Raw genomic sequence first — 53811 nt, 5'->3', positions numbered from 1 at the left:
CCGCGAGCTGGAATGGCCTGATATCATCGTCGAGAGTCTCGTCTATCCCGGCGAGGAGCCGCCGAACCTCGACGCCGTGATGCGCTCGGTCATGCGCCGCAAGAATGTGCGCGACTGGCCGGCGAAGGTCCGCCCGCATTACCGCAACTCCAACGGCAATCTCTTCCACGGCTCCGCGAGCTTCTTCTCGGTGCGCATCCGCACCGTCGAGCCGCGCAGTCGCAACCTCTTCCACGGCGCGGGCGCGCGCTTCCTCCCGCAGATCAGGATCAATCCGCAATGACGCTGCCGACGATCAGCACGGTGGTGGTCTCGACCAAGGCCACGCAGCATTACCTCAATCGCATCGCCGCCGCGCAGGCGGGCGGGACGCCGGTCAATTTCACGCAGGGCGAGGTGATCGTCGGCGACGGCAATGGCGAGATCCCGCTCATCTCCGCCCTCCTCGCCGCCGGCGGCGTGATCCACGAGGTCGGGCGCGGCTCATGGGTGCAGGGCGTCACGGTCAACCCGACCGACGCCGCCCAGGTCGACATCCTCTGCGTCGTGCCGGCGGTGGACGGGAGCGGCGAGGAGATCGGCCCCTTCTGGGTGACGGAATACGCCATCACCGACGAAAACGGCGACGTCTGCCTCGTGGGCACGACGGCCATGGCGAAATTCGTCTCGGCCAATGGCGGCCTCTCCGATCTCGCATGGATCGCGGCGGAGAAGGTCTCGAACGGCAATGTCATCCTCACGCCGCCCAGCGCAGCCTTCGCGACGATCCTCGACGTGATCCTGATGATCAACGCGCATCATCCGCGCGTGCAATTGCCGCTCGAACGCGTCGACACCATGCTGTCCAACGGCTGGCTCGACGTGCTCTATCGCATCCGCGCCGCGACCTCCGCTCTCACCGGCTATGGGCGGCAGGCGACGGACGCGGAATTCGCGGCCGGGCAGGCGGCGGCGGGGCCGGGCGTGTTTCAGTTCCCGTGGCCGTCCATCCAGCAGGTCAAGAACGCGATCCTCACCTATGCATCGGGCGTCGGCGTGCGCGTCGCGGAAAACCGCACGGTCAATCTCGACTATGAGCCGCTCGCGACCACGACCCCCGCTCTCACCGACATCGTCGCGCTGCTGCGCCCGGCCGTGGGGCAGACGCCGGCAAGCTACAAGAAGTTCACGCTCGCCTCGCTGCGCGACCTCTTCACCCCCGACCTCTCGCGCGCCTTCTCGGCCTACAAGACGCCGGGCAATTTCAACTATGCGACGCCGACATGGTCGCGCGCGATCTTCTACATCGCTTGGGCCGGCGGCGGCGCGGGCGGGCGCGGCAACAATGGCGGCGCGGGCTCGGGCGGCGGCGGCGCGGAATGCCGCTTCGGCGTGCTCGTCGCGGGCGTTGACTATGATCCGGGCGACGTGCTGCCGGTCGCGATCGGCGCGGGCGGGCAGCCCAGCCCCAACAATGGGGGCGACGGCGCGCCGGGCGGCAGCACCTCCATCGGCTCGCTCGTGCTGGCCATAGGCGGCGATGGCGGCATCGGCTCGGCGACGGCGACCTATGCGCCCGCCGTCGACGGCGGAACCGGCGGCCTCGGCGGCTTCGGCGTGCCGGGCGGCAAGAGCGGCAAGGGCGCGCCCTGGCAGGCCGGCGCGGGCGGCGCGTCCTTCTGCATGCCGCCGAGCCTCACGCATTTCATCTCGTCGCAGACCGAAGGCAGCCCCGGCGAATTCTACGGCGGCGGCGGCTCCGCCTCCGGCGCGACCTTCGGCCTCTTTCCGCAGGCCGGCGCCGGCAAGCACGGCGCGGCCCTCCTTCTCGCAATCGGGTGATCTGAGATGTTTGCACTGATCATGAACGGCGCGGTCCGCGAGCTTTTCGACGAGCGTCCCGCATGGGCCGACGTCGAGGGATATGACGTTCGCGACGTGACGGGCGTCGAGGGGATCGTGATCGGCTCGCGCCCGCTCGACGGCGGCGGCTGGGCGGCCCCGGCCCCGCGCGCGCAGGCGGCCTTCGCCCCGGGCTTCGTCAAGGCGATGTGCGCGCAGCGCATCCTCGCGGTCGCGGATGAGGTGGCCCAGCGCAACATGGCCTCCGCCGCCGCCGCCGGCTGGCCCGGCGAGGCGGACGCGGAAGCCGCGCAGGCGGCCTTCGTCGCGGGCGTCGAATGGGTTGCGGCGATGCGAGCCGTCTGCGCCACCCTCATCGCGGAGGAGGACGCGACCTATGGCCTCAATTCGCACTGGCCGCCGTGCCCGGCCGAGGCCGCCGCCCTCGCCGCGAGGTTCTGATGGCGGCGCCGCTCCAATATGCCTGGACCGTCGTGCAGGGCGAGACGCTCGACCTCACGATCGACGTGCCGATGGACTACGCCGTCGAAGGCGGGGGCTCGGCCCCGGGCCCGGGCGGAGCCGAGACGCCCGAGAGCGATGGAAGCGTCTTTGAAATCGCCTTCAAGCGCGTTCGCGGCGACGTTCAAACCTTCCTGCGCTTCTCCTCCGCCTATTCGGTCCCGAACCTCACCCTCGGGGCCTATGAGGAAGGGAAGCTCTCCCTCTCCTTCAGCGCTGCCGAGGACGAAATCCGCCAGGCCCCGGCCGGCGACTATGTCGGCGACCTTATCCATGTGCGCCCGCGCGGCGGTCCCTTCGGCCCGGCGCGGAGCCGCGTCGCCATCATCACCCTCACCATTCAGGGAGCCACTGCGTGATCCGCCGTCTCGCCACGCTCGTTTTTCTCGGTCTCGCCACGGCTGCGCAGGCCGGCGGCTACACCAACGCGCCGACCTTCCCGAACAGCATCACGCCGCGCGGGCCGAAGGGCGATCAGGGCTGCTCGGTGCTGCCGACGACGGGCGCGCCCGCCCCGTCATTCGGCCGCGATTGCGACTGGGCCTTCGACGCCGCGGCCGGCAAGGTGTGGGGCCCGAAAGCCTTGGGCCAGTGGGGCGCGCCGCTCACCATGAGCCCGGTGCTGCTGGCGCAGGGCTTCGCCAATCGCGCCCGCGTCGACCGCGACGGCGCGGCGACCGCCCGCGCGGCGGCGGAGCTGGCGCGCAACCAGGCGCAGACGGCGGCCACGGCGGCGGCGACGTCAGCGTCGCAGGCGCTGGCCCTCTTCGGCCCGGTCACGACGATCGGCACGAGCCTTTTCCCGCAGATCCTCGGCCGCGTCGTGCGGACCGGCGATCTCACGGCGGGCTCGACGACGATCGACAATATCGACACGACGGGCCTCAACATCGGCGACGAGGTGACGGGCGGAAAGAGCGTCACGGTCTCGGGCAACAGCTACACGCTCGTCGTGCCGGGCTGCATCGTGCCGCATGGCGTGGCGCGCAATCAGATCGTCGCCAAGACGTCGACGAGCATCACGATCACCTGCGCCGCCGTATGGACGCCCGCCGGCCCGCCGGCCCCGCCCGGCATGTCGGCCCCGGCGGATACGCAGACGGCGAACCTCAACATCCGCCGCGACATGTATTCGTCCACGTCGACGGTGCGCGTGAACACGCTCGGCGCGCAGGCCGCCTATATCGGCGGCGCGTCGAAGGACGGCGCGAACTGGCTCAACGGCTATTTCTCGGGCTTCGTCGGCAATAATCCGCAGACCTCGTCGCCGCTCATCGTGACGGGCCTGCCGGGCGGCATCGGCGGGCCGATCTTCGCGCATCGATCGAGCGACGGCGCCGTGCAGGACAATCATGTGCTGCGCCTCTTCAATGTCGGCGACGACAAGGCCATCAATGGCGAAGACGTGCATTTGTGGAGCCTCTACGGCGTCACATTCGCAATGCCCGCGGCGGACGGCCCGACCGCGCAGGCGACATTCGGCGAGTTCGAAATCTACAATGGCTGGGGCGCGCATCGCATCGCCCCTCACACGGCAAATTTCGCGCATGTGACGACGACGTTGACGCTCGGCTGCGGCGGCGGTTCGGCGGGCGGCGACGAATGCTCGGGCGCGCTCTACATCTTCAACAACAGCACCCCCTTCCTCGCTGGCATCGTGTTCCGCGACGGTTCGCTGTCGACGTCTCTCGACGGGACGGGGCTCGGCTATGCGCTCGACATGCCGACGTCGGCCATCAGCGGCAAGGCCAATGCGTCGCTCCATTGGAGCGGCCCGGCGGGCGCGAACGCCGGCGACATCTACTCGGACGGCGAGAACCTGTTCCTGCGCGTGGCCGCGTCGCACAGCGGTTTTCTCAGCACCTATAACGGCGGCAATCTTTACCTCTGGAACGCCGTCCGCTTCGGGCCGCAGATCGACAACGCCCGCACGCTTGGATCGAGCTTCGCGCAATGGTCGACGATCTACGGCCACAACATCGTCATCGACACCAGCATCACCGCTCCCGTCGCCGCCAATGGAAGCGTCGCCACCACGCTCGGCTCGGTCGGGCCGGCGGGCGCGCACGCGAGCGTGCAGGAGTGGATCGTGATCAAGGGCACGGGCGGCGCGAACCGCTATGTGCCGGGCTTTTAACCAAAGGAGCAAATGCATGATGCGTAAACTGATGATCGTCCTCGCCTGCCTCGCCCCCATGTTCGCGCAGGCTGCCGAGAAGAAGAGCTTCACGCTCTCGGTCAATGAGATGCTCGATCTGACCGACGCCCTCGGTAAGCTCGATGGCGCGACGGTGGCGGTGGAGGACGGCGCGAAGAAGAGCGCCGTGCCGCAGGCGTTCAAGTTCAGCGTCAATGTCCGTCTCGCCATCGCCGAGAATATCGAGGCCCTGCGCGACGCGCTGCGCGCCCCGCAGGCGACGATCATGAAGTTGCGCGCGACCGAGACGGACGCGACCCGCGCCGCCGTGATGGAGCAGCTGATCGCGCTGGGGAGCGAGACGAAGGAGGTGACGCTCTACACGCTCACGCCCGAAGAACTGGCGCTCGAAGAGAACAAGGAAATCCGCGTGAGCACGCTCGCGAGCCTGCGCGTGCTGATGAAGAAGTGACGTCATGAAGCTCATCGCCCTCGCCCTCGCCGTTATCGTCGCGCTCGTCGCGGGGCCGCTGCGAGCGTCGGCGCCCGCGCCGGTGGAGGTGAGCGCGGTCAACAACGCCAACCTCGCGCGCTCCATCACCGTCGCCATGCCGGGCTACGACATGCCGCCGGCGGGCGTGTTCCGGCTCGATCTGCGCCGCCGGCCGGACGCGCCGCTCGATCATTCCTGGTCGACGGCCATCGGCAATCTGCGCGTGACGGCGGTGGACGCGCCGGCCAAGCGCGTCGTGCTCACGCTGCTCGCCTCGCAGGCGGAGATGCAGGCGCTCTCGGGCGCCTATGTCGCCGATCTGGTCTACGCCGATGGCGGCGAGAGCGCGAACCTCGGGTCATTCGCCTGGAACATCCGCAAGGGCGTGACGCAGACCCCGCCGCCGCCCGCGCCGGCGTGGGACGATCTGCCGGCCTGGGGGCCGGTGGAGGACATCGCCGGGGCGAGCCAGCAGACCGTGATGACCATGCTCGCGCGCGGCCAGCGCGGCCCGCAGGGCGAGCCGGGCCCGGCGGGGCCGCAGGGGCCTGCCGGCGCGCAGGGGCCCGCTGGTCCGCAGGGCGCGGCTGGCGCGGCTGGGCCGGTGAACACGCTGACGATCGGGACCGTGACGACCGGCGCGGCGGGCTCATCCGCCGCGGCGACGATTACGGGCGCCGCCCCGAACCAGACGCTGAGCCTCACCATCCCGCGCGGGGATGCTGGCCCGGCGAACACGCTGACGATCGGCACGGTGACGACCGCCGCGCCGGGTTCGGCGGCGGCGGCGACGATCACCGGGACCACGCCGAACCAGACGCTCAATCTCGTGATCCCGAGGGGCGACGCGGGCGCGGCGGGGACCTATACGATCGGCGCGGGGCTCACGCTGTCGGGCTCGACGTTGTCGCTCGGCGATGGGGCGTCGCTGGCCTATGCGAGCGGCGCTCTCAAACTGACGTCGTCCCTCTCGCTGGGCGGCTCGCTTGCGAGCCCGAATGCGACGATTTACGCGCCTGCGCCGAATGTCACTGAGTTGCGCAACGGCGCCAACGCCCAGCGCCTGATCGTCTACGCCTCCTACACCGACGCCGCGAATTACGAGCGCGGCGTCTTCGACTGGCAGGCGACCGCTAATGTCCTGCGTATCGGAACCGAAAAGGGCGGAACGGGGCTGGCGAGGAACATCCAGTTTGTAGTCGGTGGCGAAAATGCACTCGGTATGCAGCCAGGTGCAATTACACTGGGTAAAACTGGCTTCAGCGGGTCTCAAATAATAGCGACGGCGACAAGTCAATATTCGATGGCAGCCTGGATTGGCCTTCGAGATGACACGAACATTGCACTTTCGGGCAATAAGCAAGGTGTGAAAAACAACTCTGCTGGAATTTCTGGCTTCGGCGTGAGTTCCTCCGCGGGATACATCTGGACGGGCACTTCTGAATTTTATGGCGCGGTAGACACCGCGCTTGGTCGAGTCACAACCGGGGTGGTGAAGATCGTTAGCGGCGCTAGCGCTAACGGCTTTGGCGCCATCGTCACCACTCCAACTACCGTCGCCTCTCTGCCATCCGCTGCGACTGCCGGTGCCGGCGCGAGAGCATTCGTCACCGACGCGACGGGCACCCTCGCCGCTGACCACGGCGCCATTGTTACCGGCGGCGGCTCAAATAAAGTGCCGGTCTACAGCGACGGCGCAAACTGGCTCATCGACTAACAGGAGACCCCATGCGCTTCTTTAGGCTTCTCGCCTTCGCCCTCGCCTTCGCCCTCGCCGCCCTGCCGGCGCTCGCCGGCTCGCTGCAGCTCACGAGCCAGATCGGGGCGCAGCCGCCGACGACCATCACGGTCAATGTGCCCGACGCCGACATGGGCCGCATCGTCGCCGCCTATGCCGCCGCCTATTTCCCGAACGGCGTGGAGGCGAGCCCGGCGGTCGACTGCCACGAGATGCTCGCCAGCGACCCGCCGCAGCCCTGCACGCCGACGCCCGCCGTCATGCGCCCGCCGACCGGCGAGGAGCTGATGCGCGCGATCTCGCAGGGGCTGATCAACGGCATGATGACCTATGTCGTGAGCTATGAGCAGGCGCAGGCCGCCGAGGCCGCCCGCGCCGCCGTCGCGCCGATCACGGTGACGCCGGCGCAGTAGCTTCGCGCCGCTTCATCCGAAAAGCGCCGCGCAGCTTTTTCTTCGCGCCGCTGCATCCGAAAACCGCTTCGCACTTTTCGGCGCGGCGCGGGCAAGCGGGCCGAATGCGTTCGGGGGCAATGTTTTCAGGGGGCAAACGTAGCTTGAAGCTCTCTCAAGGGCGCGTCAAGCGAGGATTTGCTCAATGCCAGCGACCACCCCGAACGTCGGCGTAAGGACGTTTCTCGACAGGATCGACAAGGTCCCGTTCCTCATCGCCGACATGTCGACCATCGGCGGCGTGTTCACGCCCGGCACGGGCATCGACCGCGCGAAGTTCCCCGTCGACACGCCGGTCCATTTCACTACCGACGATGCGGACATGATCGCGGCGGCCGGCACGGGCACGCTGAAGCAGACGATCGACGCCTGCATCGCCTCCGGCGTCGTCGCCTCCATCGTCGCGGTCGTGCCGGACATTCTGGCCGACGACACCGTCGTGCAGTCGATGACCAAGATGGTCGGCGACGCCACCGCCAAGACGGGCGCGTGGGCGCTGCTCGAGGCGCAGGCCGAGACGGGCTCGGTTCCCGACATCCTCATCGCCCCCAACTTCTCGTCTCTGCGGCCGGGGAACGCCGCCAACCCCATCGTCACCGCCTTCGACGCCATCTGCGAGCGGCTCATCACGCCGGTCGTGGTCGCCGACACGCCCTCCGCCGACAAGACGGTCGCCGTCGAATGGGCGGCCGACTGGGCGGACACTCTCAACGTCATCCCCGTCGGCCAGGGCGTGCGCGTCTCGCTCAATGGTTTGCCGATCACGCGTGCGGCGTCGCCCTATGTCGCGGCGCTGATGGTGAAGACCGACAAGGCCATGGGCGGGCCCTATTACAATCCGGGCAATCAGCCGCTCATGGGCATTCTCGGACCCTCGCGCGCCGTGAGCGTCAATATCTCCGACCCCGACAGCGAGGCCAACTGGCTGCTGCAGCGGGGCGTCAACAGCATCGTGCAGCTCGAAAAGAACCGCACCTCGCGCAGCGTGAACTCGCCGCAAGGGAAAATCTTCTGGGGCTTCTTCAACAGCAGCGACGATCCGCTGTGGCGCATGATCAATGTCGTGCGCACGCGCAAGGCGATCCGCGAAGTGATCCCGCGCACGCTGGTCAAATACATCGGCAAGAACATCGGCTCGCATCTCGCCGTCGTGCTGCGCCAGAGCGTGCTCGACTTCCTCGGCGAGCTGGCGTCGCTTCCGGAGCCCGCGATCCTGCCGGGCTACGAGGTGCGCTGGGACCGCGACCTCAATTCGAACGCCGTCATGCGCGTCGGCGGGCTCGTTTTCTCCGCCTATTGGGAGGAGAGCCCGGCGCTCGTCGATCTGCAGATCTACACCGGCCGGCGCGAGGCGAGCTTCGACATTCTCGCCACCGAAATTCAGGCGGCGATGGCGCAATACAACGTCACCGGCCAGCTGACCGTCTGAGGAGGGCTCCATGGATTACATCGTCCGAGGCGGGAACTGGTATTTCGACGCGCTCAACGCCTGGCGCGTGCTCGACGAGGTGACGCTCCCCGAGCTGACCTTCAACACCGAGGACTTCGTCCCCGGCGGCCACAACATGGCAGTCGCCTGGCCGGAGGAGATGCAGCCGCTCAAGGCGACCATCAAGCTCAAGAGCGACGACCCGCGCGTGCGCGGGCTCTGCGGGCGCGAGCCCGGCGCCTATGTGACTGCGACCTATTACGAGAACCTGCGCAGCTTCCGCGACGGGACGAACCGCGGCCGCGTCATCCTTCTCAAGGGGCTGCTCAATTCGGTGAAGCCGGACGCGCGCAAGGGCGTGAAGGCGAGCGGCACCGAATATGAGTTTTCGACCATCGTGCGCTACGAGGACGTGACGGGCGGCGCGGTGACGCATCGCTTCGACCAGTTCGCCGGCCCCGGCGCGACGATCGTCGGCGGCGTCGCCCTCTTCGCCGAGATGGCCACGAACCTCGCGATCAGCGGAGGGACGGCGCTTTGAGCCCGCGTTCAAACTCTCTTGAAGGCGCCCCGAAAGCCGATTTTTCGGCCTTCCCGCTCCCGCCCGAGGGAACGGAGGGCGAGGCGCCCGGCGCGCCCGCCCGCGCCGACGCCCCGGAGGAGGCGGCCGCGCTCGACTTCCTCGACCCCGCCGCCATGAGCGCGACGGTCGACCTCGCCTTCCCCTTCCGTCTCGACGGGCGCGAGGTCCGCATGGTGACGATCCGCCGCCTCTCCTTCGGCGAGGCGCTGCGCCTGTCGGAGCGGGCGCAGGCCGCGGGGCGCGCCGTGACCAACATGGACTTCTTCGCCGCCATGACCGGCCTGCCGGCGGCGGTGATCCGCGGCATGGAGGCCGGCGACGCCGACAGGCTGACGGACGCCTGCCTCCCTTTCTTGCCCCGCGCCGGGGAGGACAGCGCCTCCACATAGAGCCGGGCGAGCTGCGCCGAGTCGGCCTGCTGGCCTGCCGATTTCTGCACGAGCCGTGGTCGCGCGTGCTGCGCCTGCCGCTGGGCGAGGTGATCCTCGGCGTGTTCGAGGGGCAGGAGATCGAGGCCGAGGAGGGCGCGGGGGCGCAGATCAGGGCGCTCGACGCGCTCGTCCAATCTCTGACAGGTGGCGGCAATGGCTGATCTCGACGTCGCGGTAAGGCTCAAATTCCTCACGCAAGGGCAGGATCAGCTCAAGGGCGCGGCGCGCGCCCTCAATGATTTCGGCAAGGCGAGCGCAAAGCTCTCGGGCTCCGCCTCCGGCCGCTTCTCCGGTTCGCTGACCAGGGCGTGGACGGCCTCCGCAAAGCTCGGCGGGGCGCTGGACAAGAGCGCCTCCGCCGCCGCGCGCACGGCCGGGGCGCTCAACCGCATCGGCGCGGAGGCGCGCGACATCGACCGCACGCGGGCCGCCGTGGACCGGCTGGCGAAATCGACGACGGCGGCCGACCGCAGGCTGCGCGACGCGCGCGGTCGCTTCGCCGGCGGCGGCGAGGGCCTCGGCGCGGGCGCGGCTGTCGCGGCCGGGGCCGCCGGCGGCGCGACGGCGCGGCGGCGCCGGGCGATGAAGGAGGGGCTCGCCGAAGCGGCATCGCGCCTCTCCCCCGAGGGCTATCTCATCGGCGCGGGCGGCGCGGTGATCGCCGGGGCGGCCATCGGCGCGACGGCGGCGACGGGGCTCGGCGCGGCGGCGCTGGCGACGCGCGAGGCCATCTCGCGCAACAAGGCCTTCGCGGAAATCCAGAAGAAGGTGAACCTCGACGCCGGCCAGAGCTGGGAAGACCTCGACCGCAAGGTCGCCAAGGTCTCGACCTCGATCGGCATGAGCTATGAGCAGGCGGCGGCGATCTTCGCCCAGGGCGGGCAGGGAAACGTCGCGACCAAGGACCTCGAAGGCTTCGCCATGCTCGGCGCGAAGGTCGCCACCGCATGGGACATCGGCGCGAAGGAAGCCGCGCAGATGCTGACCGAGGTGAAGGGCCAGACGCGATGGAACAATCGCGAGCTGGAGACCTTCGCCGACAAGGTGAATTTTCTGGGCGACATTTCGGCGGCGGCCGAAAAGGACATCGGGGTGATGTGGCAGCGCGCCTCGGCGGGCGCAAAGGCCGCGGGCGTCACCTATGACGACGCCATGGTGGCGATGACCGCGCTGCGCGGCGTCGGCATGCAGGACGAGGTGGCGGCGCGCTTCTTCGGCCAGTTTTCCTCGAAGCTGCGCCGCGCCTCCACGCTCTCCAAGGACGCGCAGGCGGCCTTCAAGGAGCTTGGGCTCTCCGCCGAAGGCGTCGAGCAGGGCATGCAGGCCAATGCGCTGCAAACCATGGTCGATCTGCTGGACCGGCTCGGCAAGGCCAAAAACCCGGTCAAGATCGCCAACGACATCGGCGGCGGCGAATGGTTCGACGAAATCCTGCGCATGAAGGAGGCGCTGCCCGAACTCATCCGCCTGCGCGACGCGCTGGCCAAGGGCGGCTTCGACGGCTCGATCCAGAAGGCCATGGACATCGACCTCGGCACCACCGAGGCGAAGCTCAACAGGCTGAAGCAGGCGCTGCTCGACATTGCGGCGCAGGCGGCCAAGCCGATCGTGCTGCCGTGGCTCGACAGCGTCTCCGACAAATGGGCGGCCGCCGCCAACCGCTGGCGCGAGGCCACGCAGCGCTCGGCCGCGACGCGGGCCATGGCGACGCCCGTGGGCGAGTCGGTTTCGGCCTATGAGACGCGGCTGCGGCTCAACCGGGCTCCCGCGCCGAAGCCCATGTTCCAGCAGATCGAGGGCGCGTCGCCGCATATCGACGTGAAGCAGATCGACACGGCCGTCGCCGACGGCGTGGCCAAGGCGAACAGCCTCTATGACGCCCTGCAGAAGCTCTCGACGACAGTGACGCCCGGCGTGAACATCGGCCCGGCCTCGGCCGCGATGGACGCGCTCGTCGCCAAGGCGCAGGCGACCGGGGCGGCGGTGCGGGCGGCTCTTTCGAGTTTCGGCGCGCCGGGCGCGGCCATCCGCGTCGGCCCCTCGCTCACCGGCGGGCGGGGCGCCGGCGGCTCGACGGGCGGGGGCGCTCCGGCGGCTCCGGCCGCGACGACGCCGGGCAAGCAGGCCCGCGCCGGCGGGCGCGGCGGCGTGCAGATCGCGCAGGCGCATTTCCACGGCGTGCGCGACGCCCGCTCCATGTATCGCCAGCTCGCCGCGCTGGAGGCCCGCCGCATCCGCTCGTCGCGCGACGCCGCGTTGCATGATCTGGCCTGACCCATGTCGCAGCCCCTCGCCCTCATCGGAGCAGCGACCTGCGAGGTCATCGGGATAAGCCCGATGGGCTTCGCGGAGACCATGGAGGCCAATTGGGCGCGGCACATGGTCTTCGACAGCGAGCCCTATTACCAGCCGGTCGGCGGCGGCGAGCACCGCGAGACGCTGCATCTCGCCTGCCGGCCGCATGTGATGGGCGGGCTCGACAATTACCGCGCCCTGCAGCGCGCCTGCCGCGAGCGCCGGCCCGTCCCCTTCATCCGCATGAGCGGCCTCGTCGGCGGCTATCAGGGCCTCGTCGCGGTCGAGACGGTCTCCAAGGAGGAGCAGCGCATCGCCCCCGACGGCATGGGCTGGCGATGGGAGTTCACGGTCGAGCTGCTCTATGTGGGCGAGACGGCGGGAGGCGTGTTTTGAAGCGCATGATCACCGAGCCGCTGCGGCTCGACATTCTGGCCGCCGAGACGATGGGCAAGGCCGGCGACGGGGCTTTCGAAGCCCTTTTGAACGCCAATCCGGGGCTCGCCGACGGCGGCCCCTATCTGCAGGCGCCGCGCGAGGTTGAAATCCCCGCGCCGCCCGCGCCGCCGGCGGTCCCGACCGTCAACCCGTGGGAGTGAAGCAAATGTCTCAGGTCGATTCCGTTTCCGACGCCCGCACCGTCAACAGCGCCGTGCGCCATCAGTATCGCGTGCTCTCCGACAAGGAGAAGGCCGATATGCTGGCCGTGAAGGACATGGGCGCAGCCTTCCTCGGGCAGATCGAGGCGCTGGGCCAGAGCCGCGAGCTTTCGATCGCCCGGACGAAGATCGAAGAAGCGGTGATGTGGGCGGTGAAGCACATCACCGCCTGACATGCGCCGCCGCCCTGTCCTGCAAATCGTCAACGGCTCCGGCAAGAATATCCTGCCCGGCCTCGCCGGCCTGTGGATCTCGGCGCGCGTGACCGAACAGGCGGGCGGCGAGAGCGACACGGCCGAGATCGTGATGGTGGGGCCGCCCGGCCGGTTCGGCCTGCCGGGGCGCGGCGACGAATTCACGATCCTCGGCGGCTGGGAGGACGAAGGCCCGGTCGAGCAGGGCCGTTTCACGGTCCAGAAGATCGTCTGCGCCGGCGACGCCGAGTCGGGCGACACGATCACGATTCAGCTGCGCGCCGCCGACTATGTCGACAAGCTGAAGGCGCACGCCTCGAAGCACTATGACGACAAGACCTATGGCGACATCGTCGAGGACATCGCCAAGAAGGTCGGGCTGAAGGCGCAGGTCGACCAGGACGTGGCAAAGGTCAAAATCCCCTACTGGCTGCGCTGGCGGCAGTCGCACATCGACTGCCTCACCGAGCTGTCCGAGCATGTGGGGGCGATCTGCAAGCCCGCGGGCGGCAAGCTCATCGCCGTCAAGCGCGGCTCGGGCAAGAGCGCCTCCGGCAAGGAGCTGACGCCGATCACGATCCGCCGCGCGGAGTGCTTCGCCTATGAGGCGGAGATCGAGCCCCGGCCCGAGGTCGGCGAGGTGGAGGCCCACTGGCACGACGAGAAGGCCGGCAAGCGCAAGGCCAAGACCCACAAGACCGGCCGCGACGGCCCGCTGCACATGCTGCCGCATCCGTTCCGCAGCGAGGACGAGGCCAAGGCGGCCGCCGAGTCGCAGGCCTATGAGATGGGCAATGACACGGCCGGCGGGCATTTCGACTGCCCCGGCCTGCCCCGCGCCCACGCCGAGGCGCAGGTGACGGTCTCGGGCTTCGGCAAGCCGCTCGACGGGAGCTGGAAGGCAGAGACGGTCGAAAAGACATGGGACGCCCGCGGCGGCTTCATGACCACCGTGACCGTGAAGGCGGGCGACGATCAGAAGGGGAAGAAGGGATGAGGAACGCTCTCCGGAAGCATGAGGAGAAGCTCGCAAAGGCGGTAGCGGAGGCGCGCGCTGAGCTGGCCGCCGCTGCGGCAAGCGGCCCCTTCGGCTTCGGGCGGGCTCTGGCGCTGCTGAAGGAAGGCAAGGCGGTGCGGCGGCGGAGCTGGGAGGGCAGGACCGAAATCTTTCTGGCCGGGGCCTATCCCTGCGGCGGCGCGTTTCGGGAACGCTACTACCGGGAAGGTTCGGATTGGCGGTGGGACCGGCACGACGACGACATCCTCGCTGAGGACTGGGAGCTGGCGCCGTGAGCGCCCTCTTCGAGCATCTCGCCGGCGTGGGGCCCGCCGAACTGGCCTGCGCGCTGGCTGTCGCGAGCGCCGCCGGCGTCGCCTGCGGCGTCGTGATGCTGACGGTGGTCTGGGTTTTTCTCGTGAGGGAGGGTTGAGCCAATGAGCGAAGTGGACAGCGGCCATCTGAAGGCGCTGATCGAGCGGGTCGAAAAGCTCGAAGAAGAGAAGCGGGCGCTCGGCGACGACATCAGGGACGTCTACGGCGAGGCCAAGGGCGCGGGTTATGACCCAAAGGTGATGCGAAAGATTGTCTCCCTGCGGCGGCAGGACCGGGCCAAGCGCGACGAGGAGGCGGAAATTCTGGACCTCTACCTCTCCGCGCTGGGGATGGCGTAGCCCCAGCCCCGATTGAACGGCCTTTCAAAGCCCCTTCCAGCCGCCCTAAAACTTCATCCTCGGGGGCGAATCGGAGGCGGCATGAAGTGGCGCAGAACGGCATTCAAGCGGCTCGACGGCTCAATCGACGTTATGGAGGACGACTGGAGCCTCTCGGACGGCGGCCTCTCCCTCGCCCGGCTTTACCGGCTGAAGGGAGGCCCGCAGGACGGGCGATGGGCGTGGTTCGTGCAGATCGGGCCGGATGGCGCGCCCGCCAACAGCGGGACCGGCGTCTCCCTCACCGGCGCGGAGGCCCGCAAGGCCTGCGAAGACCGATTGCCAGAGGCAGTCAGGGCGCGGCTTCAGGGCATAGACGGCCAAGGCTGAGGGGCTATGCCAAATGATTTGTCGCGAACTGCCATTTGTTTTGTCGCGCTACACGGGCGCCGGCATTTTTCGTCCTGCCTTTCCGCCGCCGGCCGCGACTCCCCGGCTCCCGCCCTTGCCGGCGGCGGGCGCATCGCCTAAACCCGCGCCCGAAACAGGAGGCGATATGAGCGATATCAGGCGAATCGGCGCGGGTCCGCGCATGAGCAAGGCGGTTGTGCGCGGCAACGCGGTCTATACGGCGGGCCAGGTGGCGGAAAAGACCAAGGGCGGCTCCGTCGCCGATCAGACCCGCGAAATTCTCGCGCTGATCGACGAGTTGCTGGCCGAAGCCGGCAGCGAGAAGGCGAAAATCCTCTCGGCGACCATCTATCTCTCCGACATCTCGACCTTTGCCGAGATGAACAGCGTCTGGGACGTCTGGGTCGACAAGCAGAACCCGCCGGCCCGCGCGACGGTCGAGGCGAAGCTCGTCACGCCCGACTACAAAGTCGAGATCGCCGTCATCGCTGCGAAGTGACGCCCGAGAGCGGATTGTCGGGGTCGTAGGCGTAGCGCAGCGTCTCGAAACGCATGGCCCGCGTGTCGATCAGCAGGAGGCGGCCGACGAGGCCCTCGCCGAAGCCGACGATCTCGCGCACAACTTCGAGCGCCATCATGGCCCCGACGACCCCGGTCAGCGCGCCGAGAATTCCCGCCTCCTCGCAGCTCGGGACGGTTCCCGGCGGCGGCGGCTCGGGGAAGAGGCAGCGATAGGTCGGGTTCGGCCGACCGTCGGGCGCCGTCTCGAATGGCCGCAGCGTGGTGAGCGAGGCGTCGAAGCCGCCTACCGCCGCCGTCACCAGCGGCTTTTTTTCATGAAAGCAGGCGTCCGAGACCAGATATCGCGTGGCGAAATTGTCGGAGCCGTCGGCGACGATGTCATATTGCGCAATGAGCCCGCGGGCGTTGTCGTCGTTCAGCCGCAGCGCATGTTTCTCGACCGCGACATGCGGATTGAGGCGCGCGATGGCCTCCTGCGCGCTCTCGACCTTGGGCCGCCCGACGGCGTCGGTCGCATGAATCACCTGCCGCTGCAGATTGGAGAGAGAGACGACGTCGTCGTCGACGATCCCGATGGTCCCCACCCCGGCGGCGGCGAGATATTGCAGCAGCGGCGCCCCCAACCCGCCGGCGCCGACGACGAGCGCGCGGGCGCGCTTCAGTTTCTGCTGGCCGGGACCGCCGACCTCGCGCAGCACCAGATGTCGGGCGTAGCGTTCGATCTCCTCGCTGGTAAGGCTCATTCAATCCTCGGCGCGCAGGGCGCTTGCATAAAACGTCAGCCCGGCGATGCTGCGAAGACGTTGATTCGCGCCCAGAACAGCAGGTCGGCTTTCCCTGATGACCATAGCGGCTCCGCCGTCCGGCCTCCAGCCGGAGGACTATGAAGAAATCGAGGCCGCCGTCATGGAGACGGCGCGCGGCCGCTGGTTTCTGGCCGAATATGCGCGACGCGTGCGCGACGCCGAGAGCGCGCGCATGCTGGCGGCGATCGAACGGCTGGAGGCGCGGCTCGAGGCGCAGAACGCGCTGGCGCCGGCGGAGGCGTTCAGCATCGCCGAACGCCTGAGCGAACTCTCCTGGTCGCTTCGCGAACGCGGCGTCGAGGATTTCGTCTGCGGCAAGATCGACGCGCTGGCGCGGGAGTTCAATGGGGCTGGCGGCGCGGCGCGGAAACGCGCGGCGGCACAAGAGCCCGGGAGCGCTGCGCCTGAAATCGCCGTCGCCCCGATCGCCGCGCCCGCGGCGCAGCCGGAGCCGCTCGCTTTGGCGCCGGAGCCGATCATGGCGATGGATGCGAGGCCGGAGCCCGAGGCGGCGCCAGAACCGGCGCCGGTCGATCCGCGTCTCGAGGCGCTGTTATGGCTGGATCGGCTGCCGATTGTCGACCGGATGTCGCTCTTCGCCTGAATTGCGCAGTGCCTCGACGCCGACTCCCCCGAGCGAGGCGGCGCCGCGCGCATAGGCGATATTGTCGAGAAACTGACGCGCGCAATTCTCCCAGGTGAAGCTCAGCGCATGGGCGCGCGCAGCGGCGCGTGGAATGTCGAGCGCCGCGAGCGCCGCCGCGCGCAAATCCTCGTCCAGCGCGCCGGCGCCGCTCGCGCCGACGACGTCGAGCGGCCCCATCACGGGATAGGCGGCCACCGGCAGGCCGCAGGCCATCGCCTCGAGCAGCACCATGCCAAAAGTATCGGTGCGGCTGGGGAAGACGAAGACGTCGGATGACGCGTAAAGCGCCGCGAGTTCGCGGCTGTTCTTCAGGCCCAGAAAATGCCCGTCGGGGAAGCGCGCTTCGAGCGAAGCCCGGGCCGGGCCGTCGCCGGCGACGAGCTTCGTTCCGGGCAGATCGAGCGCGAGAAACGCCTCGATGTTTTTCTCCACCGCAAGGCGGCCGGCGTAGAGGAAGATCGGCCGGGGAAAATCGAGGGCCGTCGCCGCGCGGGGGGAGAACACACCATGGTCCACGCCGCGCGACCAGCGCAGCAGGCGGCGGAAGCCCCGTCCGTCGAGTTCGCGGGCGAGGCTCGGCGTGGACACCATCACCCCCGCGCCGGCGTTGTGGAAGCGGCGCAAGGCGGCGTAGGACAGGCCGACCGGAAGTCCGGAACGGGCGTGGATGTATTCGGGGAAGCGCGTGTGGAAGCTCGTCGTGAAGCACCTTCCGTCGCGCAGGCAGACGGCGCGCGTCGCGAGCCCGATCGGCCCTTCCGTGGCGATATGCACATGATCGTAACCGCTCGCCAGCCGTCGCCGCACGGCGCGGGGCGTCGCCAGCGCCAGCGAAATCTCCGGATAGCTGGGCATCGGAAAGGACATGAAGTCGCGCGGCGTCAGAAAGTCGATCTCCGCGCCGAGCGCCCGCGCCGATTGCGACAGCGACTCCAGCGAGCGCACGACGCCATTGACCTGCGGGCGCCAGGCGTCCGTCGCGACGAGAATGCGCATCAGGCCGCCGCCGCCCGAGGCGGCGGCAACGCCTTCACTCTCCTCGCCGCGATCGCAGCCTCGCGCTCCGCGGCCGTGGTCCGCCAATGAATGATTTCGAAGCCGCCGTCGTCATGTTCGACGATCGCCGTGCAGCTTTCCACGAAATCGCCGGTGTTGAGATAAAGCACGCCCTCGATCGTCTTGATCGTCGCATGGTGGATATGGCCGCAGATCACGCCGTCAACCCCGCGGCGCCCGGCCTCGGCGGCCAATGTCTTCTCGAAGTCGCCGATGAAATTGACCGCGTTCTTCACTTTCATCTTGGCCCAGGCGGAGAGCGACCAGTAGCCGACGCCGAACAGGCGGCGCGCGCGGTTGAGCCAGGTGTTGGCGACGATGGCGAGGTCATAGGCCCAGTCGCCGAGGAAGGCGAGCCAGCGGGCGTTGCGCACGACGATGTCGAACTGGTCGCCATGGATGACGAGCATTTTCTTCCCGTCGGCGGTTTCGTGGACCGCTTCCTCGATCACCTCGACGCCGCCGAAAGTCAAACCCGCATAGTCGCGGGCGAATTCGTCGTGATTGCCGGGCACGTAGATCACGCGAACGCCTTTGCGCGCCTTGCGCAGCAGCTTCTGCACCACGTCATTGTGCGCCTGCGGCCAGTACCAGCCGTTCTTCAGTTTCCAGCCGTCCACGATGTCGCCGACGAGATAGATCTGATCGGCGTCATTGTGCTTGAGGAAATCTAGGAGAAGGTGGGCCTGCGCGCCGCGCGCTCCCAGATGCAGGTCGGAAAGGAAAATCGTGCGATAGCGCCTGGCGGCAGTATCCGTCATATCGTCTGTCATGAATTCCGTTGAGTTCGTTTCGGGCATGAGCGTCATCGCCTCCCGCCTTCGCCGCTTAAGGACATTCACCAGATTCACGTCACAGTCCGATGACAGCGGGGCCGGATCGCCGCCCGCAGTTGCGTTCGATATTTCGAACGAAATCGGCTAATGTGCCGTCCGGTTTCGAATCGAAGGAGCGGGCGCCGCAAGGGCGCCGAAGGCCATGGGCGTCGAAGGTCGCGACAAGCAGAAAATCCTCGAGGCCGGAGCTCTGGCGCTTTCCGGCCAGCTCGGCGCGACCGTTCAGCGGCTGCGCAAGGCCTATAATCTCTCGCTTTCAGAGCTCTCGCAGCAGTCGGGGGTCGCCAAATCGATCATCAGCCAGATCGAGCGCAACGAGACCAATCCGACGCTCGCGACCATCTGGCGCCTGGCGCAGGCGCTCGACGTCTCGATCGAGCGCGTGTTGCAGACGACCGAGGACGAGCCCTTTCTGGAAAAGGTCACAAAGGCCGACACGCCGATCCTGCTGTCGGACGACGGAAAGTGCCGGCTCGCCATCATCGGCTGGATCAAGACGGTCGAATGGCTGCAATGCTACGAATTCTCTGCCGATCCCGGCGGCGTGCTCGAGTCGGACGCCCATCAGCGCGGCTCGGTCGAGAGCCTCTCCGTGCGCGAGGGCGAACTCGAGGTCGAGGTCGCAGGCGTTAAGGAAACCGTGAAGGCGGGCGAGACGCTGCGCTACCGCTGCGACCGGCCCCATGTGATCAGAAATCTCGGCGCGACGCCCGCGCAGGCCATGATGGTGTGCATTCTTAAGGCCGCCGTGATGGAATAGGCTTCATGGCCAAGGTCAAGGATGACGCCGAGCGGCGGCTGTCGATGCTCGCCGCCGCTATTTCGGCGATCGGCGGGGTGCAGGTCGCATTTTTTCCGATCTGGTTCGGGGCGCGCGGTCTCGGCGGCGGGGAAATCGCGACGCTGCTCGCCGCCGCGCCGGCCGCGCGCATCGTGTCCAATCTCGCGGGAACCCATTTCGGCGATCGCCGCGGCGATTATGGGCGGCTGATCCTTCTGCATCTCCTTGGCGTCGCGCTGATCTTCATCGCCATGGATTTCGCCTATGGCTTCCTCGCCCTTTTCGCCGGCCACACGGCTTTGTGCTTCGTGCAGGGGCCGATCGGACCGCTCAATGACGGCCTCGTGCTCGACGAAGCGCGGCGGCGACGCGAGGCGGGTTTGCCGGCCCTGCGGCTCGCGCGGGTGCGCGCATGGGCGGCTGGCGCCGTGCTGGTCTTCATGCTCGGGGCCGGGCCCGTCGCACGCGCCATGCCCGACGACGCGCTGATCCTGATCATGGCGGCGATCTCGGTCTTTTCGCTCGTCACGAGCTTTTTCCTGCTGCGGGGCTTCGAGGCTGGCCGGCCGCGAGAGCCCGCCCGGCCCATCGACGACCCGACGCCGCTGCGTCGTCCCGGGCTCCTCGCCCTGATCATCGCCTGCGCCGCGCTGGTCCACGGCAGTCACGGTTTCATCACCGTCTTCGGTTCGCTGCAATGGGCGGCGAAAGGGTTCGACGCGACTTTCATCTCTACCGCCTGGAGCGCCGCCGCCTTCTCCGAAGTGGCGTTCTTTCTTTCGGCGACCCGCTGGTTCGGCGGCGAGAGGCACGCGGCGCCGCTGATGGCGGCGGGGGCCGCCGGCGCAGTGCTGCGCTGGGCGCTGCTCGCGAGCGACCCTGGCCCGGCCGGGATCATCGCGGCGCTGCTGATGCAGCCATTCTCGGGCGCGGCGCTGACGCTCGGGCCCGCCTATCTGATCGCGGAGCTGGGCGGCAAGGCCTACACGGCGCGGGTGCATGGCTGGCTCGCGGCCGCCAATGGCGTGACGCTGAGCGCCTCTCTCTATTTTTCGGGGCCGTTGAACGCCGCTTTCGGCGTGCAGGGCTATCTCGCCATGGCCGCGATGGCGGGCGCGGGACTGTTGCTGTCCCTTCTTGTCGCGGCGGCCGTGCGCAATGGCGTCTTAAAAGACGAAAGGCGAACGACGCCGGTCGCCCGCCCTGCTCTCGTGAATGAAAGAGATCCCGCCGCCTGACGCTTCAGGCCGCGGAACGATCCGTCAGGAGTCCAGCCCGCCGACGTGCTTCTGCGAATAAAGCTGCACGCCGAGCTGCTTGATCAGCTCGAGCTGCGTCTCGAGGAAGTCGATGTGGCCCTCCTCGCTCTTGATGATGTCCTTGAACAGCTCCTCCGACACGCGGTCGTTGATCGAGAGGCAGTAGGCCGCGGCCTCGATATACATGGCGCGGGCGTCCAGCTCCGTCGCGAGATCGCATTTGATGATCTCCTCGACCGTCTGGCCGATGCGCAGCGGATCGAGCACCTGCATATTGGGGAAACCTTCGAGGAACAGGATGCGTTTTGCGAAGTGGTCCGCATGGCGCATCTCCTCGATGGACTCCTCGCGCCATTTCTTGGCGAGTTCGAGAAAGCCCCAATTGTCGAAAATGCGATAATGCAGCCAATACTGGTTGACCGCCGTCAGCTCGGCGCGCAACCCGCGATTGAGATATTCGATGACCTTTGCGTCACCGCGCATGTGCAAATCCTTTCCATGACCGTGTGCCGACCTTACGCCGCGAGATCGTCGGCGCGGCAGCTGTCACAATCGCCGCTTCCCGCGCATTCGTCCAGTCTCGATGCGGCATGCTGGTCGACGATGGCGACGATGCTGCGCACGCAACGCCCGCATTTTGCCTCGCAACCCATGTGCCGGAAGACAGCCCCGACGGTCGGGCGGTCGCCCCTCCCGCCAAGGGAATCTCGGACGTCGCGGTCGGACAGGACGTTGCAGGAACAGACGATCATCACCTTCGCCTAGTTTGGAAAGGTTGCAAACTACCTTTTACATCAGTAGGTTACAACTTTTCCCCCATTTTCGCAACCGGCATTGTCGGCTTCCCGACAATGGACCGGCCGCCCATGCTGTCATCGCAAGGGGCGTGCCTACTTTTTGTAAGTTTGGTCGATGTCAGGGACTTGCAATCTCCCCGATCAAAAAAGCCGCAACGCGCCTAGCGCCGCGGCAATCACCATAGTCACCACCAATAGGGGCGCGGGCGCCAGCCATAGCCGTAACCGCCCCAGCCGTAATTCGCCGGCCCGCCGCCATAGTAAAAATGATTTGGGCGCCGCCAGCAGCGGTAGGGCCCGCACACCCAGCGCGTCTTTTCGACGCCGGACGCCTCTGATTGCTTTGCCGCCAAGCCTCGGTCCACGCCGGGTAACGCCAGCGCAGGCGCAGCCTCGACGCCGGAGAAGCCAATGACGACGAGCGTGGCGAGCGCTGCTTTGACGGTGTCGGATTTCATCGCTCATTCTCCTTTTACAGACCTGTTGTTCAATGAGAATCAGGCTAAAGCCCCCGGGCTGAATGGATACTGAAACGCCTGTTCATCGCATGGCCGGAATTGGGCCTTCTCCAGGAGACACGACATGTCCCGATTCATCGGCGCAATCGACCAGGGAACGACGAGCACCCGTTTCGTCATCGTCGACGAGAGCGGCGACGTCCGCGCCTTCGACCAGCGCGAACATGCGCAGATCTGTCCCCGTCCCGGCTGGGTGGAGCATGACGCCGCGGAAATCTGGCGCAACACGCAGGCGGTGATCGAGGGCGCTTTGGCGAAGGCGGGGCTCGGGCCACGCGATCTCGCCGCCGTCGGCGTCACGAACCAGCGTGAAACAAGCCTGTTGTGGGACCGCGCCTCGGGTGCGCCGCTGCACAATGCCCTCGTGTGGATGGACACGCGCACGCAGCCGCTCGTCGAGCGTTTCATTGCGCAAGGCGTCGCCGACCTCGTGCGCGCGAAAACCGGCCTGCCGCTTGCGACCTATTTCTCTGCGCTCAAGCTGAGCTGGCTCCTCGACACGGTCCCCGGCGCGCGCGAGAAAGCGGCGCGGGGCGAGGCGCTCTTCGGCACGATGGACTGCTGGACGATCTGGAACCTGACCGGCGGCCGCCATGCGACCGACGCCACCAACGCCTCGCGCACGCAACTCATGGACCTGCGCAAGCTGCAATGGGACGAAGAGCTGCTGCGCCTCTTCGATATTCCGCGCGCCTGCCTGCCGGACATCCGGTCGTCCAGTGAAATCTACGGCGACTGCGTCGGCGCGCTCTCGGGGGTTCCACTCGCCGGCGCTCTCGGCGACCAGCACGCCGCGCTTCTGGGTCAGGCCTGCCTCGGGCCTGGCGAGGCGAAGAATACATACGGGACCGGCTGCTTCCTGCTGATGAACACCGGCGAGACGCCTCATGTCTCGACAAAAGGGCTGGTCACCACGCTCGCCTATAAACTGGGAAATGAAAAACCGGCCTATGCGCTCGAAGGCTCCATCGCCATCGCCGGGGCGCTGGTGCAATGGCTGCGCGACAATCTCGGCATCATCGACAGCAGCGCCGAGGTCGAAGCTTTGGCCAAAAGCGTCGAGGACAATGGCGACGTCTATTTCGTGCCGGCCTTCTCCGGGCTCTATGCGCCGCGCTGGCGCGAGGACGCGCGCGGAATCATCGCGGGGCTCACGCGCTTCTCCAACAAGGGCCATATCGCCCGCGCCGCTCTGGAGGCCGCGGCCTTCCAGACCCGCGAAGTGTTCGCCGTGATGGTTGCGGATTCGGGCGTTGCGATATCCGAGCTCAAAGTCGACGGCGGCATGGCCGCCAATGATCTGCTCATGCAATTTCAGGCCGACATTCTCGACGCGCCCGTCGTGCGGCCGCGCCATCTGGAAACAACGTCGCTTGGCGCCGCTTACGCCGCCGGCCTTGCGGTGGGCGTTTTCAGGAGCGTCGACGATATCGCCGCGCATTGGAGCGCGGAGCGCCGCTTCGCGCCGACAATGACGCAACAGCAGCGCGCGCGCCTCGTCGCATCATGGGAGAAGGCGGTGGAGCGCTCGCTGGGGTGGGCGGCATGAAGGCTGTCGCGTTTGAAATATCGCGCGTTCGGACAGAAAATCGCTCGCGCTTTTCCTGAACGCTCCTCAGTCGAAATCGACGCTCAGCCCGTGCTTCTCGAGCTGCTTCTCGACGGCGTCGAGAATCTTCTGCAATTCGACGATGTCGATCGGCGTCTCGTCGTCGGGCGCGTCCCAATGCTCTATGTCGTCGAGCCGCACGATGAAATCGGCGTCCTCGTCCGATTCGGCGTCAGGCGGGGCGGCGGGAATAGTGAGCGTGCGTCCCCCGTGGCGCACGCGAATGGCGCCTTCCGTGACCTCGACCTCGAATGCGCTCGCGCGACGGGCCATGATCGCCTCCTGCTGAAACTGATCACGCATTTTCTCCGCCTGCCCGGCGGAAGACGCTTCAACCTTCGACGAGACCTGCGCGAATGGCCGCCTTTCGCATCAGCGTCGGCAATCCCTCTTTATCGAGATTGTCGCACGCCGCCCAGCGGCAATTATGCGCCGGCGGCGCGGCCGCGGCCGTTTTGGCGACAAAAACCGTCGCGGAAAGCGAAAAATGCGTGAAGACATGCGACACGGGCTCCTCGAGAGCGCGCCAAGGCGCTGCGCAGGGCGCGTGGTCGCGCAGCTCTTTCGGCGCGACGTCCTGCGTCAGCGGCGTCGAGGGAAATTCATTCATGCCGCCCAGTAGCCCCTTCGGCGGGCGCCGGCGCAGCAGCACCTCGTCGCCGCGCCGAAGGATGAAAATCGCGCCGCGCCGCTTCGGCTTCTCTGCCCTCGCCTCCTTTACGGGGTAGCGGTCCTGCGTCCCGTCGCGACGGGACGCGCAGAAACCGGCGAGCGGACAGGCCGGGCAATCCGGCGCGCGCGGCGTGCAGACAGTTGCGCCGAGATCCATCAGCGCCTGCGCGAAATCGCCCGCGCGCGAGGGCGGCAGCATCGCCTGCGTCGTCTCGCGGATGAGCGGCTTCGCGCGGCGCGGCGGCGTGTCGATCGCATGAAGCCGCGCGATGACGCGCTCGACATTGCCGTCGACGGCGACGCAAGGTTGGTTGAAGGCGATCGCCGCGATCGCCGCCGCCGTATAGGGCCCGATTCCGGGCAAGCCCAGCAGCGCCTCCTCGCTCGCCGGAAAGCGGCCGCCGAACTCGCGCGCGACCACTCCCGCGCAGGCGTGGAGATTGCGGGCGCGGGCGTAATATCCTAGTCCCGCCCATTCCGCGAGCGTCTCCTCCAGCGGGGCCTCGGCGAGCGCCTCGACGCTCGGCCAGCGCGCGAGAAATTTCAGGAAGTAGCCCTTGACCGTCGCGACCGTCGTCTGCTGCAGCATGATCTCGGATAGCCAGACGGCGTAGGGGTCGACCGCCTCCCCCGGCCGCGCGCGCCAGGGCAGTTTGCGCCGATGCGCGTCGTACCAGGCGAGCAGCGCGGCGGCGGGCTTTCGCCCGGGGCGGGAGGTCTTTATCATCCCGCGGTCATTAGGGGCGCGGCCCCGGTCAGGCAAGGGAGAGAGGCGCATGGGCGTTTCGCCGCGCAAGGGCGCGTGGGCGCGGCCGCTGGCGGACTATGTCCTGCGCCAGATCGACCCGCTCGTCGCCAGACAGGGCTTCGGCGAATCGTCGCTCCTCATGCGCTGGCGCGAGATCGTCGGTCCGCGCATCGCAGACATTTGCGCGCCCGAGCGCCTGCAATGGCCGCCCCGCGCCAAGAAGCCTGCGCCCGACAAGCCGCAGGAGCCGGCGACCCTCGTGCTGCGCGTGGAGCCGGGCTTCGGCCTCGAAATCCAGCATCTGGCGCCGGCGATCGTCGATCGCGTCAACGCGCATCTGGGCTGGCGCTGCGTCTCACGGATCGTTCTGCGCCAGCAGACGCTTCAGCGCGAGCCGCAGGGTCGCAGCCTCCGCAGGGCGCCGCCGCCGACCGATCCCGGCGCCCACGCCCGCGCCCAGGCGGCGACGCAGGGCATCGAGGAGGAGGGGCTGCGCGCGGCGCTGGTGAGGCTCGGTGAGCGCGCCCTCGCCCCATCGCGCCCGGAGAAATAGCCTTTCGCGCCTCAGTGTTCCGGCGCGCCGCCGGGCAGCGGGAGCAAAGGGGCGGGCCCTCTCGCGCGCGGGCGGGCGCCATGTGAATTTCAGCGCCCGGACAGGCTTGCAATCGTCGTCGCTTGCTTTTAGGTTCCGCCGCGTTGGGCCGCCATAGCTCAGTTGGTTAGAGCACCAGATTGTGGATCTGGGGGTCCCCCGTTCGAGCCGGGGTGGCGGTACCATTTTCTCCTGCAATTTCCGGTAGACGGACGTGAACGGTCGCGCACTCTCGTGCAACCGGGAGACGCGAGCGTGACCATTGGGCGAATGAGAGGAGGCGTGAGCGGAGCCGCGTGGTTACCGCGTGGTTACAAGTTCGGAAAAGAGCACGATCAGTCGGGCCGCGATGCGCTATTTCCCGACCTTCATGCAGATTCCGTAACGCAACTCATGGGATCCTACTTGACGGTCACGCTATAGAGAACGTTCGTCGTGATCTTCTCGCATCCATCCAAGAGCGCGAGATTCCTCTTGCGAACCCGAGCCAGGGTCGCAGCGTCGAGTTGGGCGAGGGTGCCACGATAGCCGCTGCCCATGGCGATCAGCCACCAATCCAGGGGAGAATTGAGCGGGTGGCTTCCGGCTTCCGCGACAACTTCGGTCTTCTCGATTCCAGCCTCGCCGAGCATCTCGCGCAGCCCCGCAGGCGTCGAAATCCGCTCCCAAGGGTTGAAGCCCTTCATAAGGTCGGGGCGTTCCGTGCGAATGGCTTCCCAAAAGGCGCTATTGGCGGGCTCGAAGAGGTCCGGCCCCCATGTTGTGATTGCCAGCCGCCCGCCGGGGCGTAACATGCGCCACAGCTCCTTGGTGGCCGCCGCCATGTCGGGAACGAAGAAAATCCCGAAGACGCAGACCGCCACATCGAAGCTGGCGTCGGGGTAGTCGAGCGCCAGCATATCGCCCGTACTGAATTCGATATTGCCGAGCCCCTTCTCGCGCGCCTTCGCCGCCCCCAAGGCGACAAGCCGCTCAGCGAGATCGACCGCAACAACTTTTCCTTTCGGACCGACGAATTCGGCAGCGGGCAAAGCCGACCCGCCGCTCCCGCAGCATACGTCGAGAACGGTTTCACCCTCGCGCAGGTCTAGGCGCTCCACCGTCCGCCGTCCGAAGCGGTGCCAGAAGGAGCTGACAGGATGGTCGAAATAGTCCGCCGCAGCGTTATAGGCGGCGGCGGCCTTGGCTTTCGCCTCTTCCATTTCACCCATGGGATCTAGCCAATCCCCTCGACGATCCGCCCGGTTCCGTCGCAGCGTTCGCAGGGCTCCGCCGTGGGCTGGCCCGTCTTTTTGTCGACCTGTTTGCCGGTCCCCTGGCATTCCGGGCAGACATCTTCCCCAGTGCCAGGCGTGCCGGCTTCCGGGTCGTCGTCAGGCGTGTGATGGCGAAGCGGGTTTTTCGACATTTCAATTGCCTCGTCTGAGCTAGGGGTTAAGCCGCTTTGTGTTCATACCATCCACGCGAGCGGCGGACGATATGGACGACGGAGAGCATGACCGGGCGTCTCGACGAGCACGCGACGACCGTCGCCAGGGCCGCGCCCGACTGGAAGCCGAATAGCGCGATTGCCGTCGCGACAGCCAGCTCGAAGAAGTTGCGCGCCGATCAGCGCCGGAGGCCCGGCGACGCGCCACTCGACGCCAAGGGCGCGGTTGAGCAGATAGGCTGGCCCCGAAATGAAATAGACCTGAATCAGGATCGGCACGGCCAGCCGGCCGATGACGAGCGGCTGGCGCATGATCTGTTCGCCCCGCAGGCTGAAGAGGATGACGAGGGTCAACAGCAGGGCCGAAAGCGACAGCTGGCCGAGCCGCGTGAGAGTCTTCTGCAGGGCGTCTTGCCCGCCTTGCGCTAGCAGCGCCCGCCGCCAGAGGTGCGCGATGATGACCGGCTCGACGATGTAGAGCACAATTGACAGCAGCAGCGTGTTCCATGACACACTGATGGACGAGAGGCGAAATAGCAAAGCGACAATCGGCGCGAAGGCGATCACCATGATGCTGTCATTGAGGGCGACCTGCGACAGCGTGAAATGCGGCTCGCCCTCCACGAGGTTTGACCAGACGAAGACCACCCCGGCGACGATGCAGAGCGCGACCCAGAGCGTCAGGTAACGCTCGAATACGCCCATGGCGGGCGCGGGAGAGTTGAGGCTTCACTCATGGCCGATACTCTTCCTCTAAAGCAGGCTTAGGCCGGTTCTCTGACGGTTGCGGCCAGTTTGAGAAGGCGCTCGACGCCGACTGGCTCTTCTTCAAGCAACGGCACTGCGGCGTAGCGGCGGGCGTGGACCGTCGCCACCTTCTTCACTTCGCCCAGCTCGTTTTGAGCGCGCTTGCGCAAGAGGGGCGAACGCGGCCGCGCCGCCGCCACGCTGTTATTGATGACCCATGCCCAAGGTTCGATACCGGCGCGCCGCAGATCGGCTTGCAGGTTGACGGCTTCGAGGACGGGTGTGGTTTCCGCCAAAGTGACGAGAAGGACCTTGGTGCGCTTCTCGTCCTGAAGCTGCATCATCGGGGTGGTGTAATGCGCGCCTTTGGCGTCGAGCATGCGCGCGACCTCGCGGTGATAGGCTCCGGTCGCGTCCAGCAGCAGCAGGGTGTGGCCGGTCGGCGCCGTGTCCATGACCACGAATTTTTCGCCAGCCTCGCGGATGATGCGCGAGAAGGCCTGAAAGACCGCAATTTCCTCGGTGCAGGGCGAGCGTAAATCCTCTTCGAGCAAAGCGCGCCCTTGGGAATCGAGGCTCCCGCCCTTCGTCCGCAGCACTTCCTGCCGGTAGCGTTCGGTTTCGGCGTGCGGGTCGATACGGCTTACCGCCAGATGCGCCATGGAGCCATGCAGCGTCTCAGTGAGATGCGCGGCGGGGTCGGAAGTAGTGAGGTGAACCGGCAGCCCGCGCCGCGCCAGTTCGACGGCGACGGCCGCCGCCAGCGTCGTCTTGCCGACGCCGCCCTTGCCCATCAGCATGACCAGCCCATGGCCGTCAGCGGCGATGCCATCTACGAGATCGGAGAGGCTTGGCGCGCGCAGATCAACCGGCTCCCCACTCGCCACGTCCGGCTGGGCCGCGGTTTCCACAAGGAGCTGGCGCAGGGCATCGAGGCCGACGAGGTTGAACGGCTTCAAAGGCAAATCATCGCGGGGCAAGGCGCGCAGTTCGTCCGGCATCGCGGCCAAGGCCGCTTGCTCGCGTCCGTAGATCGCCTTGGCGAGCGGATCGAGCGCCGCTTCCTCCTCGGGCAGCAGCCCATTGACGATCAGGAATTGGTGAGTGAGACCGATTGCCGCCAGCTCGCCATGTGTGCGCGCCGCTTCGCGCAGCGCCGAATTCTGGGGGCGGGCGACGAGGACGAGGCGGGTGCGTTGCCCGTCCGCGAGCGCCTGCACGGCGGCGTTGTATTGTGCGCGTTGTTTTTCGAGCCCTGCCAGCGGCCCGAGGCATGACGCGTCGCCTTTCCCAGCTTCAAGGAATCCTGACCATGCGACGGGCAGCTGCAGCAGGCGGATGGTGTGGCCGGTCGGCGCGGTGTCGAAAACGATATGATCGTAAGCCGTAGTGATTTCCGCATCAGTCAGCAGGGCGGTAAATTCATCGAAGGAGGCGATTTCCGTCGTGCAGGCTCCGGAAAGCTGTTCCTCGATGCTCTTGACCACGGGGTCCGGCAACTTGCCGCGCACCGGGCCGACGATACGGTCGCGATAGGCTTGCGCCGCCGCTTCCGGGTCGATTTCAAGCGCAAACAGCCGGGGAACGTCACTAATCGGTGTGATGTTGTTTCCGATAGAGACCCCGAAAACCTGCCCGACATTCGAGGCCGGATCGGTGCTGACCAGCAGCACCTTGTTTCCTGCTTCCGCGAGCTGGATCGCAGTGGCGCAGGCAATCGACGTTTTGCCGACGCCGCCCTTGCCGGTGAAGAAGAGGAAGCGGGGCGCGCCTTCGAGGAATTTCATGGCGTTCCTTCAGCAGCAGGAGGTCTTGCCGCCGCAGCATGAGTCCTGTTGCGCCTCAGTCGCTTCCTTGACGCCCGCCCAGCGCGCCAGCTCGGCGCGGTTCGGATAGCGCCCGGCTAGCGCAATGTCGCCATTGACGAGGATCAGCGGCAGCGCCTCCTGACCGGAGCGCTCGAGAAAGCCTTTCACCGTGGCGTTGTCGGCAAAGGCCATGGGTTGCTGCGCAAGGTTGAAGCGCTCGATATGCGCGCCGTTCGTTTTCGCCCAATCGACATCCGCCGCAAAGCTGACAAGCGCCTGATCGGCATCGACGCCGCAGACGCCGCTGCTGCAACAAAGGGCGGGATCGAAAACGTGAATGGTGGCCATAGGAGTCCTTTCAGGATTGGGGTTGAGCGCCTTGCGGGTGACAACTTCGCCATCTTCCTTGGTGAAGTCGCCAATGTCCGGGTTGGGCAGAATATCGAGCACGGCCTCGGAAGGGCGGCACAGCCGCACGCCTTTCGGCGTTACGACAATAGGCCGGTTGATGAGGATCGGATGTTCGAGCATGAAGCCAATCAGCTCGTCTTCCGTCCAGTTGGGATCGGCAAGGCCGAGCGCATCATAAGGCGTGCCCTTCTGCCGCAGCAGCTCGCGTGCGGTAATGCCCATGGCCTTGATCAGCTCGACGAGCCGTTCGCGGGTGGGTGTGTCTTTCAGATATTCGACGACGACCGGCTCCTCGCCGCTTTGTCGAATCATCGCCAGCGTGTTCCGCGAGGTGCCGCAAGCCGGATTGTGGTAAATGGTGATCGTCACGACTAGGCCTCTGTTTTATGGCCGTGGATTACGACTTCCGCATCGTCGATTTCTCGATGGCGGTTGCTCAGCGCCGCCTTATCGAGGCGGTGAATCGGCGTCGCCAGGAGCAAGGAATGCGTGTCTTCGTTTAGCGGAACGATCGCGCGGTATTGCCGCCGGCGCAGAGAAGGAAGACATTGTAAACGTGCTCGTTCATTTGTTGGCTCCTGTTCCAGAACAACAAACGGCTTCAACGACAGGCGCAGGTTTGGAGCTGCAGCAGGGGGAGGCCTCCACCTTCTCGCGACTCGTGCGGAATCCCACCAGCTTTTCATCGTCGCCGTAAACCGTGCTTTCGCCGGTCGTCAGGAACGCCTCCCACAAAAGCCCTTGCGGGTCCGAGGTCCACGCTTTCTCGGAGTTGGCGTAGCAGCAGGTGGTCGCGCCTTCTTCAAGCACAGGCCGTTCAGCCTGTTGCAGCCGGCTATAAACTTCTCTCAACTCTTCGGGCGTCTCGACCTGAATTCCGAGGTGATCGACGCCCGCCTTTCCGCCCCGCGCCGAAATCGCGAAATTAACGCGCGGATCATCGAGCATCCATTTTGCGTAGTCGGGTTTGGCGACGGTCGGCTCAGACCCGAAAAGCGCGCTGTAAAAGCGAACGGACCCCGCAAGGTCATCAACGGAAACGTGCAGGTGCAGGCGTTTCATGGCTTCCCTTTGGCTGGCAAGTTGGAGGAGCAGCGGCTTCGCATGAAGCGATTGCGCCCTGGCAGCAATTCTCTGTCATGTAAGCGAGCAGTGCGTTCATGACCGGATAGGCCGCCGTATAAATCAGCGATCGGCTTTCGCGTCGGAACGTCACGAGGTCTGCGTGTTTGAGCTGGCTGAGATGAAAGGACAGCGTTGCAGGCGGGAGCCCAAGCTGCTCGCCGATTTTCCCTGCAGGAATTCCCTCGGGGCCGGCCTGCATGAGCAGCCTAAAAATATCGAGCCGCGTCTCGTGCCCGAGCGCGATGAGGGCGGCGATCGCTTCTTGCTTTTCCATATTTCTAATATGGTGGAAATATAAGACGCGTCAAGCCTGGACACGGACAGGGTAATCTTGAAATTCAAATCGGTTGCGGCCTCCAAACGATAGGCTCGAAACTCGAGCGCCATTCCGTCCCCGGCCTTTGGTGGATGACCGCTTCGGGTGAGAAATGGTAGTTCAAGCCAACCACTAATCGGCAGAGCACCGTCGATGTTTGGCGATTCTGACGACATCTAAGGCTGAGCGGCTGCGGCCCCGTCCGCCAATTTCGTATGGCTCTATGCATGCGCACGTACGAAAGGAAAGCGCTTCTGCGGCTTTTGGCCCGACAGGAGAACCTCAAAATCGGCCGCAAGCGTAAACCATGCCGCGCCGGTCAACGCGCCGGCGTCCATCTCCACCAATCGCCCGGCGGCGAAGCCGATCATCTCTCGCGACATATCGGCGTCGGGCGGGCTTCTCCACGAGCGCGCGCAGGTTCATCATTTCGTCGGTCACCGGCGGTTCCTCGGTTGCGTTGGACTTTCGCAACCTGATCCCGCCGGCGAATCGCCGATAACCGCCGCGAGCCGCTTGCTCACATCCAGCGACGCCCCCCCGGGACACGACCGTCATTCGTAGCGCAGCGCCTGGATCGGATCCAGATGAGCCGCCTTGCGGGCCGGATAATAGCCAAAAAATATCCCGACTGCGGCGGAGAACAGGAAACCGATTGCTATCGCCGACAGGGAGACCGGCGACGACCATTCCGAAAATAGGGAAATGACCAGCGACACGCCGACGCCCGCCGCGATTCCGGCGACGCCGCCGGTCACGCTGATCAGCACGGCCTCCGCCAGAAACTGCGTGAGGACATGCAGGCGCCGCGCGCCGACGGCCATGCGCAGGCCGATTTCGCGTGTCCGTTCCGTCACGGACACGAGCAATATGTTCATGATGCCGATGCCGCCGACAACGAGCGAGATCGAGGCGACGACAGCCAGAAGAACCGCCATCACCTTGCTGCTGCTTTCGGCCGTCTCTGCGATCTGGCTGAGATTGCGGATATGAAAATCCTTCTCGGCGCCCGGCTTTATACGGTGCCGGCGCATGAGGACCTCGTTGATTTCGTCGATCACTGGCCGAATGCGCTCGGGCGACGAGGCCTGCACGAAGATCTGATTCACATAGCCTGTCAGCCGAGGCTTCAGATTGAAGGGATTGGGCGGCGGCGGATAAGCGACGGTGAGATTCGTCTGCTGCGCCGGCGCGGCGACGCCAAGAACCTTCTGTTCGGCCGTTCTGAAAGGGATCATCACCAGATCATCCTGGTCCTGTCCCCACATGCTCTGGCCTTTCGCCGCCAGCACGCCCACGACCTGCACCGGCGCGCCCTTCACCAGGATCGACGCACCGAGCGGATTTTCATCACGCGGGAACAACTCGCGGTAGACGGTTCGTCCGATCACTGCGACCATCGCGGCGCTCCTGTCGTCCTCCTCGCGGAGACCACGCCCCGCCTGGATGCGCCAGTTGGTGACCGGCGGATAGTTCGCCGAGACGCCCTGCACAATCGTCGTCCAGTTCTTGTTGGCGTATTGCACCTGGCCGGACTGGCGCGTGAGGTAGGCGACGAGCCCGGCCGACGCCGCCTCGCGGCGGATCGCCTGGGCGTCGGCCACAGTAAGCGTCGAGGCGCTGCCGAAGCCCGCCCTTGCGCCTCCCGAAGTGACCGCGCCGGGGACCACCACGACGAGGTTGGTGCCGAGGCTCTGGATTTGTCGACGCACGGCCTCATTGGCGCCCTTGCCGACCGCGACCATCGCGATCAGAGCAGCGACGCCGATGAAGACGCCGAGCATGGTGAGCGCAGAGCGCAGCTTGTTGCGGGCGATCGCCTGGATGGCGGCCGAAATGACCATGGAGCCGAAGGCCGCGGCCGAGATGCGCGCGACTCCTGCCTGCGCGGGCGCGCGGGCGGAGTCGAAAAGCGCCGCAGCTGCGCGCCGGCCGGCCTCCCGCATGGGCGAAGACGCTCCGGACGCCAATGCGGCGCCGGGCCCGCGGCGCTCGTCGGAAATGATCACCCCATCGCGCATCGTGACGACGCGGTCCGCATAGGCGGCGATATCGGATTCGTGCGTGACGACGATGATCGTCACTTTCTGGTCGCGATTGAGCGCCGCCAGCGTCTCCATGATTTCGTGCGACGTCTTCGTGTCGAGATTGCCTGTCGGCTCGTCGGCGAATAGGACGCTCGGCGCATTGATGAGCGCGCGCGCGATTGCAACCCGCTGCTGCTGGCCCCCCGAGAGCTGCGAAGGCGTGTTGTTCTCACGATCGGCGAGGCCCATCGAAGCAAGCGCCATGCGCGCCTTTTCGCGCCTCTCCCGTCCATCGCTTTCGGCGCCGGAATAGAACAGGGGCAAGGCCACGTTCTCGAGGGCGCTCGTCCGCGCCAGCAGATTGAAGCTCTGGAAAACGAAGCCGAGTTTCTCGCTGCGGAGGCGGGCCAGCTCCGGCTCCGTCGCCGCGGCCACGTCAGCGCCCTCGAGCAGATAGCGCCCGCCGCTCGGCCGATCGAGGCACCCCAGGATCGCCATGAGGGTCGACTTTCCAGATCCGGAGGCGCCCATGATCGCTACGAATTCGCCCCGCGCGATTTTCAGATTCACCCCGCGCAGGGCCTGAACCTCGACTTCGCCGACAGTGAATGTCCGCGTGACATTTCGCACTTCGATCACAGCGTCGTTCATGGTCTCGACCGGCTTCCTTCTGGCGGTCAGCGACGCGATGAAGCGCGGGCCGGCGGACGGGGAGACTCGGCTGTTTCCTCCTCGCCGATGATCACCTCGTCGCCGACCCGGATTTCGCCCTCGACGATCTCGGTAAAGGCGTCGTCGTCGAGTCCAGGCAGAACGACGACAGGCTGCGGGCGTCCATCCCGCAGGACCCAGAGCCGCGCGCGGCCCTCGGGAACCTCGCCGGACGCGGAGAGCGTTGCGAGACCGCCGGGGGCGTAGCGAAACGCCTGATCGGCCACGCGCAGGACGTCCTTGCGTTCATCGACAGTGATGCGCGCGGTGGCTGTCATGCCGGGCTTCAGCAGTCCGTCGCGGTTCGGCGCGCTGATGACCGCGTCATAGGTCACGACGTTCTGTATTGTCTGCGGCGACTGCCGCACCTGTGTGACTTCGCCGTGGAAAACCCGCTTCGGGAAGGATTCGACCGTGAAAGACGCCTTGTCGCCGAGCTTCACTTCGCCGATGTCGCTCTCGGAGACATTGGTGTCGACCTGCATGGCGGTCAGATCCTCGGCGATCAGGAAAAGCGTCGGCGTCTGAAAGCTCGCGGCCACGGTTTGACCTGTCTCGACGCTGCGGGAGACGACCGTTCCATCGACGGGCGAAATGATGTCCGTGTATCCGAGATTGATTTCCGCCGCGCGCAACTCCGCTTCGCGCTGAGCGACCATCGCCTCGTCCAGCCCGACTTGCGCCTGCGCCTGGTCATAGACGCTTTTGGCGTTGTCCACGACATCAGGGGAAACGGCTTTCGTTGCCGACAGACGACGGCTGCGCTCGTAATTTATGCGCGCATAGGCGAGACCTGCCTTGTCTTTGGCGAGCTGAGCGCGGGCGACGGCGAGGCTGGCTTTGTTTTGATCGACGACGATCTGATAGGGGCGCGGGTCTATCTTGGCGCATAGCTGTCCTTTCACGACGCGCGTGTTGTAATCACAATAGCGCGCCTGGATCACGCCGGAAACGTAACTGCCGATCTGCACGGTAATGACCGGATTGATGGCGCCGCTCGCCGTCACCTTTCGCGTCACCGGCCCGCGCGTAACCTTGCGGGTCATGAAGCGCGTCGCGCCGTCCGCGCCCAGCGTCCAGTAAAGCGCCGCCCCCGCGGCCGCGGCCGCAAGCGCGAGGATCGCCAGCGCGAGCCGCCATGGCCGACGTCGCCCCACGGCGCTTGCCGGCGCGGCTCGCCTTGCTCCCCACTCCGCCTGTTGCTCAGGAGCGTTTGTCTCAGTCATGTCTCCCGACATCCGGCCTGCTTCACGCCTCGACGCGGCCACGATAAACGCGAACTCTGTCGATGGCGAGCGGTTCCGGCGTCGCCCCCCTTTGGCGCGCGGGCATGCCTGACGGCGCGGCCCGGCCGCAACCGAAAGGCGGCGAGGCGTCCGCGAGTCTCTCTTCGCGCGGCCTTGCAATTCGAGCGACTGTCTTTACTTCTACCACGATGCGGCGGAACGCAAGAGTGGGATCATAATGCTGGAACGGCCTAAGTCTCGCCTCGCATGTCTGATCGGGGGCGCCGTATTGCTGTTGGGAGGCTGCTCGACGGGCCAACAATATGCGCATTACCTTGACTATTCACGCGCGACAGAGCCGAGTTATTCAGAACCGCCCGAGTCCTATGGCGCGGGCGCTCCCGACGTCGAACCGCCGAAAGATGAGCGGGACTTCGGGGCTGCGCCCGGCGAGACATTGGATCAGGAATATGTCCCCGACGCCGAACCACGCGCGACGCTCCCGCCTCGCGCCAATCCGCAGCGCAAGGTCCGCGTCGCCGCGCTTCCGCCCGACGCTGATCCGGCGTATTCGACCCCCGTCGATCTCGACGCCGACATTGATCCGACCGCGACGACGCGAAACTTCGTAGACGATACGACCGGCCAGCCCCCGGGAACCGTCACCATCAACACCAGAACGCGCAAGCTTTATCTGTCGCTGAAGGATGGTCAGGCGATCGAATATGGCGTCGGTGTGGGACGGCAGGGGTTCGCGTGGAAGGGCGTGGCCGAAATCGGCCGCAAAGCCTTTTGGCCAGGATGGACGCCGCCAAAGGAAATGCTGCTGCGTCGTCCCGACCTGCCGACGCATATGGATGGCAGCCTGGAAAATCCGCTCGGCGCGCGGGCGCTTTATCTGTTCAAGGGTGGCAAGGACACGTTGTTTCGCATCCACGGCACCAATGAGCCCGACACGATCGGCAAGGCGGTGTCCTCGGGATGCATTCGCATGATGAATGCGGACGTCATCGATCTTTATCGCCGCGTCTCGAAAGGAACGCGGGTCGTGGTGCTCTGAGCGGCCTGATCGGGATAGGCCGGCTCGCTCACGAAGCGCTTTCACCCCGGCGAGGGGACGGCAGAATCGCTCTGCATCCATGGCTGGCTGCAAGTCGCATGATCGACGCGCACGCCGAACTCTCCTGATCGCGTGCCAGAACGCGCAAAAATGCTGAAGGGTTGCGAAATTTACGTCAACGGCGCCCCCTGTCCGATGTGCATGAGCGCCATTTATTGGTCGCGCATTGACCATGTCTATTTTGCCGCAAGCTTGGATGATACGAGCGAAATTGGTTTCGACGACGCTTTCCAATATGAAGATTTCAAGCTGCCGTGGGAACAAAGGCAAAATATCACGGTAACGCCCAACTTCGAACGTGACACCGGCCTCAAAGCATACCGCGCTTGGCAGGCGAAGAAAGATCGCCACCCATACTGAGTTAAGGCCTATCCGCTCGGCGGACAAAAGTTTGCAGACGTCCGCGCCCGCCGCTTCGTCCGCTGAGCGTGGACGCTAGCGCTCGAAAGCTTTTGCGCTCAGGCTTTGGCAACGTCATGTTCGGACGACTTCGTAGCCGCGCATCGTTGATCGAGCGATGCACGCTCCGACGCATCGAGGAATATATGGCGGTCATCTCGCCGCTCCTCCATAGGCGCGATCGAGCGCCTCCACCGCGTCCTCGCCGCCCCGCATCGCGTGGGTGTAATGCGCCAGCGTCACCACGGCGCTCTTGTGGCCAGCAAGCTTGGCGACAAGACCAACCTCCACCCCCTGCGCCTGCAACGTCGAAATGAACGAATGACGCGCCGAGTGCGGGGTGACCGCCGCCAGGCTCAGCCGCTTTAGCGTCGGCCCCCAAATCCGAGCGCGGAAGTTGTTGTAGAGTAGCGCCCCGCCGCCATTCTCGCGCAGCAGCAGCCAGGCGCGACGCTTGCCCAGCGTCGGGAACACCCGATGCAACGCGCCATCCTTGCGCGGGCAGCGCAGCCGCCAGGCGAGCAGCATCTCGCGCAGCAGCGGCGACATCGGGATCGACCGCGCGCCGGCGGCGGTCTTGGTGACCTCGGAGAGCGTTCCGTCCTTCAACTGAATGCGATGAATGTGGACGAGGTTGGAGGCAAAGTCGACGTCGTCCCACAACAGCCCCAGTTGCTCCGAAGGCCGCGTGCCGGCGAGGAAGGGGAAGGCGACGTAGACGCCCTTGTCGTGGTCGTCGCGCGCGGCGTCGAGCAGGCGCGCCACCTCGTTGGGGGTTAGCACAGCCTTTCGCGCCTTGTCGCGCTGGCGCTGCAGGCCCGTCGACGTCGCTGGCGGGCGGAACTCATGGTCCTCGGCAGCGAGGGCAAGAGCGGCCTTCAGGATGCCCATCGCCTTGTTGGCGGAATAGACGCTAACTTCGTCGCTGACGAGCTTGTGCCAGGCGCGAATCTGTCGCGTCGTCAGATCCTGCGCCTTGACGCCGCCGAGCAACGCGAGCGGCCGCACGTTGGGCTTCCTGCCGACGCCCGACTGCTTGATCGCGAGGCGCGCTTCGGCGGGCAGCAACGGGCCGGTGACGTAGCGGGCCTGGAACGCGTAACTTGCGAAGGTGTTTGGCCGCACCACGGCCCGCTTGGTTTCCAGCCAGGCTGCGACGGCGTCGGCGACCGTCACAGTCTTGCGCTCGGCCGAGTAAACGCCGCGCCCATATGCAGCGATGAGTTCGACGCGCTTCTCCTGGGCATCCTTCAGGCGTTCGAAGAAGCGCTGCTCGCGCGCTCCGGTGCGCCGATCACGCCAGTTGAGGACGTAGCGCAGCTGCTCCACCGTCTCGCCCGACTTCAGCTTGCGACGGCGGAGGCGCTTGGTGATGCTGATGTCGAGAGCCATGTCGGTTCGTTCCGAGTGCGTTGCCAAAACGAAAGCACGCGTTAGAAACGTCAACAATTTTTTGAGCGCATTGGGGACGGCCTCTCGGCGTCGCAGGTGTAACCGCATGTGTAACCGCGACCCCCAGACGGCCGCTGCGGGGCGTTCCGAACGCAAGCGGTTGCGTCGAAGCGCCTGCGGGAAGCCCAGCCCAACGAAGGCCGCCACTGGCCGACTTTCCGCTCGCGCAGCTGGGGGTCGGGCTGCTGCGGCGCGAACGCCCGTGACGCCTGTGACGCCCGTGACGCCGAGTCAGCGACCTTCACCGCTCGTCGTCGCCGGGCGCCCCCACCCCTCCCCCTTCTTTTTGTGCGAAAGGTAAGAGAATCGCTGTCACAGGCGTCACCAAGTTTGCTGGAGGCGTTCATCAGAACCCCAAGCGAGGAAGATGTTGCGGCTCGTTGCGCTTGGCTTCCTCTGCCCTGGCGACGGCTTCTGGGGTCAGCCGCGCCTTCATCATGCGCCCTTCTCTCGTTCGCGGTGAGAATTCCACGATGACGCCGACTTTGGCGAAAGCCTGGCGCATGCGTCTGAGTTTCGTCGCCACGGCCGCCGGCGTCGCCGGGAAGAAGCGATCGAAGCGCTGACGATCATCCCTGGCGCAGCAAATGCAGCAACTCGGAAACGCGGCCTTCGAACGGTCCCCTCAGCAGCACGCGCTCCAACTCTGGGAACAGCTAGTCGCCCATCGCGAGATCGGATTGAGTCGAAGCTTGCGCGCTTTCTATCGCCGAGAGAACCATCCCCGCCGCGAGTCCTGTTTTGGGCTCCGCGGCGGCAAGCCAGTGCGCCGCGTCCGCCATCCGGAACGCTGTCGGCATCGGCGTGGTCGAAAGATTGCGAAGGGCACAGGACACCGCGGCGTAGAGATCGTGCAAGAACTCAGGCAGCAGCACGTCGAGTTCTCGTCAGATCTCGTCCTCGGTGCGCCGCGCGCCCGTGGGCATGGCTTCCAGCCGAAGCGGAATGGCGCGGTCCATCAGGTCCGGCCGGTGGATGAAGTCGCCAATGCCGTTCAGCGCAGACGGCCGGGCGATCTCAATGGTGTAAAGGTCGCCATCGGTGTAAAGCTGCCTTGTCTCGAAGCCCGCTTTTGTCGCCAGCGCGGCAAGCGCCTCGGACATGTCGTTTTTGACGCCGGAAAGATTATCGAAAGCGACAACGTGCCGGTGGCTGGCGATGATCATGAGATTCTGCGCATTGTCGGGCAAGCTCGACCGCATCGGAATCGAGGGATCGATGACGCGCTTGCACATCTCGCAGATCGTGCTCTTGCCGCTGCCCTGCTCGCCTTCCACGGCGAGGCAGGCATAGGGCCCATTGGGGCGTATGGCGCCTATCAGGAACGCCAACACAAGTGGCCAAGTTCGATCATCGAGGCTGGCAAGCCGCTTGAACTTTTCGAAGCCGGAATAGGGCGTCAACCCGGCTCGCGGAAGCGGCAATGGGCGCATGCCATGGGTGCGAACCATTTTGGCGCGCGGCTGACGCGTGGTCGTGTAGCCGTCGGCCGTATTCTCCACGACCGTACCGTCGTCGCGGCCAAGATCGTGACAGACCAGACCGAGGTCGCCGCGGACGCGGACAGATGTGGGACGTGTCGGCGAATCAAACAGCGCGCGCGCTTTGAGGAGTTCAAGGAACTCATCCAGATCGCGGCCCGCGATGGCTCTGCGCGTGTGCTGATAATAAAGCTCCTTCAGGAATAGTCTGCATGCATCGGAACCAACGCCGACATTGACGACGCCGTCGCCGCCCTTGGTTGGCAGGCCGATATAGGCATTACGCAGCGGGTCGTGAAAAACTCGGCGCCGCTCGCCTCAATGAGCTCCGCGAGAACGTCACAAGGCTTGCGCTTCCCGCTCGCCGGTCGCGCCGGTCGCGCATCATATCCCTTGCGCAGAGCGCCGGCGACCATCGCGGGAATTTCCATCAACGTGTCGCCCGCATAGTTCGGGGGGAGCGCTGCGGCGACGAGCGCGAGGATGCGATCTTCGTCAGCAGTGAAGCGGACGAGCTGCGCAACGAAGCGCGTGGCCGCGTCATGCGTCGCCTCCCCTTGCAAGAGATCAGGGACATGCTCGCTCTCGAAGACTGCTTTGATCATCCCGATGGATACGACTACGGAGTGTTGCATTTTCTATATCTCCAGGATGGGGAGGGAGTTGAAGTCAATCTCGAGCAACGATTGGCCAAACCAGCGGTATGGCCGACCTGTCTCGAGATGGATGGTCGGCGGGACCACGCAGAGCTTCTTCGAGAACAGGCACTCCGCGACCTTTCCGAAGCGCTTGCCCACATCGCCCTTGACGCGAAACTCGAGATTGTGCGGCTCGCCGCGGACACGGACGAAGACGACCATTCCCTTTCTGCCAAACCGACAGCAGGGCGGATCGCCGAGCAGAGCATGGCCGACGCGCGTGTAGGCGTCATGGTCGATGTCGAACGCGCCGAGCGTCGTGCCGTCCGGAAACGGGCTCCTCACGAGGAGCCCGATGCCGAAGCGGCCGTGCGACTTCAGCCACGACTGCAGCGTCTCGGGCGGCAGTTCGCCGTCGGGCTTCCGCCAATCGCGCACGTGGCAGGCTTTCGAACCGAGCGACACAGGACGGGGCCAAAAGCCGGCAGCGCGATAAAGCGGCGCGTGTTCCGTAAAAATGGCGCGATCATTCATCGCCGCTCTCCATGTAAGGATAAAATAAATGGTCATGCTCGTGATCGACGACGTCACGCTCGATGAGGCGAAGACGAATAAGCTTGCGTCTAGCCGGAGCGAATGCGACGCCGCATTCGTAGATCGAGATGTTGGGATTGATGATGTCGCACTGGCGCATTCGCCCGCAGAAGCGACAAACCCCGGAGGGCTGGATGATGGTTGGAGGCTTCTTCATGTCGTGTATCTCGTCAGACAAGCCGGTGCCGTTCGCGCAGACGAGGGTCTGTGCGTAAGAAAAATCGGGTAAGTTGAGGTTTTCGTTTGAGCCGACCTACGGCCCGGAGCGTTGATTCACGTTCGCAGTAACCTTGAAATCGTCGCTCATCACGAGGAATCTTCGCCGCGATACGCCGCCTGATCGCCGATCTTCGAAGCTTCGATTACGGCGATCACCTCGGAGAGGCGCACGCGTGGGCGGCCAGCGATAATGTAAGCTGGGAAAACACCGCTCTTGATGCCACGTTGAAGCTGGTGATATTTCAAGCCGAGAGCCTCGGCCGCCTCCTTGATAGCGAAGAACGGTTCAATCGGGATGACCCTGCCCGATTCATCAGTGTATCGACTTTTCATTTTTTTCGGCCTCTCAAGTGGGAATCGGAGAGACCTTCTTTTTATACACACGGCGCCTAAATTAGTGGGGAAGAAAGCGTCGCCGCTTTACCCAGATTCGCAAGGCGCAAGATAGATAATGAATATCGATGCAATCCAAATAATGGCCCCTTGGTCGGGTGTCTGTTCGAGGAAATACTCTTGCTTTCGATCATTGATCGCCTAGAGGGTGTTATGCACTTTGGAGCATGAAATCTTCTGCGGTGCGATTGAGCATGAGACATGCGAAGGCGAGGACGTGGAAGCCTGCGAGGGTCTGAGCATAGCGCTCGTAGTCTTTTACCAGCCTTCTGCATCGGATCGCCCAGGCGAATGAACGCTCGACTACTCAGCGCTTGGGCAACAGAACAAAGACCTTCTTCGCCTCGGCCAATTTGGCGACGCAAAGCTCGACATCCTGCGCCTTGGCAGCCTCTGCCGCCTTCTCGCCGGTATAGCCCTGATCGACATAAATCAGCTCAACGCTCTCGTCGGTCGCCTCCTGTATGGCGGCGGCGAGCTTGCCGACTTCGGCGCGGTCGTCGACATTGGCCGGCGTGACATGCAGCGCCAGCAAATGCCCCAACGTGTCGACCGCCATGTGCAGCTTCGAGCCGAGCTTTCGCTTGGCGCCGTCATAGCCCGCCCGCGGGCCGCTCTCCGGAGTCGCACGCAAGGTGCGGCTGTCGATGATGGCCGCCGTTGGCTCCGCGGCGCGCGCGAAAGCGACGCGCAACAAGGCGCGCAGATCCTGCGCCAGCGCCTCGAACACGCCCGCCCCCAGCCACCGCTGCGATTGTTGATACACGGCCGACCACGGCGGCAGATCGTTTGGCATGGCGCGCCATGCGATCCCGTAACGCAGAACGTAATGAAGGCCATTAAACAGCTCGCGCAGCGGATGTTGACGCTGCGGCGCGCTTTCGTCCTTGCACGTCAAATAAGGCACGACCAGCGACCACTCTTCGTCGCTGACGCCGGACGGATAAGGCTTTCGAAGCGGAGACATCCGATTCTATTAAGGCAATCAATCGCTAAAGTACATAACACCATCTAGCCAGGCTCATGCCGCGGATCAGTTGCCGGATTTCCAGCGCCTCTTTTGGCCTGCCGCTGCGAGGCGGCGACTTCCATCGCCAGAGCAAACCAAAGCCAGCGCGACGCCAACGAATAACCGTCTCGGGCTCTACGATGGCCAAGGCGTCGAAAATCCTCGGCGCAATCTGATACAGCTTAGCAAAAATCAGACGATCTATAGTGCTGAATGCCGGTCGCCTCGGCGATTTCCTGCGCAAGACGTTGAGTTGCTGATGCAGCGCAACGATGTCCGCTTCCAGTGATGCTCTGGATCGGAACAGGTCGATGATCGCCCGCCAGATCAGCTTGAACACGTCCGCCATGAGACCAAGCATGCCCCAACTTTCAGAAGCATTCCAGTCAGATTGAATTTGCGGTAGCGACACGGGCCATTAGGGCATCTATACAAGGAGCGTCCACAGCCTCGCAGCATAAAGCCTCCCTCGCAGGCAAGATTATTGCGCTCCCGGAGGTTGGTGGTTTGCATCATCGCTACGAACTGTGCGGTGAGCTGCTGCCGGTTTCGTGGACGCCGAGTTAAGTTACTCCCACCTTCTTTTCGAACTCAACCGGGCTGACGTAGCCGATCGTCGAATGCCTGCGGACGGGGTTGTAGAACCGCTCGACGTAATCGAAGACGTCTGCCCGGGCGTCGTCACGCGTGCGGTAGAGTTTCTTCCCGATCCGCTCCGTCTTCAGTGAAGAGAAGAAGCTCTCCATCGCCGCATTGTCCCAGACATTGCCGGATCGGCTCATCGAGCAAACGACGCCATTGTCGGCCATGAGGCGCTGGAACTGCTCGCTCGTATATTGGCTGCCCCTGTCGGAGTGATGCAGCAAGGCGTCCGGCTTGCCGCGACGCCAGATCGCCATCATCAATGCATCCGCGACAAGACCAGCGGTCATCTCGGCTTTCATCGACCAGCCGACGACCCTTCGCGAGAACAGGTCGATGACTGCGGCGACGTAGAGCCAGCCTTCCGCCGTCCAAATATAGGTGAAGTCGGCGATCCACTTCTGGTTCGGCGCTTGCGCGGCGAACTGCCGGTCGAGAACATTCGGCGCGACGACCGCCGACCTTTGTCCGTCGTCCTTCGGCTGACCCCGGCGACGCGGTCGCGCCCGCAAGGCGTTTGCCCGCATCAACCGTTCGATCTTGTGCAGGCCGCAGGAGACGCCTTCGGCTAGAACGTCCCGCCAGACGCGGCGGGCGCCGTAGGTTCGGGCGCTGCCCACGAAGCTCGCGCGGATTTTCTTTGTCAGCTCCTCGTCCGCGACCGATTGGGCGCTCGGCCCGCGACGCAGCCAGGCGTGAAAGCCCGATCGGGACACGTCCAGCGCTTCGCAGAGCCACGCCACCGGCCAGACGCTCCGGTGCTTTGCGACGAAAGCGAACCTCATTTCGCTTCCCTCGCAAAGAAGGCTGCGGCCTTTTTTAGAATGTCGCGCTCCGCCCGCAGTTTGGCGACCTCACGGCGCAGCCTTTCGATCTCCAGTTGCTCCGGCTTCTGCTGGCCGTGTCCGGGGAAGGCCTGCACGGGATCCGTCGTCAGCTCCCGAACCCAGCGCCGCAACACGTTCTCATGCACATCCAGATCGCGGCAGGCCTGCGCGACGGTGACGCCGCGCTCCTTCACCAACCGAACCGCCTCGACCTTGAACTCCCGACTGAATATCCGTCTCGCCATAACAAACCTCCGGCCTCATGAAACACCGTTTCTCGGCGTCCACGAAACCGGCAGCAGCTCACGGCGAGTGGCAAAGGTTTTAACGAATGTCGTCGCCGATGCGGCTGTCCCGTGATCTGCTGATGCGTGGACCTACCCACAAAACCCATGAGAGGCCATTCGGCAGCCTCTCCTCGTCAATCCTGGCCCAGGTGGATCGTCTCAACATTGGGAAGCGCCCGAACGATGCGCGAAAACTTTCCCAACGATTTCGTTGAAGGGGGCGCGCGGCTGATGAGCGAGTGGCTCGGGCTCACCCACACAGTGCTGATCCGTGCCGACGGTGTTGAATGGAACGGCAAACGCTATTTCTCCCACACTTTTGTCGCCCGCGAGATCACCGGGGCTCATCGGTCGCGTCCACGCTTCTTCGGATTGAAAGAAAAGCGCATCCTGACGCCGCGCAAAATGCCGCCTCCGCCAAACCCGCTAAAATAGTCTTCTTTCTCCAACAACTCATGTCGTCGAAGGTTCCTATTAGCGAATTGGGATCAATGGGTGTCTGAATGAGGGTCGAGTACGATGGTCGGGCTGATATTCCCTCCGGAGACCTCGACTGACGGCGAGGTCTATCGTAGTATACATTTTTTGCACCTGAACGAACGTTCCTGGAAGCAACATGGATATTCCGCTCGAGGCAGTTGCCGCGAAAAATGCGTTGGAAGATCCGCTCCTTGAAGCGGGGCTGATCACAGGCGTCGATTTTGGCGTTCGCAACGAGGAGCAACCCGATCCCGAGGATCTGGCGCTGCGCATCTTCGTGCTGGACGTGACCAACGTCCCGTTTGAGGTTCGGGCGGCAATCCAGTTCTTTCCGTTTCCGGTTGTCATCCTCCAGCGCGTTTTCATGATCACGCAACTGCCGGATACCCTTCGTCACCGTCCCACGACTGGTGGCGTTTCGGTGGCGTCATCACGGTTTTTCGCCACTGGAACGATTCACGCAGGGACGCTCGGCGCCATTGTTTCCGATGTGCTCGATCCCAGCATAAAATACGGCTTGAGCAATCATCACGTACTATGCGTTGATCTGAACCGTCAGGTGGGCGACGAGATCGTGCAACCAGAGCCGTCGGTGCTTGGCGTCCTCCCGGGCGACCGTGTCGGAACGCTATCCGACTGGTCGTTTCCCGAGACGACCCTGGTTGGAAACGTAGACGCTGCGGTTTGCAGACTCGACCAAGCGTCGTTGCAACATATCGTCGATATCGGCGCCGTGTCGGGCACTGTTCTGGCGACGCCAGGGATGCAGGTCAGGAAGCGTGGCCGCACAACCGGACTGACCTTTGGCTGGATCAGCGGGACCGACGGAAGCTATTCGCTCGATTTTCCCAATCTTCCGGCGGTCAGCACGTCGACGGGGCGGACTACCACCGCACGGATTCTCAAGAACCAGATCCAGATACATGCCGACTTCCCGCTGTCGACCGTGTTCGGCGAGCACGGCGATTCCGGCTCCGTGGTCGTCGACGCCGCCAATCACGTCGTCGGCCTCTACTGGGGATCTGGTACGGACTCGCTTGGTAATCCGCTGACCTTCGGCCTCGCGAGCACTGCAACAGGGATCGAGGCCGCGTTGGGGATCATATTCTAGTTGGCTTCTGCATCGTTACCTGCGCGACCTCGCAATCGCCGCGCGCCAATATGAAAGTTTTCTCGGATGCGCCCTGCCCCCCAGCGAGAGTCGGGAGGGGGGTCTGAACCTTGTGCAAGAGCGGCCGCCAGGCGTCCGGTGCAGGACTTTCGGGCGAAAGGTATGCGATATGGCTTCCCTGGTTCGACAGATTATCGATTTCCTGAGGGACAGCATCGAGGGCGACCCGGCCGCCGGCGACCCGCCCGCCCCCGGCAAGCTCGGCGACATCGCGGCGATCAAGGACAAGCTCACCAATATCGGACTCAGCACCGATCACAACGGTCTGACCGACTGGCTGGCGGCGCTCGACGCGCTGCAGGATGTCGCGCTCAGGGACACGATCATTATCCGAGCGCTGCACATGCGAGCGCCGCGGCTGGCCGAAACGCTGACGCTGGCAGGACTGATCCGGATCGAATTCCGTGATACCGCCCCGCGCGCCTTCGCGTTCCGTTTCGCATGGGATCAGCTCGACAGCTTCCTCCGCTCCCCAGGCGACGGGTTCGTAACGCTGCTGCTCAGCCGTGTGCAGGACCTCGAGGACGTCAAGGTCGTACAGGTGCTAACGGGGTTGCTCCTGTCCGCGCCGCGCGAGTTGCTCCGACTCGAATATGCCCAGCAGGGCTACGCCGCCCTGCCCGATCCGCGGCCCAACGAGGCGATCGATCTCCTCGCTCTCGTCAACAAGCTGATCAATTCTCCTCTCAGGCTTCGCCTGCCCTTCACCCCGCCGCTCGATCGGGCGGCGTTCGAGCAGGCCGCCGATCCGACAATCGCGCCGCAACCGCCAGCGAGCTACCTCGCCGTCAGGGGTCCCGATGCGCCGGGCCCCTCGCCGCTGGATGGATTTGGCGTCGAACTCAAACTCGCCGACGCACATGCCTTCGTCGCTAGCGCGCTGGACCTCGGCGGCGGCCTCCGCCTGACGGCCGCGACGCCCGACAGCGCCGAGCAGACCTACCGGGTGGTCATGAAGGGTGGCGCGTCCGATCCGGATCTCGCGTCGACCGGCGTCTTCGAGGCCAAAATTCAGTATTCGCCGGCGGGTGACGTGACAACGATTGGACCGGCGAACGACACCCGGCTCGAACTCGGCGGGGCGTGTCTGTCGCTTCGCGTGCAGCCGAAAAAGGACGGTAAGCCGCTGTTCGGCCTGCAGGGGACGGTCGAGCGGTTGACGCTCGTTTTTTCGACCAAGCCGCTCGGCCTGCTTTCCCAGGTCGTGACGCTGCCCGATGAGGTGCGGTTCCAGCCCGACGTGTCGATGGGTTATATGCAAGGGCAGGGCTTGCAGACGGCCGGTCACGGCGCCGGCCTGCCACCGCTCGCAACCGAGTTCACGGCGCCGCTGAACCTGCGCGTCGGCGGCGCCGACGCTGGTCTCACGATCGAACGGGTGCTGGTCCGCCTTGAGGTGAAGCTGGCCGGCGAGGGCCTGCAATCGAAAGTCTCCGCGCGTTTCGGCGCTAACGGGGCGTTCGGACCGGTGCGCATCGTCGCCGACGGGATGGGGGCCTGGTTCGGAAACTGGGACGGCGGCGTCGGCGCCGTCGAGACGCCGAACGCCCTGGGCGTTTCGCTCGACGCTGGTCCGATTTCCGGGGGCGGCTTCCTCGCCAAGGTCGACCCGGACTACGCCGGTGGCCTCGAACTCAAGGTGATGGGCGTCGGCGTCGGCGCCTTCGCGCTCTTCGGACAGGCCGACGGCGCGCCCTCCTTTGTCGGAATCCTCGGCATCCGCCTGCCTCCGCCGGGCGTCCAGATCGGTTTCGGCTTCGCGATCAGCGGGGTGGGCGGAGTGATAGGCGTCAACCGTCGCACCGACACCGACGTGCTGCGCGAGCAGATCGCATCGGGAACCAGCGCCGACATCCTGTTCTGCGAAAACCCGACCAGAAACGCGATCACGGTGATCGGTCAGCTGCCGCGCCTGTTTCCTGGCGCCAGGGGGGTGTTCCTCATAGGGCCGACGTTCCGGATCACCTGGCTCGAACTCCTCAAGCTCGACGCCGGCCTCTTCATCGAGATGCCCGGTCCGCGGCAGATCTTCATCGCCGGTTCAGCCCGGCTGGTCATCGGCTCTGAAGATTTCGCGCTCGTCTATCTGCGGCTCGATTTCGTCGGTGGCGTCGACATAACCAAAAGCCTGATCTTTTTCGATGCGGCCCTCGTCAATTCGCATGTCCTGCAGGTTTTTCGCATCACTGGCGGGGTCGCGCTGCGTATAGCCTACGGCGACAATGGTTATTTCCTGTTCAGCGTCGGCGGCTTCCACCCTTCGTTCAACCCCGGCGGACTCGAGCTGCCGCGACTCGCCCGCGCCGGCGCCGGCGCCTCGATCGCGATCGCCTGGTTCAAATTCGAAAACTATCTTGCGCTGACCTCCAACACCTTTCAACTCGGCGCCGCGGTTGAAGCCGGGGTTAAGCTCGGGCCGATCTCCGCCCATGGCTGGCTGCGCTTCGACGCGCTGATCCAGTTCGATCCGTTCTATTTTGTTGCGACAATCGACGCCGGCTTTGATGTCGAGGTGTTCGGCGAATCGCTTTGCGGCGTTCGCCTGCAAGGCAAGCTGAGTGGGCCAGGACCGCTGGTCATCGAGGCGCGGGCCTCGGTGAAGGTGCTCTTCGTGCGCGTCTCGGAGAGCGTAACGATCCGGCTTGGCGGCGATAGCGCTCGGGAGCGGGCGGCGGTCCCTGACCTGCTGCAGGCGCTGGCGCCGGAATTCTCAAATCCGGCCAATGTGCGCAGCGAAGGCGAAGACCACAGCGTCGTCCTGCGTCCGGGCGCCCCGACGATCATCAACGGCGCGCCAGTGGTGGGCGTCATCGGCGCGATTATCTGGGAACAGAAGCGGGCGCCGTTCGGACTTGATCTGCAGCGTTTCGAAGGCGTGCCGTTGTCGCCGGGCCGGCATCATCTCGTGCTGTCAATGCCCGACGCGACAACCGAGGATGAACTGGACTGGTTCGGCGCCGGGTCCTTCCTGACGCTTAGCGATTCTGAAGCGTTGAACAATGCGCGCTTCGTTCAGGCCAAGTCGGGCGTCCGCATTCCGCTCGACGTGCAGGCGGTCGGAGATCAGGTTCCGTGCACGGCAAAGCTCAATTTGGTCAAGCTGCCGCGGCGCTTCCTATTCCCGTTCCCGATCGCAATGTCGAGCTACATGCGAAATGCGCTGACCATAATGCAGCAGGAACGGACTGGCCGGGCGGCGCTGAAGCCGGGCCGCCCCCGCATTACGGCGTCGCAGGAACTTTGGACGGCGCATGGCGCGAGCGGCGGCGCTGAGCAGAACATCAGTTCGACGCAAGCATTCCTGTTGGCGCGCGGCGGCGAGGCTATCGCCCAGCCCGTGACGGCCCGGACCGCCAATCTGGCCGGAGTGTTCTGAGATGACGATAAAGTTCCTCTCCTGGCGACGGTCGGACATCGTCTCCAGATCGCAGGAGCAAGCGGGGCGGCTCGGCCGCCAGCTGACGCTTGTGCTCGACAATATAGGCGACGCTGCGCCGGCGCGGCAGAACCAGGCGCGTGTGCTTTTTCCCGCCGCGAGCGACGTTGTCGCGCTGAAGCCGGGGGCGATCCGCCATCTTGCGCCCAAGCCGAATACGCCCGACGCCGAGACAACGAAGTTCGTGCATGTCGACTTCACCGAGCCCGACCTGCCGTGGCGTTACACACCAAAGCCTTCGCTTCCTGGTCAAGGCGGCCTTGCGCCATGGATGGTGTTACTCGTCGGAACGAACGACGACCTTCAGACCGGGGGCGGCTTCGTTACGAAGGTGACGGAGGATGTCCTCAAGACCCACAGGCTCGATCACTCGCATCGCTGGGCCCATGTGCAGAACGAAGACGGCGTCATGATTTCCCGCCTGCTGTCGCCGCAGCGGCTCGTTGCGCTACGCGACCATGTTGCAGCCATCGTTCCGGCGTTCACGGCTGCCGGGGAGCCGATGTGGAGCTCCGACGGTCAACGCAATTTCGACGTGCTGCCGGCGCTCTTCAGCTGGACTTTTCAGGCCGGTGAGGAAGGGGATTTCGAAACGCTGGCAACGGCGCTGAGACTGCGTTCCGCCAGCGGCCTCGGCGTCGCTACGCTCAATTATCGCCGACCAGTCGCCAATGTGGACGTCAGCCTGACGCTGGGCGGCGCGATCACCTCGCTCGCCAGCCACCCCGACCAGCCGGACGAGGTCCGCGCCGCGCGCGAAGATCTCGATGTTCTCAACAACCGGCTGAAGGACACGGCTCCCGGGGACGACCCATCCGCCGAGCTACGCGAGATCATGCAATTACCCGATTATGGCGGGCTCTGGTGCGAGAACACGACAGCCGTCCAATGGGCCAAGTCGATGAATGACGATCCGCGCCACCGCGGCGTCGCGGGGCTTGGCCTATGGATGGGCGTAGTCGAGCAGGAAGCGCTTATGGACGCCGCCGTGAAACAAGCGGGCGCTCTGCAGGACGTATCCCAGCGGGTCAGTCATCTGGCGGCCGGCCTCGACGCGGCGAAGCGCTTGTGGCGGCGACGAAGGCCGGAATCGGCCGAGCTGCAATTGCGCGTGTGCGGCCCGGCGATGGGGCGGATGCTGGCCGAGGGCGGCGGCACGGTGCTCGATCGCGTTACATCTGCCGACTCGACGCTCGACAGCGCCCTCTTCTCGAGCGCCGCGCAACGCCTACTGCGCAACGGCACGGCGCGCGCGCGCTTCGCCGGCGGGCGCATCGACCGTACAGCTTTCCTGAAGGCCGCCAACCGGGCGCCGGCACGGATCGCAAAAACCCCGGCAGGCCTGCCCCATGTCGACGGCGTCGCCGAAGGTTTTGGCGAAAGGCCACTCGAAGAAGCGCTGGGCCTGCCGGAGATGGACAGGCGGCTGGAAGACATTCTGCGCAAATTTGCCGGGCGCCCGGTGGATCTGGAACACGTCCGGGCTTTCAACGAAGCGCTCAAGGACGCATTCGACCGGGACTGCTCCGAACTCATTACTTTCTTCGACGACTTCCTGCCACTGGAGGGAGAACCGGCCCGCGTCGTGTTCGATCGCGAAATGATGCTGGAAGGCTTCGCGCAGTGCCTCGGCGGCGCGTTGCCGGAGGGAATGTCGAGTGAAGGCCTCGAAAGCGCGCTGCCCTGGCCGGAAGAACCGGACCGCAGGCGTCCGATAGACGTCAGCAGACTCGCCGAGGCCGTCAACATACTTATCGACCCGACCCAGCCACAGCCGCCGGCGCTGTCGCGCGTTGGCTCAACTATCACGGGCGTGGACATCACGACTTTGGCCCCGCCCGAGGCGCCGATCGGCCTCGACTTTCCCACATGGACGCTGCTCAATCGGCACGAACGCGAATGGCTGTTGCCCGGCGCAACAACCATCCCGCCCAATTCGATCGTCTCGCTCCAGACGAACCCGAGTTTCGTTGATGCGTTCATGGTCGGCATCAACACCCAGTTCCTGAGCGAGATGCGGTGGCGCAACCTGCCCGCGCCGCGGGTCAGCACGCCGCTCCGCATGTTCTGGGGCTATGTGAACCACGAGACCGACAGCCGCGACCCGGACATCAAGCCGATTGGCGACTGGCCGGCGCGCCCGTTCGGCGCGCCCGACGCCGACGATGTCGGCGACCTCTCGCACCAGCATGTGGAGGCGGGCGACGCCACCGGCCGTCAGGATCTGGTCATAGCCTTCCGCACCGCCCTCTTCCGCCGCTATCCGTCGACGCTGGTTTACCTCGTCCATCCGTTGCCAGGAGACGATCTCGACACGTTGCTCAAAGCCACGCCCGACTTCGCCGAACCACCAGGCGGCCGGTGGCAACGTCGCTATCTCGGTCCGATCTTCTTCGGGCAGATGGAGCCGGATCTGGTCTTCTTCGCCTTCGACATTCCGCCGAGCAAGCTCGATGAATACTGGCTGGTGCTCGACGAGCCGCCCTCCGAACTGCGCTTCCGCAACGACAAGGGAATGGACTGGAGCACCAGCGCGCAGTTCGCCAATGAGACGATCGACGAACCCACGCGCGTCGCTATCGACGGCGCTGAGCTCGAAGCGCAGGCGCTACAACCATGATGACCTTCCAGCATCGTGACCATCGTCTGGCGAGCATTGACGCGGTCGCCGCGCGACTCGATAGCGAGATTGCGGATATTCGGGAAACGCTCGCCGCGATCGAGGAGGATCCGCCGATCGACGTAGACGCATTGAAACTGCGTCTTGGTGAGGCCGAGGCTTTTCGAGCGACGCTGGCGGGCGAACGAGCGCATCTCGCGACGGATCGCTTCGAGGTCAGCGACCAGAACGGCGAAGCGCTTGCAAGGGACTTGGTGTGGCGGACGACGGCGGATCTCGTCGCCACGCTTGCGGCCGACCCTCCACTGGTGGCCATGGGCGAGCGCCCGCTTCTGACGGATGCGTCCGCCGCCGCCGTCGAGGCGCTGCCGCGGGGCGGCGCCACGCCACGCGCCGGCTTCCTGGACGAGATCGCCGCAACAGGCGCGGATGTGAACGCCGTGGAACAGCTTGTCGGCATCGCGCTCGGCCGCTGGCTGCGCCAGCCTGCGGGCACTCGCAGCTGGCCCTTCCGGGAAATCGGCGTGCTGCTGCCGCTGCGGCTTGAGACGCTATTCGAGGAACACGACGGCGCATGGAAGATGCTGGTGCGCGTCACCCCGGACGAGACCTCCATCCTGCGTCACAGCTCCGTTGTCACGCCGATGGAAAAAGAGTTTCTCGCCGCATTCTGGCAGGGCTCGTTCGCTCTCCACCCCGTCCCGGGCGCCGCCAATCCTGTCGACTGGCTGCTGAATCCGCAGGGCGCGGTGGCTTGGGAAACTCTGGCGAACCGCGTGACGCCGACAAGAGCCGCATGGCTGGTGACGGCTTTTCCCATAGATGTCGTGGCCGGGGCCTTCGTCGCGAACATCCCTGCCGACAGCATCGGCGACCCACAGGCGCCGCAGCGCGTCGTCGGTCTGCCCGAGTTATTGTCGATCACCATCGTCGACAAGAACCTAGGCCAACTCGAGGTCGGCGTCCTGAAGCCAGCGCCGCCGACCGACGATTTGCGGGTTCCCAAGGACCGAGACGCGCTAGACAGCTGGCTTATCTCCTGGCCCCGCGCGCGAGATGTCGGCTTGGGCGCGGAAATCCGCCTGCCCGACGGCGTCACGCCCGAAACCATCACTGCGCTTTATGTCTTCGGGATCGGCGAGGAAACGCCCGACGCGCTTTTCCGCGCCCATGTCGACGCCGGCGACCTTGCGCTCGTGCGGCTCGGCGCGCCGACGAACACGATCCATGGCGCGCCTGCGGCCGACCTCGCAAAGGACGCCGAAGCCTGGCGAACCATCGTGGTGCGTCGCCTGAGCGGCGAGTCAGGCGCCGGCGTCGCCGAGATTGGCGAAGCGCTGTGCGGCGACGCGAAGGCGCTGCCCTACCTTAGTGGCGCATCGAATGATCTCGACATCAGCCGCCTGATGGTCGCCTGCCTGTGGCCGGCGCTTTGGGGGCACTATTTCCGCGACATCTGGAACCGAGGCGACCAAGCGTTCCAGTTCTGGCGCTGGGCGCTGAAAGCGCTCCATCCCGAGGGTCCGCTGCCGCCGATTCGCATCGGCGCACAACCCTATGGCCTGCTGCCGGCCACCGCGCTTGGC

At 65.5% G+C, this 53811-nt stretch carries 59 protein-coding genes, 1 tRNA gene and 5 pseudogenes (2 of these 65 running past the window's edge); 36 read left to right on the top strand and 29 right to left on the bottom strand.

Annotated features, from left to right (window positions below):
- The 22 genes from LG047_RS12530 to LG047_RS12425 all read left to right on the top strand — a co-directional run.
- Positions 1-283, top strand: partial view of a phage tail protein gene (locus LG047_RS12530; RefSeq protein ID WP_036285242.1) — the 3' portion only. Its footprint begins 323 nt before the window's first position; only the last 283 of its 606 coding nucleotides appear in the window; its start codon lies beyond the left edge, outside the window; its stop codon occupies positions 281-283.
- Positions 280-1821 carry a phage tail protein gene (locus LG047_RS12525; RefSeq protein WP_036285239.1) on the top strand — a complete coding sequence of 514 codons (1542 nt, stop codon included), beginning with the start codon at positions 280-282 and terminating at the stop codon, positions 1819-1821. Before LG047_RS12530 ends, LG047_RS12525 begins: the two co-directional genes overlap by 4 nt.
- Positions 1822-1827: 6 nt before the next feature.
- Complete coding sequence (locus tag LG047_RS12520) at positions 1828-2283, top strand: hypothetical protein (protein WP_036285236.1); 456 nt, start codon at positions 1828-1830, stop codon at positions 2281-2283.
- Positions 2283-2702, top strand: coding sequence for a hypothetical protein (locus tag LG047_RS12515; protein ID WP_036285234.1), 420 nt, complete (start codon positions 2283-2285; stop codon positions 2700-2702). Before LG047_RS12520 ends, LG047_RS12515 begins: the two co-directional genes overlap by 1 nt.
- Positions 2699-4480 carry a hypothetical protein gene (locus LG047_RS12510; protein WP_036285231.1) on the top strand — a complete coding sequence of 594 codons (1782 nt, stop codon included), beginning with the start codon at positions 2699-2701 and terminating at the stop codon, positions 4478-4480. The genes LG047_RS12515 and LG047_RS12510 overlap by 4 nt, the downstream gene beginning before the upstream one ends.
- Before the next feature lie 16 nt (positions 4481-4496).
- Positions 4497-4952 carry a hypothetical protein gene (locus LG047_RS12505; RefSeq protein ID WP_036285228.1) on the top strand — a complete coding sequence of 152 codons (456 nt, stop codon included), beginning with the start codon at positions 4497-4499 and terminating at the stop codon, positions 4950-4952.
- Between the two features lie 4 nt (positions 4953-4956).
- Positions 4957-6690, top strand: a complete 1734-nt coding sequence (locus tag LG047_RS12500; RefSeq protein WP_051134312.1) for a hypothetical protein — start codon at positions 4957-4959, stop codon at positions 6688-6690.
- An 11-nt stretch (positions 6691-6701) separates the two neighbouring features.
- Complete coding sequence (locus LG047_RS12495) at positions 6702-7124, top strand: hypothetical protein (RefSeq protein ID WP_036285222.1); 423 nt, start codon at positions 6702-6704, stop codon at positions 7122-7124.
- A 184-nt stretch (positions 7125-7308) separates the two neighbouring features.
- Entirely contained in the window at positions 7309-8592 is a 1284-nt protein-coding gene (locus LG047_RS12490) for a hypothetical protein (RefSeq protein ID WP_036285220.1), read from the top strand.
- Positions 8593-8602: 10 nt separating this feature from the next.
- Positions 8603-9133: a phage major tail tube protein gene (locus LG047_RS12485; protein ID WP_036285217.1), complete on the top strand. Its 531-nt coding sequence runs from the start codon at positions 8603-8605 to the stop codon at positions 9131-9133.
- The gene (locus LG047_RS12480; RefSeq protein ID WP_036285215.1) at positions 9130-9564 is read left to right on the top strand and encodes a phage tail assembly protein; all 435 of its coding nucleotides are present in this window, start codon (positions 9130-9132) and stop codon (positions 9562-9564) included. The genes LG047_RS12485 and LG047_RS12480 overlap by 4 nt, the downstream gene beginning before the upstream one ends.
- A gap of 65 nt (positions 9565-9629) precedes the next feature.
- The gene (locus LG047_RS12475) at positions 9630-9767 is read left to right on the top strand and encodes a hypothetical protein (RefSeq protein ID WP_158497326.1); all 138 of its coding nucleotides are present in this window, start codon (positions 9630-9632) and stop codon (positions 9765-9767) included.
- Positions 9760-11880: a phage tail tape measure protein gene (locus tag LG047_RS12470; protein ID WP_036285211.1), complete on the top strand. Its 2121-nt coding sequence runs from the start codon at positions 9760-9762 to the stop codon at positions 11878-11880. Before LG047_RS12475 ends, LG047_RS12470 begins: the two co-directional genes overlap by 8 nt.
- Before the next feature lie 3 nt (positions 11881-11883).
- Positions 11884-12297 carry a phage tail protein gene (locus LG047_RS12465; protein WP_036285209.1) on the top strand — a complete coding sequence of 138 codons (414 nt, stop codon included), beginning with the start codon at positions 11884-11886 and terminating at the stop codon, positions 12295-12297.
- 5 nt (positions 12298-12302) lie between these two features.
- Entirely contained in the window at positions 12303-12500 is a 198-nt protein-coding gene (locus LG047_RS12460) for a tail protein X (protein ID WP_192815631.1), read from the top strand.
- 5 nt (positions 12501-12505) lie between these two features.
- A complete protein-coding gene (locus LG047_RS12455; protein ID WP_036285204.1) occupies positions 12506-12733 on the top strand; it encodes a hypothetical protein in 228 nt (75 codons plus the stop codon).
- A 1-nt stretch (position 12734) separates the two neighbouring features.
- On the top strand, positions 12735-13751 hold the full coding sequence (locus LG047_RS12450; RefSeq protein ID WP_036285203.1) for a phage late control D family protein: 1017 nt from the start codon (positions 12735-12737) through the stop codon (positions 13749-13751).
- The gene (locus tag LG047_RS12445) at positions 13748-14047 is read left to right on the top strand and encodes a hypothetical protein (protein ID WP_036285201.1); all 300 of its coding nucleotides are present in this window, start codon (positions 13748-13750) and stop codon (positions 14045-14047) included. Before LG047_RS12450 ends, LG047_RS12445 begins: the two co-directional genes overlap by 4 nt.
- Positions 14044-14184 carry a hypothetical protein gene (locus LG047_RS12440; protein ID WP_158497325.1) on the top strand — a complete coding sequence of 47 codons (141 nt, stop codon included), beginning with the start codon at positions 14044-14046 and terminating at the stop codon, positions 14182-14184. Before LG047_RS12445 ends, LG047_RS12440 begins: the two co-directional genes overlap by 4 nt.
- Before the next feature lie 4 nt (positions 14185-14188).
- Positions 14189-14425 (top strand): DUF2312 domain-containing protein, encoded by a 237-nt coding sequence (locus LG047_RS12435; protein ID WP_036285199.1) that lies wholly within the window; start codon positions 14189-14191, stop codon positions 14423-14425.
- Between the two features lie 81 nt (positions 14426-14506).
- Complete coding sequence (locus LG047_RS12430; RefSeq protein WP_036285197.1) at positions 14507-14794, top strand: hypothetical protein; 288 nt, start codon at positions 14507-14509, stop codon at positions 14792-14794.
- Positions 14795-14960: 166 nt separating this feature from the next.
- Positions 14961-15314: a RidA family protein gene (locus LG047_RS12425; RefSeq protein ID WP_036285196.1), complete on the top strand. Its 354-nt coding sequence runs from the start codon at positions 14961-14963 to the stop codon at positions 15312-15314.
- On the opposite strand, the gene LG047_RS12420 is transcribed toward LG047_RS12425, so the two are convergent.
- Positions 15298-16080: a molybdopterin-synthase adenylyltransferase MoeB gene (locus LG047_RS12420; RefSeq protein WP_036285195.1), complete on the bottom strand. Its 783-nt coding sequence runs from the start codon at positions 16078-16080 to the stop codon at positions 15298-15300. The two genes, LG047_RS12425 and LG047_RS12420, sit on opposite strands and share 17 nt — an antisense overlap.
- A 97-nt stretch (positions 16081-16177) precedes the next feature.
- Between LG047_RS12420 and LG047_RS12415 the strand changes: the two genes are divergently transcribed.
- Positions 16178-16747 carry a hypothetical protein gene (locus LG047_RS12415; protein WP_227967047.1) on the top strand — a complete coding sequence of 190 codons (570 nt, stop codon included), beginning with the start codon at positions 16178-16180 and terminating at the stop codon, positions 16745-16747.
- On the opposite strand, the gene LG047_RS12410 is transcribed toward LG047_RS12415, so the two are convergent.
- Both LG047_RS12410 and LG047_RS12405 read right to left on the bottom strand, forming a co-directional pair.
- On the bottom strand, positions 16697-17785 hold the full coding sequence (locus tag LG047_RS12410; RefSeq protein ID WP_305080331.1) for a glycosyltransferase family 1 protein: 1089 nt from the start codon (positions 17783-17785) through the stop codon (positions 16697-16699). The genes LG047_RS12415 and LG047_RS12410 overlap by 51 nt on opposite strands.
- Positions 17785-18606 carry a UDP-2,3-diacylglucosamine diphosphatase gene (locus tag LG047_RS12405; RefSeq protein WP_227967046.1) on the bottom strand — a complete coding sequence of 274 codons (822 nt, stop codon included), beginning with the start codon at positions 18604-18606 and terminating at the stop codon, positions 17785-17787. The genes LG047_RS12410 and LG047_RS12405 overlap by 1 nt, the downstream gene beginning before the upstream one ends.
- A gap of 217 nt (positions 18607-18823) precedes the next feature.
- On the opposite strand from LG047_RS12405, the gene LG047_RS12400 reads away from it, so the two are divergent.
- Positions 18824-19441: a helix-turn-helix domain-containing protein gene (locus LG047_RS12400; protein ID WP_036285187.1), complete on the top strand. Its 618-nt coding sequence runs from the start codon at positions 18824-18826 to the stop codon at positions 19439-19441.
- Between the two features lie 5 nt (positions 19442-19446).
- Entirely contained in the window at positions 19447-20700 is a 1254-nt protein-coding gene (locus LG047_RS12395; protein ID WP_227967044.1) for an MFS transporter, read from the top strand.
- A 24-nt stretch (positions 20701-20724) separates the two neighbouring features.
- Here the strand turns inward: LG047_RS12395 and bfr are convergent, their stop codons facing one another.
- From bfr to LG047_RS12380, 3 genes are all read right to left on the bottom strand, one after another.
- Positions 20725-21204: a bacterioferritin gene (gene bfr, locus LG047_RS12390; RefSeq protein ID WP_036285185.1), complete on the bottom strand. Its 480-nt coding sequence runs from the start codon at positions 21202-21204 to the stop codon at positions 20725-20727.
- A gap of 32 nt (positions 21205-21236) precedes the next feature.
- Positions 21237-21473 carry a bacterioferritin-associated ferredoxin gene (locus tag LG047_RS12385; protein WP_036285183.1) on the bottom strand — a complete coding sequence of 79 codons (237 nt, stop codon included), beginning with the start codon at positions 21471-21473 and terminating at the stop codon, positions 21237-21239.
- A gap of 230 nt (positions 21474-21703) precedes the next feature.
- Complete coding sequence (locus LG047_RS12380; protein WP_227967043.1) at positions 21704-21976, bottom strand: hypothetical protein; 273 nt, start codon at positions 21974-21976, stop codon at positions 21704-21706.
- Positions 21977-22100: 124 nt separating this feature from the next.
- Between LG047_RS12380 and glpK the strand changes: the two genes are divergently transcribed.
- Entirely contained in the window at positions 22101-23585 is a 1485-nt protein-coding gene (gene glpK / locus LG047_RS12375) for a glycerol kinase GlpK (RefSeq protein WP_227967041.1), read from the top strand.
- Positions 23586-23651: 66 nt separating this feature from the next.
- Here glpK and LG047_RS12370 read toward each other — a convergent pair whose 3' ends face one another.
- The gene (locus LG047_RS12370; protein ID WP_227967039.1) at positions 23652-23948 is read right to left on the bottom strand and encodes an Imm74 family immunity protein; all 297 of its coding nucleotides are present in this window, start codon (positions 23946-23948) and stop codon (positions 23652-23654) included.
- A 28-nt stretch (positions 23949-23976) separates the two neighbouring features.
- Positions 23977-25044 (bottom strand): A/G-specific adenine glycosylase, encoded by a 1068-nt coding sequence (gene mutY / locus LG047_RS12365; RefSeq protein WP_227967036.1) that lies wholly within the window; start codon positions 25042-25044, stop codon positions 23977-23979.
- Between the two features lie 49 nt (positions 25045-25093).
- Between mutY and LG047_RS12360 the strand changes: the two genes are divergently transcribed.
- Both LG047_RS12360 and LG047_RS12355 read left to right on the top strand, forming a co-directional pair.
- The gene (locus tag LG047_RS12360; protein WP_227967034.1) at positions 25094-25618 is read left to right on the top strand and encodes a DUF721 domain-containing protein; all 525 of its coding nucleotides are present in this window, start codon (positions 25094-25096) and stop codon (positions 25616-25618) included.
- A 147-nt stretch (positions 25619-25765) separates the two neighbouring features.
- Positions 25766-25842: transfer RNA gene (locus tag LG047_RS12355), tRNA-His, on the top strand.
- Positions 25843-26058: 216 nt separating this feature from the next.
- Here the strand turns inward: LG047_RS12355 and LG047_RS12350 are convergent.
- The 11 genes and pseudogenes from LG047_RS12350 to LG047_RS12300 form a co-directional block, all read right to left on the bottom strand.
- The gene (locus LG047_RS12350; protein WP_227967031.1) at positions 26059-26868 is read right to left on the bottom strand and encodes a class I SAM-dependent methyltransferase; all 810 of its coding nucleotides are present in this window, start codon (positions 26866-26868) and stop codon (positions 26059-26061) included.
- 5 nt (positions 26869-26873) lie between these two features.
- Positions 26874-27065: a hypothetical protein gene (locus LG047_RS12345; RefSeq protein ID WP_227967025.1), complete on the bottom strand. Its 192-nt coding sequence runs from the start codon at positions 27063-27065 to the stop codon at positions 26874-26876.
- Between the two features lie 26 nt (positions 27066-27091).
- A pseudogene (locus tag LG047_RS12340) lies at positions 27092-27734 on the bottom strand (arsenic resistance protein); the annotation flags it as partial.
- 116 nt (positions 27735-27850) lie between these two features.
- Positions 27851-29620: an arsenical pump-driving ATPase gene (arsA, locus tag LG047_RS12335; RefSeq protein WP_227967022.1), complete on the bottom strand. Its 1770-nt coding sequence runs from the start codon at positions 29618-29620 to the stop codon at positions 27851-27853.
- A gap of 9 nt (positions 29621-29629) precedes the next feature.
- A pseudogene (gene arsD, locus LG047_RS12330) lies at positions 29630-29977 on the bottom strand (arsenite efflux transporter metallochaperone ArsD); the annotation flags it as partial.
- 42 nt (positions 29978-30019) lie between these two features.
- Positions 30020-30421, bottom strand: a pseudogene (gene arsC, locus LG047_RS12325) (arsenate reductase (glutaredoxin)); the annotation flags it as partial.
- Positions 30422-30616: 195 nt separating this feature from the next.
- Complete coding sequence (locus LG047_RS12320; RefSeq protein ID WP_227967020.1) at positions 30617-31114, bottom strand: ArsI/CadI family heavy metal resistance metalloenzyme; 498 nt, start codon at positions 31112-31114, stop codon at positions 30617-30619.
- A complete protein-coding gene (locus LG047_RS12315) occupies positions 31083-31451 on the bottom strand; it encodes a helix-turn-helix transcriptional regulator (protein ID WP_227967017.1) in 369 nt (122 codons plus the stop codon). Before LG047_RS12315 ends, LG047_RS12320 begins: the two co-directional genes overlap by 32 nt.
- Before the next feature lie 347 nt (positions 31452-31798).
- Positions 31799-31934, bottom strand: a pseudogene (locus LG047_RS12310) (IS256 family transposase); the annotation flags it as partial.
- Positions 31935-32047: 113 nt separating this feature from the next.
- Positions 32048-34171, bottom strand: a complete 2124-nt coding sequence (locus LG047_RS12305; protein WP_227967015.1) for an ABC transporter permease — start codon at positions 34169-34171, stop codon at positions 32048-32050.
- A gap of 26 nt (positions 34172-34197) precedes the next feature.
- Entirely contained in the window at positions 34198-35457 is a 1260-nt protein-coding gene (locus LG047_RS12300; protein ID WP_227967012.1) for an efflux RND transporter periplasmic adaptor subunit, read from the bottom strand.
- Between the two features lie 238 nt (positions 35458-35695).
- On the opposite strand from LG047_RS12300, the gene LG047_RS12295 reads away from it, so the two are divergent.
- Both LG047_RS12295 and LG047_RS12290 read left to right on the top strand, forming a co-directional pair.
- Positions 35696-36517 carry a L,D-transpeptidase gene (locus tag LG047_RS12295; RefSeq protein WP_227967008.1) on the top strand — a complete coding sequence of 274 codons (822 nt, stop codon included), beginning with the start codon at positions 35696-35698 and terminating at the stop codon, positions 36515-36517.
- Positions 36518-36667: 150 nt separating this feature from the next.
- On the top strand, positions 36668-36937 hold the full coding sequence (locus LG047_RS12290; RefSeq protein WP_227966992.1) for a hypothetical protein: 270 nt from the start codon (positions 36668-36670) through the stop codon (positions 36935-36937).
- 192 nt (positions 36938-37129) lie between these two features.
- On the opposite strand, the gene LG047_RS12285 is transcribed toward LG047_RS12290, so the two are convergent.
- The 3 genes from LG047_RS12285 to LG047_RS12275 form a co-directional block, all read right to left on the bottom strand.
- Entirely contained in the window at positions 37130-38368 is a 1239-nt protein-coding gene (locus LG047_RS12285; protein ID WP_227966990.1) for a site-specific integrase, read from the bottom strand.
- A gap of 716 nt (positions 38369-39084) precedes the next feature.
- Positions 39085-39303 carry a hypothetical protein gene (locus tag LG047_RS12280; RefSeq protein ID WP_227966988.1) on the bottom strand — a complete coding sequence of 73 codons (219 nt, stop codon included), beginning with the start codon at positions 39301-39303 and terminating at the stop codon, positions 39085-39087.
- A 12-nt stretch (positions 39304-39315) separates the two neighbouring features.
- Complete coding sequence (locus tag LG047_RS12275; protein ID WP_227966986.1) at positions 39316-39759, bottom strand: hypothetical protein; 444 nt, start codon at positions 39757-39759, stop codon at positions 39316-39318.
- 105 nt (positions 39760-39864) lie between these two features.
- On the opposite strand from LG047_RS12275, the gene LG047_RS12270 reads away from it, so the two are divergent.
- Positions 39865-40116 carry a hypothetical protein gene (locus LG047_RS12270; protein WP_227966984.1) on the top strand — a complete coding sequence of 84 codons (252 nt, stop codon included), beginning with the start codon at positions 39865-39867 and terminating at the stop codon, positions 40114-40116.
- Here the strand turns inward: LG047_RS12270 and LG047_RS12265 are convergent.
- The 7 genes and pseudogenes from LG047_RS12265 to LG047_RS12235 form a co-directional block, all read right to left on the bottom strand.
- On the bottom strand, positions 40107-40544 hold the full coding sequence (locus LG047_RS12265) for a hypothetical protein (RefSeq protein ID WP_227966977.1): 438 nt from the start codon (positions 40542-40544) through the stop codon (positions 40107-40109). The genes LG047_RS12270 and LG047_RS12265 overlap by 10 nt on opposite strands.
- 3 nt (positions 40545-40547) lie before the next feature.
- Positions 40548-41081, bottom strand: coding sequence for a bifunctional DNA primase/polymerase (locus tag LG047_RS12260; protein WP_227966975.1), 534 nt, complete (start codon positions 41079-41081; stop codon positions 40548-40550).
- Positions 41074-41298 (bottom strand): hypothetical protein, encoded by a 225-nt coding sequence (locus tag LG047_RS12255; RefSeq protein WP_227966973.1) that lies wholly within the window; start codon positions 41296-41298, stop codon positions 41074-41076. Before LG047_RS12255 ends, LG047_RS12260 begins: the two co-directional genes overlap by 8 nt.
- Before the next feature lie 149 nt (positions 41299-41447).
- Entirely contained in the window at positions 41448-41693 is a 246-nt protein-coding gene (locus LG047_RS12250) for a helix-turn-helix domain-containing protein (RefSeq protein WP_227966971.1), read from the bottom strand.
- Between the two features lie 211 nt (positions 41694-41904).
- Positions 41905-42720: pseudogene (locus tag LG047_RS12245) on the bottom strand (IS5 family transposase).
- A 25-nt stretch (positions 42721-42745) separates the two neighbouring features.
- Positions 42746-43111, bottom strand: coding sequence for a hypothetical protein (locus LG047_RS12240; protein ID WP_227966969.1), 366 nt, complete (start codon positions 43109-43111; stop codon positions 42746-42748).
- Between the two features lie 214 nt (positions 43112-43325).
- Positions 43326-44476 (bottom strand): IS3 family transposase gene (locus LG047_RS12235; RefSeq protein WP_370635051.1). Its coding sequence is split into 2 segments (ribosomal slippage): positions 43326-44215 and positions 44215-44476, totalling 1152 coding nucleotides; the frame shifts between segments, so codons are not numbered across the junction.
- A gap of 225 nt (positions 44477-44701) precedes the next feature.
- On the opposite strand from LG047_RS12235, the gene LG047_RS12230 reads away from it, so the two are divergent.
- The 5 genes from LG047_RS12230 to LG047_RS12210 all read left to right on the top strand — a co-directional run.
- The gene (locus LG047_RS12230; RefSeq protein WP_227966964.1) at positions 44702-44953 is read left to right on the top strand and encodes a DUF2924 domain-containing protein; all 252 of its coding nucleotides are present in this window, start codon (positions 44702-44704) and stop codon (positions 44951-44953) included.
- A 181-nt stretch (positions 44954-45134) separates the two neighbouring features.
- Positions 45135-46109: a S1 family peptidase gene (locus LG047_RS12225; protein WP_227966962.1), complete on the top strand. Its 975-nt coding sequence runs from the start codon at positions 45135-45137 to the stop codon at positions 46107-46109.
- A gap of 169 nt (positions 46110-46278) precedes the next feature.
- Complete coding sequence (locus LG047_RS12220; protein ID WP_227966960.1) at positions 46279-49545, top strand: DUF6603 domain-containing protein; 3267 nt, start codon at positions 46279-46281, stop codon at positions 49543-49545.
- Position 49546: 1 nt separating this feature from the next.
- Positions 49547-52225, top strand: a complete 2679-nt coding sequence (locus tag LG047_RS12215; protein WP_227966953.1) for a hypothetical protein — start codon at positions 49547-49549, stop codon at positions 52223-52225.
- Positions 52222-53811, top strand: partial view of a hypothetical protein gene (locus tag LG047_RS12210; RefSeq protein WP_227966951.1) — the beginning only. Its footprint extends 2964 nt past the window's final position; 1590 of the gene's 4554 nt are visible here — the first part of the coding sequence; its start codon is at positions 52222-52224; its stop codon lies beyond the right edge, outside the window. Before LG047_RS12215 ends, LG047_RS12210 begins: the two co-directional genes overlap by 4 nt.

Origin of the sequence: Methylocystis sp. WRRC1 (genome assembly GCF_020733155.1) — a bacterium.
Taxonomy (GTDB): domain Bacteria; phylum Pseudomonadota; class Alphaproteobacteria; order Rhizobiales; family Beijerinckiaceae; genus Methylocystis.
The sequence above is the reverse complement of the archived record's forward strand: the minus strand, read 5'-3'. Positions and strand labels throughout refer to the sequence as shown.

What these genes read in the sequence shown, in the direction of transcription:
- LG047_RS12525 (WP_036285239.1), top strand. Translation starts at nt 280, where the DNA reads ATGACGCTGCCGACGATCAGCACGGTGGTGGTCTCGACCAAGGCCACG.
- LG047_RS12520 (WP_036285236.1), top strand. Translation starts at nt 1,828, where the DNA reads ATGTTTGCACTGATCATGAACGGCGCGGTCCGCGAGCTTTTCGACGAG.
- LG047_RS12515 (WP_036285234.1), top strand. Translation starts at nt 2,283, where the DNA reads ATGGCGGCGCCGCTCCAATATGCCTGGACCGTCGTGCAGGGCGAGACG.
- LG047_RS12505 (WP_036285228.1), top strand. Translation starts at nt 4,497, where the DNA reads ATGATGCGTAAACTGATGATCGTCCTCGCCTGCCTCGCCCCCATGTTC.
- LG047_RS12500 (WP_051134312.1), top strand. Translation starts at nt 4,957, where the DNA reads ATGAAGCTCATCGCCCTCGCCCTCGCCGTTATCGTCGCGCTCGTCGCG.
- LG047_RS12495 (WP_036285222.1), top strand. Translation starts at nt 6,702, where the DNA reads ATGCGCTTCTTTAGGCTTCTCGCCTTCGCCCTCGCCTTCGCCCTCGCC.
- LG047_RS12490 (WP_036285220.1), top strand. Translation starts at nt 7,309, where the DNA reads ATGCCAGCGACCACCCCGAACGTCGGCGTAAGGACGTTTCTCGACAGG.
- LG047_RS12485 (WP_036285217.1), top strand. Translation starts at nt 8,603, where the DNA reads ATGGATTACATCGTCCGAGGCGGGAACTGGTATTTCGACGCGCTCAAC.
- LG047_RS12470 (WP_036285211.1), top strand. Translation starts at nt 9,760, where the DNA reads ATGGCTGATCTCGACGTCGCGGTAAGGCTCAAATTCCTCACGCAAGGG.
- LG047_RS12465 (WP_036285209.1), top strand. Translation starts at nt 11,884, where the DNA reads ATGTCGCAGCCCCTCGCCCTCATCGGAGCAGCGACCTGCGAGGTCATC.
- LG047_RS12460 (WP_192815631.1), top strand. Translation starts at nt 12,303, where the DNA reads ATGATCACCGAGCCGCTGCGGCTCGACATTCTGGCCGCCGAGACGATG.
- LG047_RS12455 (WP_036285204.1), top strand. Translation starts at nt 12,506, where the DNA reads ATGTCTCAGGTCGATTCCGTTTCCGACGCCCGCACCGTCAACAGCGCC.
- LG047_RS12450 (WP_036285203.1), top strand. Translation starts at nt 12,735, where the DNA reads ATGCGCCGCCGCCCTGTCCTGCAAATCGTCAACGGCTCCGGCAAGAAT.
- LG047_RS12445 (WP_036285201.1), top strand. Translation starts at nt 13,748, where the DNA reads ATGAGGAACGCTCTCCGGAAGCATGAGGAGAAGCTCGCAAAGGCGGTA.
- LG047_RS12435 (WP_036285199.1), top strand. Translation starts at nt 14,189, where the DNA reads ATGAGCGAAGTGGACAGCGGCCATCTGAAGGCGCTGATCGAGCGGGTC.
- LG047_RS12430 (WP_036285197.1), top strand. Translation starts at nt 14,507, where the DNA reads ATGAAGTGGCGCAGAACGGCATTCAAGCGGCTCGACGGCTCAATCGAC.
- LG047_RS12425 (WP_036285196.1), top strand. Translation starts at nt 14,961, where the DNA reads ATGAGCGATATCAGGCGAATCGGCGCGGGTCCGCGCATGAGCAAGGCG.
- LG047_RS12420 (WP_036285195.1), bottom strand. Translation starts at nt 16,080, where the DNA reads ATGAGCCTTACCAGCGAGGAGATCGAACGCTACGCCCGACATCTGGTG.
- LG047_RS12415 (WP_227967047.1), top strand. Translation starts at nt 16,178, where the DNA reads ATGACCATAGCGGCTCCGCCGTCCGGCCTCCAGCCGGAGGACTATGAA.
- LG047_RS12410 (WP_305080331.1), bottom strand. Translation starts at nt 17,785, where the DNA reads ATGCGCATTCTCGTCGCGACGGACGCCTGGCGCCCGCAGGTCAATGGC.
- LG047_RS12405 (WP_227967046.1), bottom strand. Translation starts at nt 18,606, where the DNA reads ATGACGGATACTGCCGCCAGGCGCTATCGCACGATTTTCCTTTCCGAC.
- LG047_RS12400 (WP_036285187.1), top strand. Translation starts at nt 18,824, where the DNA reads ATGGGCGTCGAAGGTCGCGACAAGCAGAAAATCCTCGAGGCCGGAGCT.
- LG047_RS12395 (WP_227967044.1), top strand. Translation starts at nt 19,447, where the DNA reads ATGGCCAAGGTCAAGGATGACGCCGAGCGGCGGCTGTCGATGCTCGCC.
- bfr (WP_036285185.1), bottom strand. Translation starts at nt 21,204, where the DNA reads ATGCGCGGTGACGCAAAGGTCATCGAATATCTCAATCGCGGGTTGCGC.
- LG047_RS12385 (WP_036285183.1), bottom strand. Translation starts at nt 21,473, where the DNA reads ATGATCGTCTGTTCCTGCAACGTCCTGTCCGACCGCGACGTCCGAGAT.
- LG047_RS12380 (WP_227967043.1), bottom strand. Translation starts at nt 21,976, where the DNA reads ATGAAATCCGACACCGTCAAAGCAGCGCTCGCCACGCTCGTCGTCATT.
- glpK (WP_227967041.1), top strand. Translation starts at nt 22,101, where the DNA reads ATGTCCCGATTCATCGGCGCAATCGACCAGGGAACGACGAGCACCCGT.
- LG047_RS12370 (WP_227967039.1), bottom strand. Translation starts at nt 23,948, where the DNA reads ATGCGTGATCAGTTTCAGCAGGAGGCGATCATGGCCCGTCGCGCGAGC.
- mutY (WP_227967036.1), bottom strand. Translation starts at nt 25,044, where the DNA reads ATGATAAAGACCTCCCGCCCCGGGCGAAAGCCCGCCGCCGCGCTGCTC.
- LG047_RS12360 (WP_227967034.1), top strand. Translation starts at nt 25,094, where the DNA reads ATGGGCGTTTCGCCGCGCAAGGGCGCGTGGGCGCGGCCGCTGGCGGAC.
- LG047_RS12350 (WP_227967031.1), bottom strand. Translation starts at nt 26,868, where the DNA reads ATGGGTGAAATGGAAGAGGCGAAAGCCAAGGCCGCCGCCGCCTATAAC.
- LG047_RS12345 (WP_227967025.1), bottom strand. Translation starts at nt 27,065, where the DNA reads ATGTCGAAAAACCCGCTTCGCCATCACACGCCTGACGACGACCCGGAA.
- arsA (WP_227967022.1), bottom strand. Translation starts at nt 29,620, where the DNA reads ATGAAATTCCTCGAAGGCGCGCCCCGCTTCCTCTTCTTCACCGGCAAG.
- LG047_RS12320 (WP_227967020.1), bottom strand. Translation starts at nt 31,114, where the DNA reads ATGAAACGCCTGCACCTGCACGTTTCCGTTGATGACCTTGCGGGGTCC.
- LG047_RS12315 (WP_227967017.1), bottom strand. Translation starts at nt 31,451, where the DNA reads ATGGAAAAGCAAGAAGCGATCGCCGCCCTCATCGCGCTCGGGCACGAG.
- LG047_RS12305 (WP_227967015.1), bottom strand. Translation starts at nt 34,171, where the DNA reads ATGAACGACGCTGTGATCGAAGTGCGAAATGTCACGCGGACATTCACT.
- LG047_RS12300 (WP_227967012.1), bottom strand. Translation starts at nt 35,457, where the DNA reads ATGACTGAGACAAACGCTCCTGAGCAACAGGCGGAGTGGGGAGCAAGG.
- LG047_RS12295 (WP_227967008.1), top strand. Translation starts at nt 35,696, where the DNA reads ATGCTGGAACGGCCTAAGTCTCGCCTCGCATGTCTGATCGGGGGCGCC.
- LG047_RS12290 (WP_227966992.1), top strand. Translation starts at nt 36,668, where the DNA reads ATGCTGAAGGGTTGCGAAATTTACGTCAACGGCGCCCCCTGTCCGATG.
- LG047_RS12285 (WP_227966990.1), bottom strand. Translation starts at nt 38,368, where the DNA reads ATGGCTCTCGACATCAGCATCACCAAGCGCCTCCGCCGTCGCAAGCTG.
- LG047_RS12270 (WP_227966984.1), top strand. Translation starts at nt 39,865, where the DNA reads ATGGGTGCGAACCATTTTGGCGCGCGGCTGACGCGTGGTCGTGTAGCC.
- LG047_RS12265 (WP_227966977.1), bottom strand. Translation starts at nt 40,544, where the DNA reads ATGCAACACTCCGTAGTCGTATCCATCGGGATGATCAAAGCAGTCTTC.
- LG047_RS12260 (WP_227966975.1), bottom strand. Translation starts at nt 41,081, where the DNA reads ATGAATGATCGCGCCATTTTTACGGAACACGCGCCGCTTTATCGCGCT.
- LG047_RS12255 (WP_227966973.1), bottom strand. Translation starts at nt 41,298, where the DNA reads ATGAAGAAGCCTCCAACCATCATCCAGCCCTCCGGGGTTTGTCGCTTC.
- LG047_RS12250 (WP_227966971.1), bottom strand. Translation starts at nt 41,693, where the DNA reads ATGAAAAGTCGATACACTGATGAATCGGGCAGGGTCATCCCGATTGAA.
- LG047_RS12240 (WP_227966969.1), bottom strand. Translation starts at nt 43,111, where the DNA reads ATGGCGGACGTGTTCAAGCTGATCTGGCGGGCGATCATCGACCTGTTC.
- LG047_RS12230 (WP_227966964.1), top strand. Translation starts at nt 44,702, where the DNA reads ATGCGCGAAAACTTTCCCAACGATTTCGTTGAAGGGGGCGCGCGGCTG.
- LG047_RS12225 (WP_227966962.1), top strand. Translation starts at nt 45,135, where the DNA reads ATGGATATTCCGCTCGAGGCAGTTGCCGCGAAAAATGCGTTGGAAGAT.
- LG047_RS12220 (WP_227966960.1), top strand. Translation starts at nt 46,279, where the DNA reads ATGGCTTCCCTGGTTCGACAGATTATCGATTTCCTGAGGGACAGCATC.
- LG047_RS12215 (WP_227966953.1), top strand. Translation starts at nt 49,547, where the DNA reads ATGACGATAAAGTTCCTCTCCTGGCGACGGTCGGACATCGTCTCCAGA.